Source organism: Ottowia flava (assembly GCF_008017535.1).
In the GTDB taxonomy this organism is placed as follows: domain Bacteria; phylum Pseudomonadota; class Gammaproteobacteria; order Burkholderiales; family Burkholderiaceae_C; genus Ottowia; species Ottowia flava.
Genome location: NZ_VRUA01000003.1, coordinates 166243 through 220927 on the forward strand (window position 1 = coordinate 166243; position 54685 = coordinate 220927).

Sequence of the window (54685 nt, forward strand, 5' to 3'; positions counted from 1 at the left end):
GCGGTCGCGTTCGGTCGCGCCACTTCGATCAGCACCGGGTCCTGCAGGTAGCTGGCGGCCAGGCGCTTGATCTCGGGCGAGAAAGTGGCCGAAAACAGCAGCGTGGTGCGCTGCTTGGGCAGGTAGTTCAGGATGCGCTGCAGGTCGGGCAGAAAGCCGATGTCGAGCATGCGGTCGGCTTCGTCCAGCACCACGTACTCGACCTGGTTCAGCACGGCCGTCTTGGCTTCGATGTGGTCCAGCAAACGACCGGGCGTGGCCACCAGCACTTCGACGCCTTTGCGCAGCTCGGCCACCTGGGGCTTCATGTCCATGCCGCCAAAGACGACGGCGCTGCGCAGCTGCGTGTACTTGGCATACAGCTTGATCTGCTGGGCGACCTGGTCGGCCAGCTCGCGCGTGGGCAGCAGCACCAGCGCACGCACCGGGTGGCGCGCGGGCGAGACCGAGGCGGTTTCGTGCTTGAGCAGGCGCTGCAGCAGCGGCAGCGAGAAGGCCGCGGTCTTGCCGGTGCCAGTCTGCGCCGCGCCCATGACGTCCTGACCAGCCAGCACGACCGGAATGGCCTGCTCCTGGATCGGCGTCATGTTCTCGTAGCCCATCTCGGCCACGGCGCGCTTGAGCGGCTCAGCCAGCGCGAGAGAAGAATAGGGTTGCGTCATGAACCCGGTATTGTCGCACCGCAGCAAGAAATTGCACGCTTTATGAGCAATGCGGCGCGCGAGCGGAGTGGATAACTCCTGATTCGATAGCTGCCGGCGCAGGTCTGACCTGCGCTGCAGCCCGATTTGGCTTGGAGTTCTAAAGTATCACAGCGACTGCGCGTTGAACGTGTCGCAGGCTTGGATGCTGCCCGTCTTGTAGCCCTGCATGAACCAGCGCTGGCGCTGCGCGCTGGAGCCGTGGGTGAAGCTGTCGGGCACGACGTAGCCCTGGCTCTTCTTCTGCAGCGCGTCGTCGCCGATCTTGGCGGCGGCGTTCATGGCCGATTCGATGTCGCCGTTTTCCAGCCAGTTCTTGGCCTGGTTCGACTTGTTGGCCCAGATGCCGGCAAAGCAGTCGGCCTGCAGCTCCAGCCGCACCGACAGCGCGTTCTGCTGGCTCTGGCTGACGCGCCCGCGCATGGCGTCGACCTTGTCGGTCAGGCCCATCAGGTTCTGCACATGGTGGCCGACCTCGTGCGCCACCACGTAGGCGCGGGCAAATTCACCCGGCGCGCCCAGCTGGCGCTCCAGCGTGTCGAAGAAGTCCATGTCCAGGTACACCTTCTGGTCGCCCGGGCAGTAGAACGGCCCCATCGCCGACTGGCCCGTGCCGCACGCGGTGGGCGTGTAGCCGCGAAACAGCACCAGGCGCGGCGCGCGGTACTGCGCGTTGTTTTCGCGGAAGACCTGGTTCCAGGCGTCTTCGGTCGAGGCCAGCACGGTCGAGACGAACGACGCGCCCTTGTCGCTGGCTGGCGGCGCCTTGGCAGGGCCTTGCTGCTGCTGCACCGCGGGCGCGCCACCGCCGCCGCTCAGCATGCCGATGATGGTCAGCGGGTTGATGCCGAAGATCCAGCCACCGATCAGCGCGATGACGATGGTGCCGATGCCGATGCTGCGACCGCCAAAACCGAAGCCCCCCCCGCCGCCCATGCCACCGCCTTCGCCCCGGCGGTCTTCCACGTTGTCCGACTGTCGATTGCCTTCCCACCTCATCGTCGTTCTCCTCTTGGCGCGCATGCAGGATGCGCTAAATTGTCGCAATGGTAGCTGTGCCCCGTCCTTTGCGCCCGTCAGACAAGCGCCCAAATCCGGCCACCGTGCTGCTGACCGGGTTCGACCCGTTCGGCGGCGACCCGGTCAACCCCAGCTGGCGCATCGCCCAGGCGCTGCACGGCCGCCAGATCGCCGGCCACCGCATCGTCGCCGCGCAGCTGCCCACCGTGTTCGGCGACGCGCTGACGGCGCTGAACACCGCGCTGCGCCGCCACCAGCCCGCCCTGGTGATTTGCCTGGGGCTGGCCGGCGGCCGCAGCGCGCTGTCGATCGAGCGCATAGCCATCAACGTGAACGACGCCCGCATCGCCGACAACGCCGGCGCGCAGCCGATCGACACGCCCGTCATCGACGGCGCGGCGGCCGCCTACTTCAGCACGCTGCCGATCAAGGCCATGTGTGCGGCCATGCTGGCCGAAGGCGTGCCGGCCGAGGTGTCGCAAACCGCCGGCACCTTCGTGTGCAACCACGTCTTCTACGGCCTGATGCACCGCCTGGCCAGCGGGCGCGGGCTGAAGGGCACGCGCGGCGGTTTCATCCACGTGCCCCTGCTGCCCGAGCAGGGCGAACCCAGCCTGCCACTGGCCGACATGGTGCGGGGCCTGCGCGCCGGTATCCGCGCCGCGCTGAGCACCACGCAGGACCTGCGCGCCGGCGGCGGTGCCATCCACTGAGGGCGCAAGGCGGCTTTTCGGCACGGCCCCCAAGGTCTGCGCTTGCTATTGATAGCGTAGCTGCCTGCGCTGGTGGTTGTAGGGCTGGAGTCAATTTTTCCTTGTATTTCTCCATCATCTCGCTGGCCCGGCGAGCGCGTGCCCCACCGATCGCAGACGAGCGCCAACCCGCGCGCGCCACAATGGCCCGATGAGCCTGCTGCTGAACCCCGAACAAACCGCCGCCCGCCTGCCCTGGGCGCCCCTGGTCGACGAGATCGACGCCTTGCTGCGCGACGACAGCGTCAGCGTGCCGCCGCGCATCGTGCTGCCCATGGCTGGCCAGGCCTCGCTGTTCGCGATGCCGGCGTGTGATGCCCGCACGGCCATGGCCAAGCTGATCACGTTCACGCCCGCCAACGTCGGCACCGACCGGCCCACTATCCAGGGCGACGTCACCGTGTTCGACGTCGCCACCGGCGTGCGCCGCGTCATCCTGGACGGCCCCACCGTCACCGCGCGCCGCACCGCCGCCGTGTCGGCGCTGGGCGCGCGCCTGCTGGCGCCGAATGTCGACGGGCCGATGCTGATCGTCGGCGCCGGCGTGCAGGGCCGCTCGCACATCGAAGTGTTCGCCGCCGCGCTGGGGGTGCGCGACTTCCGCATCGCCTCGCGCCGCCGGGCTAGCGCCGAAGCCCTGGCCGAGGTGGCACGCGCGCAAGGCCTGCGCGCCGAGGTGGTGGATGACGCCGACGCCGCGCTGGCCGACTGCCCGCTGGCCGCCACCTGCACGCCCGCACAGGACGTTGCCCTGCGCGCCACGCCGCGCGCCGACGCTTTCATCGCGGCCGTCGGCGCCTTCACGCCTCAGATGGTGGAGCTGGCGCCCGCGCTGTGCCAGCACTTCGCGGCGCACGGCCGCATCGTCGTCGATTCGCGCGACGCCGACCACGAGGCGGGCGACCTGCTGCAAGCCGGCATCGACGTCGGCGCGCTGCCGACGCTGGCCGATCAGGTGCGCGGCGACCGCGCAGGCGAACGGCGCGGCCCGGTGCTGTTCAAAAGCTGCGGTTGGGGCGGCTGGGACCTGGCGGCCGCACGCCTGGGGTCGGCGACGACGCGGACCTGATGCGCGAATCGCTGACGGGTCACGTGCGCCCGTCCCAGGGCAAGCCTCAGGGCTTGCCGACACCGGCCGGCCGTTGGATCTGAATCTTGCGGTCGAAGGTGAACGTCGTCGTTCCGCTGACCTTGTTTTTGGGGCCCGCGGCCTCGTAGGTGGCGGCCAACGGCAAGCCGGTCTTGGCGCGGCCGCCCAGGTTTTCGGCCGAACAGCTGGCTGCGTGGTCGGGTCAGCGGGCGAGGGACGACCACTGCGGCGACGCGGCCTGCAGCGTCAGCTCGCGCAGATCGGTGCCGCCGCGGCTGACGTAGGGCTCTGGCGTGGGGGAATCGATGCGGTCGGCGAAGCTGAAGCTCTGGCCCTTGCTGAACTGGACGCGCGCCACTTCGGCCACCGCCACCAGCAGGCCGATGGCGCAGACGATGCAGGCGATCAAGGTGGCGATCTGGGCCCAGCTGAGGCGCCGCCGCTCGGGGCGCTGGCTGCGCGGGACTTCGTGGAAAGCGGCTTGCACATCGGTTTCGTTCGACATGCGCCGATCCTAGGGTCAGCACCCTGCGCTTCCGGGGGTGCTGCGTGGGCGATGCCAACAATGTCACATCGCTGTGGCGCCGCGCCTCGCAGCGAAACCAGGTGTTTCCGCGTTCAGGTCTTGGGCAGCGTGACGCCGACCTGGCCTTGGTACTTGCCGCCGCGGTCCTTGTAGCTGGTTTCGCACTCTTCGTCGCTCTCGAAGAACAGCACCTGCGCACAGCCTTCGCCCGCGTAAATCTTGGCGGGCAGCGGCGTGGTGTTGCTGAATTCGAGCGTGACGTAGCCTTCCCACTCGGGCTCGAACGGCGTCACGTTGACGATGATGCCGCAGCGCGCGTAGGTGCTCTTGCCCAGACACACGGTGAGCACGTTGCGCGGGATGCGGAAGTACTCGACGGTGCGCGCCAGCGCGAAGCTGTTGGGCGGGATGATGCAGACGTCGCTTTCGATGTCGACGAAGCTGCGCTCATCGAAGTTCTTGGGGTCCACCACCGTCGAGTAGATGTTGGTGAAGACCTTGAATTCGGGCGCGCAGCGGATGTCGTAGCCGTAGCTGCTGGTGCCGTAGCTGACGATCTTCTGGCCGGCCGCGTCGTGGCGGATCTGGCCGGGCTCGAACGGCTCGATCATGCCGTGCTGTTCGGCCATGCGGCGGATCCATTTGTCGCTCTTGATGCTCATCGGTGTGCTCTGAATTAGATAGCGGGCTGCGCAGGTGGTTCTAGCGCAAGGGCGCTATTTTGCTTGAGAAATGACGGTCTGCTCGATCACCCGGTCGTCGCCCAGCACGATCAGCGCAAACAGCAGCTCGGCCAGCGATTCGGCTTGCGCGGTGCGGCGCGCCAGCAGCGGCGTCGCTTCGGGGTTCAGCACCACAAAGTCCGCTTCGCAGCCCGGTTGCAGGTTGCCGACCACGCCTTCCAGGTCCAGCGCACGCGCGGCGCCGGCCGTGTGCAGCCACCACAGGCGTTCGGGCGACAGGCTGAGGCCCGCCTTGGGCGCGGCGCCGGTGCTGCTGGCGCGGCCGGCGTAGTACGCGGCCAGCATCGTGTGAAAGGGGCTGAAGCTGGTGCCGCCACCCACGTCGCTGGCCAGCCCGTGGGCAAAGGGCACGCGCTCGGCCGCGGCGAAGTCGAAGTTGCCGCTGCCCAGGAACAGGTTGCTGGTGGGGCAGACGGCGGCGGCGGTCTGCGTGCGCTGCATCAGGCGGCGGTCGTCGTCGTCGAAGTGAATGCAGTGGGCGTACACGGCGCGCCGGCGCATCAGGCCGTGGTCGTCGTACACGGCGAGGTAGCTGCGCGCATCGGGAAACAGGCTGCGCGCCCAGTCGATCTCGGCCAGGTTTTCAGCCACGTGCGACTGGATCCACACGTCGCCGTAGCGCGCGGCCAGCTCGCCCGCGCCGCGCAGCTGGGCTTCGGTGCTGGTGGGGGCAAAGCGCGGGGTGATGGCGTAACCCAGCCGGTCCACACCGTGCCAGCGGCGGATCAGCGCCTCGGTGTCGATCAGGCTCTGCTCGGTGGCGTCGCGCACGCCGTCGGGGCTGTGGCGGTCCTGCAGGCATTTGCCGGCGATCAGGCGCAGGCTGCGCGATTGGGCCTCGGTCATCAGCGCGTCGACCGACGCGGGGTGCGAGGTGCAAAAGGTCAGTGCCGTGGTCACGCCGTGGCGCAGCAGCTCGTCGCAGAAAAAGCGCGCGGTCTCGGCGGCGTGGGCCGGGTCGGCAAAGCGCGCTTCGGCCGGGAAGGTGTAGTGCTCCAGCCAGGGCAGCAGCCCGTCGGCGGGCGAGCCGATGACGTCGACCTGCGGGTAGTGGATGTGCATGTCCACAAAGCCCGGCGCCAGGATGCGGCCCGGCAGAGGCGTGCAGGGCACATCGGCAAAGCGCGGCGCCAGCGCGGCGTGGTCGCCAGCGGCCAGCACGACGGCGCGTCCGGCGTCGTTCTGGCCGACGACCAGCAGGCCGTCGCGGTCGAAAAGCGCGTGACCATCGTCGTCAAATCGCAACAGTGCGGCGCGCCAGGATTGCATCGGTGCATTGTGCCTGCAGGCGGCAGACCCGCCCGCCAAGCGCCGATTTCCCTAGGAAGTCAGCGCCAAGCTGGTTCAAAATGGTGTGCAAAATAGCCTTTTGTTAGTTGTTAAGCGGTCGCGATAGGCCATGTCGAATGACATAGTTAAGCCAAAAGACCGCTGCTATGCTGACCTACTTCTCACGGTATCGACAACTCGACGAAGTACATGCGCGGACAGGTGCGCCAGAAAATGGTGGAAGGGGCAACGTGGGTGTTGGCACGCAGAGGTCTGCACGCCACCGCGTTCTCCGAAGTATTGGCGGTGACGGGCGCTTCGCGCGGCTCGATCTATCACCACTTTCCCGGCGGCAAGGCCGAACTCATCGAAGCCGTGCTCGACGACTTCGGCGGATTGACCGACGAAGCCTTGCAGGGCTTGCACGGGCAGCCGTTTCTGACGGTCGTGCACGGGGCCTTGGGTCTCTGGCGCGAACGCCTCGTCAACGGCGATTGCGAAGCGGGATGTCCAGTGGCCGCGGTCACACTGGCCGCCGATTCAAGCCGTCTCGAAAACGATTGCCGCTCGACCTTCGAGCAATGGACCAATACGTTGACCGGTGCGCTGGCCAACGGCGGGCTGAAAGGCGCGGGTCAGGCGCGTGCACTGGCCACCCTGCTCATGGCGGCGATCCAGGGCGGCACGGTGCTCGCGCGAGCCGAGGGCTCGGTCGAGCCCTATGATGCCGTTGCGCGCCAGGTCGCTGCCTACGCTGAGCAGCTGGCCTGAGCGGCCTGCGCCCGCAGCACAGCGCCACCTCCGACGCGCGTTACCTCGACGGACTTCTCCGCACCAACTTGGCCTCACAGAAAGCTGCTTGATCGTGCGTCGAGTGACGCTTCGTGTTCGCGCGCTTGGCAGCGGTATCAGCGCCTGTTGAGCAAGGTGATGCTCCGAAATTGGTAGCTGTCAGCGCGGTTGGTTCTAGGGCTGCAACCCGATTTGATTGGAAATCTGGACTCGCCATGCTCAGCTGCCAGGCAACTCCCGCGCCACCTGCGTGAAGCAGTCCGCCAACTGTGCGCGCCACACCGCCTTGTCCGCTTCGGGCGCGAAGCTGGCTTCGAAGCTGTTGGCCGCCAGTTGCCAGGCGTGGTTGGCGTCCATGTCGCTGGCGGCGAACACGGCTTGCAGGTTGTCGCCCACGTAGCCGCCAAAGTAGGCCGGATCGTCCGAATTCACAGTGGCGCACAGGCCGGCGTCCAGCAAGGCTTTCAGCGGGTGCTGGCGCAAGTCGGGAAAGACCTGCAGCTTCTGGTTGGACAGCGGGCACACGGTGAGCGGGATGCGCTCACGCGCCAGGCGCTGCATCAGCGCGGCGTCGCGTGTGGCCTGCACGCCGTGGTCGATGCGTTCGGCGTGCAGCACGTCCAGCGCCTGCCAGATGTAGTCGGGCGGGCCTTCCTCGCCGGCGTGGGCGACCACGTGCAGGCCGTGTGCGCGTGCCTGGGCGAAGACGCGCGAGAACTTCTCGGGCGGGTGGCCGACTTCACTGGAATCCAGGCCCACGCCGATGAAATGCTGGCGGTACGGCAGCGCCTCGGCCAGCGTGGCCAGTGCTTCGTCTTCGCTCAGGTGGCGCAGAAAACACAGGATCAGCGCCGCGCTCACCCCGAGCTGTTCGTGCGCGGCGTCGCAGGCGCGGGCCAGACCGTTGATCACGGTCGCCATGGGCACGCCGCGCGCGGTGTGGGTCTGCGGGTCGAAGAAGATCTCGGCGCGCACCACATGGTCGGCGGCGGCGCGCTGCAGGTAGGCCCAGGCCATGTCGTGGAAATCCTGCTCGGTCAGCAGCACGCTGGCGCCGGCGTAGTAGATGTTCAGAAAGCTCTGCAGGTCGGTAAAGGCGTAGGCGGCGCGCAGTGCGTCGACGCTGGCGTAGGGCAGGGCGACGCCGTTGCGCTGAGCCAGGGCGAAGATCATCTCGGGCTCCAGCGAGCCTTCGATGTGCATGTGCAACTCCGCCTTCGGCATGGCGGCGAGCAGGGCGGGCAGATGCTGTCGGGCGATGGGTGGGGGCGTCATGCAGGCCATTGTGACGCTGTGGACAGCGTTTCGTCCGCCTCAAAAAAAGGCGGCCCCGAAGGGCCGCGTGAGGCGCTATGACGATTGTTCAGTGTCTATGTGTCGGTGCGAAGACAGCGCTCAGCGCACGCCAATCAGCAGCTTGAGCCAAGCGCTGCGGCCCTTGTCCTCGTTGGGGAACACGGCCACGCCGTCCACCGAGCCAATCGCGCCCAGGCTGCGCGTCTGGTCGTTGTAGGGCAACAGCGCCGGGTTGTTGGCGCGCCAGGCCAGGGTGCCGCCGCTGCGTGTATCGACGCCACCGTTGCGCTGGTGGATCTCGACCGTGTTGGCGTCCGGTTGGTGAACGTGCGGGCGGACCATGGGCTTGATGACAGGCGGTGGCTCGTGGCGCACGCGGCTCGGCTGGGGCTCGCCCGCGTCGGCCGCGGCGCGCAGGTCCAGGCCGCCGCCGAACAGGCCGGTCAGCAGGTACAGGCCGAGCGCCTGGCCAAACTGTTGGGTGAACTCGTACGGCTTGGTCGTGCCCGGCTTGGTGATGTCCATCTCCTTCTGGGTGACCAGCTTGCCCGTGTCCGGGTTGATCCAGCCTTCGCCGTTGGCGTTTTCCTTGACGGTGAAGCCATCGGTGGTGGCCCAGTCCAGTGCCTGGCCGCCGCGGTCGGAGGTCTCGATCTTCAGATCGCCCAGCTCGTTCTGGCTCAGGCCCGTGATCTTCATCGCGTTGTCGCCCTTGGTGACGGTGACCTCGCTGGCCACGTACATGTTCGGGTTCTTGGCGTATTTCTCGGTGTCGATGGTGATCTTGGTGCCATCTTCCAGCTGGAAGGTGGTCTTGCCCCAGAAGTCGACGTCGGTCTTGCCGTCCTTGTTCCAGTCCACGTGCGGGTCACCCCAGATGTTGGTGACTTCGCCGTTGGCCTTGTTGATGATCTTGATCTGCGAGTTCTTCTCGTCCATCTGCAGCGTGTAATTGCCCAGATCGACATCGGCCTTGCCGTTGCCGGGGTTCTTCACGGTCCACTGCGTGTCCTTTAGTTTGCCACCGCCGCAGGGCGGCGGCGGGCAGGTGCAGAAGCAGCCATGGCGGTCGAGCTTGCCGAGCTCGAAGCGGTTGGTGCTTGGCAGCACGGGCTTGGTCGGCTTCTGTACGCCCAAATCGAGGGCGAAAACGGCGCCGATGGCCACGAAAGTGTTGGTCTGCGTGTTGATCATGGAATCCTCCTGGGTGGGTGGTCACCGCGCTGTCCGTGTCCGGCGTGGGCGGCATGGAGCGAAGTAGACCTGTTGCCGAAGAGGTCAACAAGCTGTTACCGATCCCATCGGGAAGACTCCCATTGGTAGTGTTACCAGGGGTGTGCGTGCGCTCACAATCGCGCAGGGCCGCGCTGAGCCGTCATGTTCGGCGCGCGGCGCCTTGCGTCGATGCGTTGGCGCGCAGCCTCAGCGGATCACGCCAAAGGCGATGCCGCTGTCCTTCAGGTAGCGCCGGTAGGCGGCGGACATGCGGTCGGCGGACGAATGCGCTTCGGCGTTCGGCTGCAGCGGCAGGCGCTTGGGCTGCTGCGATTCCAGCACCGGCTGGTCCTGTCCGAAGATCACGTTCTGGAAGTCGATCAACCGCGCGTCGGGCGACTCGAAGTCGTTCATCGCCATGCGCGTCCAGGCCACGCTGCTTTCCTCGGTGACGGGGCAGACGAACATGGCGATCGATTCCCACAGCCCTTCAATGGCCGTGCTGCCCGGCTCGGGCTGTTTGGTCAGCACCGCCATGTAGGGTGCGGTGACTTCGTAGGTGTATTCGACCTGCGCGCCGCTTTCGGCGTGGATGGACGAGCGCGGCTGCCACGCCAGGCACTGCGTGGCCAGCACGCCGTGCGGCGTCGGCTTGACCTCGTACGGCGGGATTTCCGGCTTGTCGCGGCTGCCCAGCCAGCCTTCGTGCACGTAGCCGAAGTGCGCCATGTCCAGAAAGTTTTCGATGATGCGCGGCGCGCTGGCGGCCACGGTGTAAGGGCCGCTGGTGGTCTTGCGCAGTCGCGTTTCGGTCTCGGCCGCGAACAGCGGCAGGTCGTGGATCGGCAGCGCATCGCCGCTGGGCGCGGCCAGGCGCACCCACAGCATGCCGTAGGCCTCGCGCGTGTCGAAGGTGGTGGCCGCGTGGCGCGCGCCGGGCTGAAAGTCCGGCACGGCCGGCACGTGCGTGCAGGCGCCGCCGGCTTCAAAGCGCCAGCCGTGGTAGGGGCATTCCAACTGGCCGCCGTGCACGCGGCCGAGCGACAGGCGCGCGCCGCGGTGCGGGCACTGGTCGGCCCAGGCGTGGGCCTGGCCGTCGGCGTCGCGCCACAGCACCAGCGGCTGGCCCAGCAGGTTGGCGGCCTGCGGCTGGCTGCCGATGGCGTGACTCAGCGCCACCGGGTGCCACAGGGTTTTTTCGATCAGGGTGTCGGTCATGTCGTGGGTGGGCGGATTGAATGAAGAATCGGCCTCTGGCCCTAGAGGGAATTGCGCAGGCAGCTATTTATTTTGCAGCAGGCACCTTGCCTTCCACGCCCTTGACGTAGAAGTCGATCTTGCCCATCCAGTCGTCGTCGGCGCGGGTGCCGGCGGCCAGGCGTTCCTTGCCTTCGGTGTCGGTCACCGGGCCGGTGAACACGTCGAAGGTGCGGGCCTTCATCTGGTTCTTGATGTCCTCGACCTTGGCGCGCACCTCGGCCGGGATCTTGTCGGACAGCTTGATCAAATCGTTCTGCCCTTCCGGCACGCCCCAGCGCGTGGTCTGCCCGCCCTTCCAGGTGCCGTCCAGCACCGACTGGATGGCCTTCTTGTAGTAGTGGCTCCAGTCGGCGATGGCCGAGCCCAGGTGCGCCGCACTGCCGAATTCGCTCATATCCGAATCCCAGCCGAAGGCGAGCTTGCCGCCCTTGGCCACGGCCTGGATGACGGCGGGCGAGTCGGTGTTTTGCAGCAGCACGTCGGCGCCGCTGGTCATCAGCGATTCGGCGGCTTCCGTTTCCTTGGGCGGGTCGAACCAGTTGTTGGTCCAGACCACACGCGTCTTGATGTCGGGTTGGACGCTTTGCGCGCCCAGCGTGAAGGCGTTGATGTTGCGCAGCACTTCCGGGATCGGCACCGAGCCGACGTAGCCCAGCGTGCCGGTCTTGGTCATGTGGCCGGCGATCACGCCCGCGAGGTAGGTGTCCTGGTAGAAGCGCGAGTCGTAGACGTTCAGGTTCTCGCCCGTCTTGTAGCCGGTGGCGTGCTCAAACTTGACTTCGGGATGCTCCTTGGCGACCTTGACCATGGCTTCCATGAAGCCAAAGCTGGTGCCGAAGATGATCTGGTTGCCCTGGCCGATCAAATCGCGCAGCACGCGTTCGGTGTCGGCGCCTTCGGGCACGCTTTCGACGAAGGTGGTTTTCACCTTGTCGCCGAAGGCCGCGTCCACCGCCTTGCGGCCCTGGTCGTGCGCGTAGCTCCAACCGGCCGAGCCGACGGGGCCGACGTAGATCCACGCGGCCTTCAGCGGCTCGCCGGCCGTGGCCGGGGCAGCCGCAGCCCCAGGGGCGGAAGCCGGTGGCGCGCCTGTGGGGGCAGCGTCTTCCTTGCGGCCGCAGCCGGCCAGCCCGGCGGCGCCGACGGCGGTGGCTGCAGCGGCCAGTTTGAGCAGGGTGCGTTTGTGGGTATCGAGCGTCATCGTGGGCTTTTCTTGGAGGCGGGCGCGGCGGCAGGCCACCACCCGTCGGGCCTGTGCCCCTGGCGCGTGCCGGGGCTTTGCGGGCCATTGTAGGCACGGCCCGGGGTGCGGGGCGGCATTCGGACAAGGTGAAAGTCGCCTTGGCGGCGATCAAGCTTATTTCAAGAAAAACAGGGCGCTGGCCCTACAACCACCTGCGCAAGTAGCTATCAAAACGAGAGTCTTTGGGAAATGACGAAGACGGTGCCGGCCAAGAAAAAGCCGCGCATCGGCGCGGCTTGGGCGGTGCGGACACGCCGGGCGAGCCGGCGGCCGTGAATGCCAAGGCCTTACTTCTTGTCGCCGCCCGGCACTTGGCCCTCAACGCCCTTGACGTAGAAGGTGATGCCACCCAGGAATTTGTCGTCGCCCACCTGGTCGGCCGCCAGCACCTGCTTGCCGGCGTTGTCGTTCAGCGGACCCTTCCAGATGTGGTACGTGCCCGCCTTCAGGCCGGCCTTGACCTCGTCCAGTTTGGCCTTGGCTTCGGCCGGCACGTCGGCCGCCAGGGACACCAGATCCATCGCGCCTTCCTTCACGCCCCACCAGCTCTGGCCGGTGGCCCACTTGCCGTCCAGCACCTCGCCCACGGCCTTGGTGTAGTAGGGCGTCCAGTTGATGATGGCCGAGCCCAGGTGCGCCTTGGGGCCGTAGGCGGTCATGTCCGAATCCCAGCCGAAGGCGCGCTTGCCCATCGATTCGGCGGTCTTCAGCACGGCGGGCGAATCGGTGTTCTGGAACAGCACGTCAGCGCCGCCGTTGATCAGCGACGTGGCGGCTTCGGTCTCCTTGGGCGGGTTGTGCCAGTCGTTGACCCAGACCACGCGCGTCTTGATGTTGGGGTTGGTCAGCTGCGCGCCCAGCGTGAAGCTGTTGATGTTGCGGATCACCTCGGGGATTGGCACCGAGCCGACCACGCCCAGCGTGTTCGACTTGGTCATGGCGCCGGCGATCACGCCCGCCATGTACGCGCCTTCGTAGGTGCGGCTGTCGTAGGTGCGCATGTTGGGCGCGGTCTTGTAGCCGGTGGCGTGCTCGAACTTCACGTCTGGGTGGTCGGCGGCCACCTTCAGCGTGGGCTCCATGAAGCCGAAGCTGGTCGTGAAGATCAGTTTGTTGCCCTGGCTGACCAGGTCGCGCACCACGCGCTCGGTGTCGGCGCCCTCGGGCACGTTCTCGACGATGCTGGTGACGATCTTGTCGCCGAATTCCTTCTGCACGGCCTGGCGCGCGGTGTCGTGCGCAAAGGTCCAACCGCCGTCGCCCACCGGGCCGACGTAGACGAAACCGACCTTCAGCGGCTCGGACTTGGCGGGCGCGGGCGCCGAGGTTTCTGCGGCAGGCGATGGCGCGGGGGCAGCGGCCGTGGGCGCCGGCTCGTCCTTCTTGCCACAGGCGACGATCGCACTGGTGGCTGCGGCCAGCATGGCGAGTTTGAGCAGGGAGCGCTTGCGTCGATCGGTCATGAACGTGCCTTTCTGATGTGATAACGGGCAGGGTGAAGCCGCGATTATGAGGGAGCGCGGGCCGCTTGGGCTCCGCGCGGCCAGGTAGGGCGAAAGGCTTCACCTGAAGCCCAATGGCCGCTCGCACGTGCCAACGCCAATGTGAAATATGACATTCACACGTGTTGATTTGCGTCAAGCCCCACATGGCCGAATGTCAATTCCGCGTCAGGCTTTCAACTGATGATCAATTTCATTCTTTAGTACTAACAAAAATCAATTCATGAAAACTGTGGTGGTGGGATTGCCCGAACGGGAGGCCTTTGCGGTGTCTCTTTTGATGAGCAAGTTGCGGCCAGACTGGGAATTCCAGTCTCAGCCCGCCGACGTCGATTCCGTGCCTGCCGATCTGTACGTGTTGGACGCCGATGCCTGGCAGGAACGCCACGGGACCCAGTCGGGAACCGCAAAATTGCAGGCGCTGGTCAAGCAAAAACCGGCCGTTCTGTTGACCGCCCCCGTGGCGCCGCGCCCCGAAGCGCAGGCCCAGGCCGATGCCGCCGCGCGCGACTGGGGCGACTGCGGCTGGGTGGTGCTGCGCCGGCCTTTTCGCGCTGCCGCCATGGGTGAGGCGCTGCGGCGTGCAGAGCAGCGCGTCGGCGGGTTGGCCGAGGCGCCAGCAGACGTCGCCAAGCCTGCCGAGCAGGCACACGACACACCAGAGGCCCCGGGCGCAGCCCCGAATTCACTGGCTGCGGCCGACCGCGGTCAACGCCCGGGCGTGCAGGACAGCGGCGGCGTGACCCGCTTCAGCTCCGCTTTTTTCACCACCACGGTGCAAAGCGCTCTGGACGGCGCGCCGGCGCCGAGCAACGCGGGCCTGCCGCCCCCCGACATCACCGACGACGAACTGACGCTGGAAGCCTTTGCCGCCTGCGTGCCGACCGCACCTTCGGCGGAGTGCCGCCGCTTTCTGGGCGCGCTGGCTGAGCGCCTGGCCCAGCCGGGGGTGTTCGAGATGAGCTTCACGCTGATGAACGGCATCGTGTTCGACCGCGCGACGAACTGGGTCGCCAGCAACACGCCGATGTCGGTGGTGCGCATGGTGGCACGCAGCCGCAGCCTGGGGACGTACGTCAAGACGACCGACCTGGACGCGCGCGTCGAGCCGTGCGCCCGTGCCCGCCAGCGTGGCATGCAGGAGCACCGGCTGGGCGCCCTGCTGCATGCCTTCGCCCGGATGGCGGAGTGCCGGTTGCCTGCGCCGTGAACAGGGCCGGCCCGGCTCAGTGGCCCGGGTAGAACGGCTTGCCCAGCGACGCGGGCATGTTCACGCGGATCCAGGTCGGGTTGCGCGAGATCAGCGCCAGCACCACGATGGTGGCGAGGTAGGGCAGCATCGATAGGAACTGGCTGGGAATCTGCACACCCTGCGCCTGCAGGTGGAACTGCAGCATCGTCACCCCGCCGAACAGGTACGCGCCCAGCAGCACGCGCGCCGGCCGCCAGGTCGCGAAGGTGGTCAGCGCCAGCGCGATCCAGCCCTTGCCGGCCACCATCCCTTCGACCCACAGCGGCGTGTAGACCAGCGACAGGTACGACCCGGCGAGCCCGCACATCGCGCCGCCGAAGACCACGGCGGCCAGGCGGATGCCGCGCACCGAATAGCCCAGGGCGTGCGCTGACTGGGGCGATTCGCCCACCGCGCGCAGCACCAGACCGGCCCGCGTGCGGTAGAGAAACCAGACCATCGCCGCCACCAGCAGCATCGTGCCGTACACCATGGGATGCAGACGAAACAGCGCCGGACCGATGACCGGGATGTCGCCCAGGCCCAGCCAGTTGAACTGCGGGCGCTCGGGCAGCTTGGACTGCACGTAGCCGATGCCGACAAAGGCCGAAAAGCCGACGCCGAACAGGCTGAGCGCCAGCCCGGTGGCGTACTGGTTGGTGTTCAGCCAGATCACCAGCCAGCCGAACACCGCCGCCATCAGCGCGCCCGCCGCGGCGCCAGCGGCAAAGCCCAGCCAGTCGTTGCCGGTGTTGACCACAGTGGCAAAGCCGGCGATGGCCGCGCACAGCATCATGCCTTCGGCGCCCAGGTTGACCACGCCCGCCTTTTCGTTGATCAGCAGGCCCAGCGAGGCCAGCGCCAGCACGGTGCCGGCGTTCAGCGTGGCTGCAAACAGCAATGCGTAAACGTCCATGTCAGCGTTCCAACGCGCAGCGCGCTTGAGCGTGGCGGTTGATCCAGCACGGCGCGGTCCAGCGAACGCCCTGCACAGACTTGCGCCGGGCAGCGGCGTTGTCCCCCGACTGCCAGAGAGGGGGAAGGCAGCGCAGGTGACTCAGGGGGTGTGTCATACGCCTGCCTTTCCCCAACGGACGCGGTAATTGACCAGCGTGTCGCAGGCCAGCAGCGTGAAAAGCAGCAAGCCCTGGAACACGCCCGTCAGCGCCTTGGGCAGCCCCAGGCGCGACTGCGCCAGCTCGCCGCCGATGTAGAACATGCTCAGCAAGATGGCCGACAGCACCATGCCCAGCGGGTGCAGGCGCCCGACGAAGGCGACGATGATGGCGGCGAAGCCGTAGCCGGCCGGCACGTAGGGCGTCAGTTGGCCGATCGGGCCCGCCACCTCCAGTGCGCCCGCCAGGCCGGCGGTGGCGCCGGAGATCAGCAGCGCTGTCCAGAGCGCGCGGCGCGATGAAAAGCCCGCGTAGCGCGCCGCCGCCGGCGCCAGCCCACCCACCTGCTGGGCAAAGCCGGCCTTGGTGCGAAACAGAAAGACCCACAGCAGCGCCGCACCGACCAGCGCCAGCACCAGCCCGATGTTTACGCGCGAGCCGCGCATCAGCTTGGGAATCTGCGTGACCGCTTCAAACGTGCGCGTCTGCGGGAAGTTGTAGCCTGCCGGGTCCTTCCACGGCCCGTAGACCAGGTAGCCCAGCACCTGCACCGCCACGTACACCAGCATCAGCGTGACCAGGATCTCGCCAGCGTTGAAGCGATCGCGCAGGAAGGCCGCGATGCCCGCCCACACCATGCCACCCAGCATGCCGGCCAGCAGCACCGCCACCACGATCCAGGGGCCTGTGGTCTTGTCGGCCAGCAGCGCCACGCCGCCGGCCGCCACCGCGCCGATGACGAACTGCCCTTCGGCGCCGATGTTCCACACGTTGGAGCGAAAGCACACGGCCAGCCCCAGCGCGATCAGCAGCAGCGGCGTGGCCTTCAGGCCCAGCTCGCCCAGGGCGTAGGCGGACTTGATCGGCTCCCAGAAGAAGATCTGCAGGCCGCGCACCGGGTCTTTGCCCAGCACCGCGAACAGCGCCATGCCGATCAGCACGGTGATGGCCAGCGCCAGCAGCGGTGACGCCCAGGTCCAGGCGCGCGACGGCGCCGGGCGTGGCTCAAGGCGCAGCATGGGCGGCCTCCTTCGCTTGCAGCGCGTCCTGCACGTCGCCGTGCCACAGCCCGCTCATCCATTCGCCGATCTGCTGCACCGTGGCGGCGCGCCGGTCGATCGACGGCGACAGCTGGCCCTTGGCGATCACGTGCAGGCGATCGCTCAGTTCAAACAATTCGTCCAGCTCCTCGCTCACCACCAGCACCGCACAACCGGCGTCGCGCAGCGCCAGAATTTCGGCGCGGATCTGCGCGGCCGCGCCGACGTCCACGCCCCAGGTCGGCTGCGACACGATCAGCAGCCGCGGCTTGGCGTCGATTTCGCGGCCCATGATGAATTTCTGCAGGTTGCCGCCGGACAGCGAGCGCGCCGGCGCCTCCGGACCCGCCGCCTTGACGCGGTAGCGCTGGATGGTGTCGACCGCCTGCGCGCGCAGCACACGCGTGCGCAGCCAGCCGAGCGGGCCCACGCCCTCCCGCCGCGTCAGCAGCAGGTTGTGCGCCAGACTCATGTCCGGCACGGCGCCGCGGCCCAGGCGTTCCTCGGGCACGAAGTGCAGCCCCAGTGCGCGCCGCGGCCCGGGTGGCAACCGTCCAGCGTTCTTGTTTGCTATTTTTATGCTAGCTGGCTGCGCACGCTGGTCCTCGCCGGACAGCGCAAACAGCAGCTCACGTTGGCCATTGCCCGACACGCCCGCGATCCCCACCACCTCGCCCGCGCACACCGTCAGGCTGATGTCCATCAGATCCACGCCGAAGGGTGACGCGCGCTTCAGGTCGAGGTGATCGACCTGCAGCACCGGCGCTTCCGGCGTGTGCGGCTTGTGCTCCAGCGCCGGGGGATCGGCGCCGATCATCAGGCGCGACAGCGAGGCGATGCTTTCCGTGCGCGGGTCGGTCACGCCGGTAACCTTGCCACCGCGCATCACCGTGCACGCGGTGCACAGGGACCGGATTTCGTGCAGCTTGTGGCTGATGTAGAGGATGCTGCAGCCCTCGGCCGCCAGTTGGCGCAGGGTGACGAACAGCTTTTCGACCGCCTGCGGCGTCAGCACGGAGGTCGGCTCGTCCAGGATCAACAGGCGCGGCTGCGCCAGCAGGGCGCGGATGATTTCGACGCGTTGCATTTCGCCCACGCCCAGCGTGTGCACCGGGCGTTCGGGTTCGATGTCCAGACCGTAAGCCGTGGCCGTCTCGCGGATGCGGCGCACCACTTCAGCCAACGGCAGCGACTTGTCCAGACCCAGCCACACGTTCTCGGCCACCGACAGCGTTTCAAACAGGCTGAAATGCTGGAACACCATGGCGATGCCCAGGGCGCGCGCCTCCTGCGGGCTGCGGATGTGCACCGGCTGGCCGTCAAAGCGCACTTCCCCGGCGTCGGGCTTCACGGCGCCGTAGATGATCTTCATCAGCGTGCTCTTGCCCGCGCCGTTCTCGCCCAGCACGGCGTGGATCTCGCCCGGCTGCACCGTCAGCGACACGTCGTCGTTGGCGACTACGCCGGGGTAGCGCTTGGTGATGTGTTGGAGTTCGAGTCGGGGCGGCATCGGCAGCAACGTACAAAAGGGCGGAGAGCCTCCAAGCGACGCTGACGCAGGCCGCGGTGCCGAGCGGGCGACCGGGTCGCGCGACCCGCCAGATGCTCCCTCCGATTGCGCGCCAATGTACCACCGGGTGTGCTGCTCGACGTGGGGGCAGACACCACTTGCCGAGCCGCGCGCGAAAGCGCATGAAACGGGAGCCGGCAAGTCCGCTGCCGCCTCGTCGGCGCGGGTCGGGCGGGGTGTGGCGCAGGTGGCTCAGGGGCTGTCGCGCGGCGGCGTGGTGGACGTCTCCCGCAGCACGGCCAGGGCCTCGTCGGCCAGGAATTCGCCCTCGACCCGCACGGGCGGCTGCGCGTGACCAAGCAGATCGGCGCAGCGCGCAGGCAGCAGCGGCCCGCCCTGCATCAGTGCCAACGCGGGTTGGGGCGCGGCGTACACCACACGCGCGACACCGGCCCAAAACATGGCGCCCGCGCACATCGCGCAGGGCTCGCCACTGGCGTACACGGTGGCGCCCTGCAGCGACGCCGCGCCGAGCCGGGCCTCGGCTTCGCGCACCAGCACCATCTCGGCGTGGGCGGTGCTGTCGTTGGCGGTGTGCTGGCGGTTGCGCTCGACCAGCAGCACCTCGCCGTCGGGAGCGGCCAGCGCAGCGCCGTACGGGCGGTCGCCTGCGGCCACCGCCATGCGCGAGGCTTCGATGGCCAGACGCATCGCGGCGGGATCGGGGGAGGTCGTCATCGGGTCATATCTCCTGCGGGGCAGGGTTTCAGCGTAGCACCCCTACCGCCGAAAGGCTTCTACACTGGAAGCATGCCGACCCGTTCCTTGCGCTTCATCCACCGCGGTGAGGTCGTCACCTGCGACGACGTGCCGCCCGACCGCACGCTGCTCGCGCTGCTGCGCGAAGACCTGCACTGCACCGCCGTCAAGGAAGGCTGCGCCAGCGGCGACTGCGGCGCCTGCACCGTCACCGTGGCCGAGCAGCGCGCCGACGGCCACCTGCACTACCGCGCCGTCAACAGCTGCATTCGGCTGGCGCACAGCGTGGATGGGCAGGCGCTCTGGACGGCGGCCGACATCGTAGGCGCCGACGGCACGCTGCACCCCGCGCAGCGGGCGATGGTCGAATGCCACGGATCGCAATGCGGCTTCTGCACGCCTGGTTTCGTGATGAGCCTTTTCACGCTGCACCGCCAGCGCGCGGGCGCCGCCATGACGCGGGACGAGGCCGTGCACGCGCTGTCGGGCAACCTGTGCCGCTGCACCGGCTACCGCCCGATTCTGGACGCGGCGCAGACCATGCACCACTGGCCCGAGCCGGCTTTGGATGAAGCTGATTTGCTACAAAAAATGCAGCTGCTTGCGCAATCTGCTGTAGCGCCGGCGGCTGATTTGGCTGAAAACTTCTACCTGCAACCCCGCACCCTGGCCGAGTTGCTGGCGCTGCGCACCGCCCACCCTGGCGCGCTGCTGGCCGCCGGCACCACCGACGTCGGCCTGTGGCTGACCAAGCAGTTGCAGCGCCGCTCGCAGATCATCGACCTGACGCGCGTGGCCGAATTGCGCCGCCTGGATCGCACGGCCGACGCCTTGGTTGTGGGCGCCGCCGTGCCGCTGACCGATGCCTTCGCCGCGCTGGCGGCCGAGCGCCCGGCGCTTGGCGCCTTCTTCGACCGCTTCGCCGGTCTGCCAGTGCGCGAAAGCGGCACGCTGGGCGGCAACGTCGCCAACGGCTCGCCGATCGGCGATTCCATGCCGCTCTTGATCGCGCTGGGCGCCACGCTGACCCTGGCCAGCACGCGCGGCGAACGCACGCTGCCGGTCGAGGACTTCTATCTCGCTTACCGCAAGACCGCGCTGGCGCCGGACGAGGTGCTGGCCGCCATCACCGTGCCGCACCCCACGCCGCACGAATGGCTGCGCGTGGACAAGGTGAGCAAGCGCTTTGAAGACGACATTTCCGCCGTGTGTCTGGCGGTGGCGCTGCAAGTTGATCAGGGCGTCATCCAAAGCGCCCGCATCGGCGCCGGCGGCGTGGCTGCCGTGCCGGCGCGTGCTACACAAACAGAAGCTGCCTGCGCTGACCAGACGTGGGCTGAAGCCACTTTTGAGCATGCGGCGCAAGTGGTGATGAACGAGTTTGAACCGCTCAGCGACATGCGCGCGTCGGCCGACTACCGGCGCACGGTGCTGGGCAATTTGCTGCGCCGCGGTTGGCTGCAGGGCGCCCAGCCCGAGGCGCCCGTGCTGGCCGAGCTGCAGCCGGAGGGCTGGACATGAACGCTGCTTTCACGCTGGAACGCAGGGCCTCGGGGCCGATCCCGCTGCCCGGCCAGGAGCCGCCGGTGAAAGATCCCGATCCGTTTGCGCCCCCGCCGCCGGTGGAAGACCCCGGCACGCCGCCGCTGCCGCGCCGCGAGCCGGGCGATGACCCACCGATCCAGGACCCCGAGCGCCTGCCGTGAACGACCGCTCGCCCGCCTTCACGCTGCCGCAGGCGCATTTCGCCGAGCTCCACCCGGACGCGCCCGCCAGTGGCGCGCCACACCCGCATGAGAGCGCTCGGGCGCAGGTGCAGGGCGCCGCGCCCTACGTCGACGATGTGTCCGAGCCGCGCGGCACGCTGCACGCCGCGCCCGTCCTGTCGCCCGTCGCGCACGGACGGCTGAACGGCGTGGACGCGAGCGCGGCGTTGGCGCTGCCCGGCGTGCACGCGGTGGTGCTTGCTGGCGATATCCCGGGCGACCCGGTGTTGGCGACTTTCGTGCACGACGAGCCGGTGTTGGCGCAGGGCGAGGTGCACCATGTCGGCCAGGTGATCGGCCTGATCGTGGCCGACAGCATGCGGACGGCGCGCCAGGCCGCGCGCGCGGTCCGGCTGGACATCACGCCGCTGCCCGCCATCCTGACCATCGACGACGCCATGGCCGCGCAAAGCTTTGTGCTGCCGCCCGTCACCGTGACCCGCGGCGACGCCACAGCGGCTTTGGCCAGCGCGCCGCACCGGCTGCAAGGCGGCTTTGCCGTCGGCGGGCAGGAGCACTTTTACCTGGAAGGGCAGGTCGCGCTGGCGCTGCCGCAGGAGCAGGGCCAGTGGCACATCCTCAGCAGCACGCAGCATCCGGGCGAAGTGCAGCACTGGGTGGCCCACGCGCTGGGCATCGCCAACCACGCCGTGCGCGTCGAATGCCGGCGCATGGGCGGTGGCTTTGGCGGCAAGGAAACGCAGGCCGGTCATATGGCGGTATGGGCCGCGCTGGCTGCGCGCAAGGTAGGGGCGCCGGTCAAGCTGCGCCTGGACCGCGACGACGACTTTCTGATCACCGGCAAGCGCCACCCGTTCGCCTACCGCTACGACGTGGGGTTTGACGACCACGGCCGCCTGCACGGCCTGACCATCGACATGATGGCCAACTGCGGCTGGTCGGCCGATTTGAGCGGCCCGGTGGCCGACCGCGCCGTGTTCCACGTCGACAACGCCTACTTCCTGGGTGACGTGGTGGTACGCAGCTACCGTTGCAGGACGAACGTGCAGAGCCACACGGCGTTTCGCGGCTTCGGCGGCCCGCAGGGCGTGATCGCCATCGAGGCGATTCTGGGCGACATTGCCCGTGCGCTGGCGCTGGACCCGCTGGCCGTGCGCATGGCCAACCTGTACGGCCCGCGCGGCGCGACCGAGCGGAACGTGACGCACTACCAGATGCCCGTGGAAGACAACATCCTCCACGAATTGCTTCCAAAATTGGAGCTGCTCGCGCAGTACCAGCGCCGGAAAGAGGCTATTCCTTCGTGGAACGCCGCGCACCCGCACCTGCAGCGCGGCATCGCCATCACGCCGGTGAAGTTCGGCATCAGTTTCACCGCCACGCAGTTCAACCAGGCGGGCGCGCTGGTGCATGTCTACACCGATGGCAGCGTGCAGGTGAACCACGGCGGCACCGAAATGGGCCAGGGCCTCAACACCAAGGTGGCACAGATAGTGGCCGACGAGCTGGGCGTGCCGATGGCGTTGGTGCTGGTCACCGCCGCGGCCACCGACAAAGTGCCCAACGCCAGCGCGACGGCCGCTTCCAGCGGCACCGATCTGAACGGCAAGGCCGCGCAAGCCGCGGCGCGCACCGTGCGCGACAACCTGGCCGCCTTTGTCTGCGGGCTCGACGGCTGCGGTGCAGGTGCGGTGGAATTCCGGCACGGCAAGGTCGTCACGCCCAAGGGCGAGCGCGACTTTGCCGCCGTGGTGCAGCAGGCTTACGCCAACCGCATCCAGCTGTGGAGCGATGGCTTTTACCGCACGCCCAAGATCCACTACGACAAGACCACGCTGACCGGCCGTCCGTTTTTCTACTTCGCCTACGGCGCGGCCTGCACCGAGGTGGCCATCGACACCTTCACCGGCGAGTACCGCGTGCTGGCGGTGGACATCCTCCACGACGTGGGCCGCAGCATCAACCCGGCGATCGACATCGGCCAGATCGAGGGCGGCTTCATCCAGGGCATGGGCTGGCTGACGACCGAAGAGCTGGCCTGGAACGCCAAGGGCGAACTCACCACCAAGGCGCCCAGCACCTACAAGATCCCGACCGCGGCCGACGTGCCGGCGCACCTGCACGTGCACCTGTGGCCCGAAGCCAACGCCGAAGACACCGTGCACCGCAGCAAGGCCGTGGGCGAGCCGCCGTTCATGCTGGCGATCAGTGTGTGGGAGGCGCTGCGCAACGCCGTTGCTGCGGCGCGCGCCGACCTTGCGGGCGCTGAAGACCGCGTACCGGTGCAGATGGATGCGCCCGCGACGCCAGAGCGCATCCTGTGGGCTATCGGGCGGCCGGGCGCCCAAGAAAAAAGCCCCAGCAGCTAGGCGACTGGGGCTTTTCGGGTTGGCCGCGGGCCGCAGGGCCCACAGCGGGTTTGGTGGTGGTAGGTGGAATCGAACCACCGACCTTGGGGTTATGAATCCCACGCTCTAACCGACTGAGCTATACCACCGGAACCCGGCATTATAGGGCGTTTTTGAGCTGGTTTCGGCGCCCTTGTTGCCCTGTGTTCAGGATTTTGGGGCGGGTAGCTGCGCGAGTTCGTCGCTGACCAGTCGAACGATCAGGCGGTCCAAGGTGTCGACCGAGTAGTTGGCGACGTCGTGCACGGTCTTGCGCCCTGGCCCGCTGCCGGGTTCGCGCGCATCGGCGTAGGTGAGGAAGACGAACCGACCGCCCGTGTACTGCGCAATCTGGCGCTGGATGAATTCGCCCTGCTTGTTCAGCCCGCTGGCGCCCACGCTGAACACCTTGATGCCCTTGCCCAGCGCCGCCAGCATGCTCTCGTCGTACTGCGGTCCGGCGTAGTCCAGGTGCGGCGGTGCGTCGGCCAGCAGCACCATCAGGCGGGTGGCGCCGGTGCCGCGCCAGCTGAGCGCGTGCACGGCCTCGAACAGCGCTTCGTTCATGGCTTCGGGTTCGTCGCCGCCTCCGCCGGCCTGCAGATCGTCCAGCACTTTCTGGAAAGCGCCCAGGTCGCCGGTGAAATCGTGGCTGCGTAGGAGGAAGGCGTCGGTCTTGTCGCGGTAGGCGACCAGGCCGAAACAGGTGTCGGGCTGGCTCGGCAACCGCGCGACCTCGTCGGCAATGCTATGCAAGGTGGTCTTCAGCTTGGCGATCTCGTCGGCCATTGAGCCCGTGGCGTCGATCAGAAACACCAGATCCAGCCTGGCGCGCTGCGCCGGGACACGCAGGTCCAGCGTGACGTCCACCGCGCTTTGCTGGCCACGCAGAAAGACGACGCTGGATTCTGCGGCCCCGCGCCGCACGGTCACCTGATAGGCCTTGCTGGCCTGGGGGTCGAAGGCGTCCGGAGAGATCCATGCGCGCCCCGCGGTGTCGGTGCGAGCCCAGGCGATGGCGCCGCTGCTGGCGCGCACCGCGACTTCGGCATCGGGCATGGCGCGGCCGCGCGGATCGCGCACCTGCAGCAACACGCGCTCGCGCACATCGCGTTCGCGATGGATCACCTGCGTGCGTTCGCGAAAAGCCAGGTACTCGGAAAACTGGGCGTTGTCGTCCACCATGCCCGCCGTGACGGGCTCTGCACGGGCGATACGGGCAGATGGCGTACGCGCCATGTTGCCTGTGGCCTCGGCCGGCGCCGGGGCGGCAAGCGCCGCTTCGTGCGTTGATTTGTCCATGACAGCGCCTGCGGGCGCAGGCAGCGGCGCCGCTTCCGTCGCGACCTCGGGCCTGCCCAAGTCGCCCGCACGGCGGCGCACTGCGCCACCGATCGTCAGGTCTTGCGCGCTGGCTTGGGTGCCGGGCTCCTCGTGGCTGCGCATTGGGCGACGGCAATTGGGCGCGGAAGGGCTTTGGAAGGGCGCCTGGCCACGGGCGATGGCCTCCTGCCCGGCCCGGCGCAACTCCACGCGGTCCCGGGTGAAGGCGTTGGCTGCGGATGCACCGGGCCACACGGGGCGCACAAAGCTCGGCGGCGAGGTCTCGCCGGGGGCGATGACCACGGGACTCGCGGCCTGGGCCGGCGCGAGCAGCACCGAGAGGCCACAGAAGGCCGCGGCGGTCGCTCGGACAACAGGATGAAGGGAAGGCATGCAGGCTCCTGAAAAATTTGGTTCGGGAGCCGCATGAATCGGTGCAGACGCACCGACGGGGTCAAAAGCCGTCAGACGACTGTGAAACTATCCGTAACGCGACGAATTTTGGCGTGGAGCGCATTGACTTTTTGCTATCAATAAAGAAGCTGTCAGCGCAATATGAGTAAGGGCTGGAGGCCGATTTGTTATTAAATCAGCAATCAGGCCCCTCGCTCACTGGTGCTTGAAAGCTGCTGCGCGCTTGTTGACGAAGGCATCCATGCCTTCCTTCTGGTCGGTGGTGGCGAACAGCGCGTGGAACAGGCGGCGCTCGAACATCACACCGTCGTTGAGCGAGCCTTCGAACGCGCGGTTCACGCATTCCTTGGCGGCCATCACGGCCAGGCGGCCGAAGCCGCAGATGATCAGCGCTGCGCCCAGCGCCTCGTCCATCAGCTTGTCCAGCGGCACCACGCGGCTGACCAGGCCCGCGCGCTCGGCTTCGGTGGCGTCCATCATGCGGGCCGTCAGGCACATGTCCATGGCCTTGGATTTGCCCACGGCGCGCGGCAGGCGCTGCGTGCCACCGGCGCCGGGGATCACGCCCAGCTTGATTTCGGGCTGGCCGAACTTGGCGTTGTCGGCGGCGATGATGAAGTCGCACATCATGGCCAGCTCGCAGCCGCCGCCCAGGGCAAAGCCGCTGACGGCGGCGATGACGGGCTTGCGGATCGAGCGGATGGTTTCCCAGTCGCGCGTGATGTAGTCGTCGCGGTAGACGTCGGCAAAGCTGTAGGTCGCCATGGCGCCGATGTCGGCGCCCGCGGCAAAGGCTTTTTCGCTGCCGGTAATGATCATGCAGCCGATGGCCTCGTTGCCATCGAATTCCTTCAGCGCCTGGCCCATCTCGCGCATCAGCTCGCCGTTGAGCGCATTCAGTTGCTTGGGGCGGTTGAGTGTGATGATGCCGACCTTGTCGCCTTCGACGCGGGTCTGGATGAATTCATAGGCCATGGGGGAGGTCTCCTCGCAAAATGGTGGGTAGGTGTGCGCCGGTCGGCGCCGCAGCCACACTATAGCGAGGCCCACCGGCGCACCTGCCGCGCCCGCAGTTAACCGACCGATGGGTTGGTTAATGGTAGATTTCAGGCCAAGGAGACAAACGATGACCCAGCAAGAAGAACCTGCGGTTCTGTACGAGGAAGACGGCGCGGTGGCCGTTTTGACGCTCAACCGGCCCCCGTCGCTCAACAGTTTCACGCGGCAGATGCACCGCGATCTGTGGGCCGCGCTCGACAAGGTCGAAGCCAACAAGTCCATCCGCGCGCTTGTGCTGACCGGCGCCGGCCGCGGCTTCTGCGCCGGGGCCGACCTGTCGGAATTCGACTTCCGCGAAGGCCCGGACATCATGCAGCGCGCCGATCCGGGCCCCATCATCGAACAGGCCTTCAACCCCACCACGCGCCGCCTCACGGCCGTGCGGGTGCCGACCATTTGCGCCGTCAATGGCGTGGCCGCGGGCGCAGGTGCTTCGGTGGCCATGGCCTGCGACATCGCCATCGCCGCGCCGGGCGCCAGCTTCATCCAGGCGTTCAGCAAGATCGGTCTCGTGCCCGATTCGGGCGGCACCTGGCTGCTGCCCCAGCGCGTGGGCCTGGCGCGCGCAATGGCGTTGGCGCTGACGGGCGACAAGCTGAGCGCGGCCGACGCCAAGGCCATGGGCATGATCTGGGACGTGCAGGACGACCCGGTGGCCGCTGCCAAGGCCATGGCCCAGCGCCTGGCCGCCATGCCCACCAAGGCCCTCGTCGCCACACGCCATCTGCTGCGCGGCGCGCACACGCACAGCCTCGACGAACAGCTCGACCTGGAGCGCGACGTGCAGTCGCGCCTGGGTTTTACGCACGACTACATCGAGGGCGTGACCGCCTTTTTGCAAAAGCGCCCGGCGCAGTTCAAGGGCGAATGAATTCGGCGGGCACCCCCTGAGGCGCCTGCGGCGCCTTCCCCCTCACTCTTCGGGAGGGGGACAACGCCGGCGCTCGGCGCGGGTCCGAGCAGGGCGTTCGCTGGGTGGGATGGCGCTTTCCACAACCTCCATGTACAAAGACATATGACTGCCTCCGAGAACGCAAGCGAATTGGATCTGGCCCGCCGCGTTGGTGAAGCCATGTACGCCGAGGACGAAGCGTCCAAATCGACCATGGGCATGAAGCTGCTGGTGTGCGAGCCGGGCCGCGCGGTGATGGAGATGGCAGTCCAGCCGCTGCACCTGAACGGCCACAAGATCTGCCACGGCGGCTTCATCTTCACGCTGGCGGATTCGACCTTTGCCTACGCCTGCAACAGCCGCAACCACAACACCGTGGCCAACGGCTGCTCGATCGAGTTCCTGCGCCCGACCTACGAGGGCGACGTGCTGACGGCCGAAGCGACCGAGCAGTCGCTGGCCGGCCGGCACGGCATCTACGACATCCGCGTCACCAACCAGAAGGGCCAGACCGTGGCGCTGTTCCGCGGCAAGAGCACGCAGATCAGCGGCAACGTCGTGCCTGTCGAGCAAGCCAGCTGAACCCCCAACCCTGCGAACGAGCACGAACGACCCACGGAGACACACATGAGCACGACCGATCTGCCCCTGGACCCGATTGAAAAGGCGAGCGTGGACGAGCTGCGCGCACTGCAGTTCGATCGGCTGAAGAAGACGCTGACGCACGCCTACGCCAACTCGCCCGTCTACAAAGCCAAGTTCGACGCCGCCGGTGTGCACCCGGACGATCTGCAGTCGCTGGCCGACCTGGCCAAGTTCCCGTTCACCACCAAGTCGGATCTGCGCGACAACTACCCGTTCGGCATGTTCGCCGTGCCGCGCGACCAGATCTCGCGCATCCACGCCAGCAGCGGCACCACGGGCAAGCCCACCGTTGTCGGCTATACGCGCAATGACATCGACACCTGGGCGGGCGTGGTGGCGCGTTCCATCCGTGCAGCCGGCGCGCGCAAGGGCGACATGGTGCACATCAGCTACGGCTACGGCCTGTTCACGGGCGGCCTGGGCGCGCACTACGGCGCCGAAAAGCTGGGCATGACCGTGGTGCCGTTCGGCGGCGGCCAGACCGAGAAGCAGATCCAGCTGTTCCTGGACTTCAAGCCCGACATCATCATGGTCACGCCGAGCTACATGCTCGCCGTGGCCGACGAGGTCGAGCGCATGGGCATCGACCCGAAGTCGCTGTCGCTGCGCACCGGCATCTTCGGCGCCGAACCATGGACCAACGAGATGCGCAGCGCGCTGGAAGCGCGCATGGGCATCGACGCGGTCGACATCTACGGCTTGTCCGAAGTGATGGGCCCGGGCGTCGCCAGCGAATGCGTTGAAACCAAGGACGGGCCGACGATCTGGGAAGACCACTTCTACCCCGAGATCATCGACCCGGAGACCGGCGAAGTGCTGCCCGACGGCAGCGAGGGCGAACTCGTCTTCACCAGCCTGACCAAGGAAGCGCTGCCCATCATCCGTTACCGCACGCGCGACCTCACGCGCCTGCTGCCCGGCACCGCGCGCACCATGCGCCGCATGCAGAAGATCACGGGCCGCAGCGACGACATGATGATCATCCGCGGCGTGAACGTGTTCCCGACGCAGATCGAGGAGCTGATCCTCAAGCGCGCCGAATTGTCGCCGCACTACCAGTGCGTGCTGACGCGTGAAGGCCCGATGGACAACCTGAAGGTGCAGGTCGAAACCGCGCCCGGCGTCGACCCGGCCAGCATCGAGGCGCGCGCCGCTGCCAAGCTGCTGCAGCACGAGATCAAGGTCTACGTGGGCTCGAGCGTCGAGATCGACCTGAAGGGCGAGGGTGGCATCGAGCGCAGCGTGGGCAAGGCGCGCCGCGTGGTGGATCTGCGCAACAAGCAGTGAGGCGTAAGACTTGCGATTTCAGATGAAATCGGCCTGCAGCCCTACACCGGATTGCGCGAGCAGCTATCGAATTAACAGTAAATAGCATGCCCAGCGACACCGTCGATCGCGCTCACGCATGGCCGATGTGCGCCGGTGCCCAGTGCAGCGCCCGCTGCAGGCGCGGCCAGTCGAAGCCAGGCCCCGGGTCGTGCTTGCGGCCCGGCGCCACGTGTTCGTGGCCGGCGATGTCGGTGATGGGGTAGCGCTGGCGCAGCGCCTGGATCAGGCGTGCCAGGCGCTCGTATTGCCGCGCCGTGAAGCGTTCGCCTTCCAGGCCTTCCAGCTCCACGCCGACCGAATAGTCGTTGCAGTTGTCGCGTCCGCGAAAGCTGGAGCGGCCCGCGTGCCAGGCCCGGTCGTCGACGCTGACGAACTGCCACAGCACCCCGGTGCGGCGCACGTAGAAGTGGGCCGAAACTTCCATGCCGCGGATCTGCTGGAAGTACGGGTGCGCGTCCCAGTCCAATCGGTTGGTGAATAGCGCCTGCACCTCGTCGCCACCGTAGCGCCCGGGCGGCAGGCTGATCGAATGCACGACCACCAGGTCGATGGCTGCAGCGGGTGGCCGCGGCCCGAAGTTGGGCGAGGGCAGGGCGCGCGCGCGGCGGTACCAGCCGCCTGACCAGAGGGGGCTGGCGGGCGCTTCAGCGGTCGCCATCGGCGGGCTCGTCGCTGCCGGGCTCCGTGATGCCCAGGCGCGACATGCGGTAGCGGATCTGGCGCAGGTTGAGCCCCAGCAGGGCCGCCGCCGCTGTGCGGTTGAACCCGGTTTCGTCCAGGGCGCGCACCAGCACGCGGCGCTCTTGGGCGTCCAGCCAGCGTTCAAGGTCTTCCGGCAGCGTGTCCTGCGTGGGCGACATGGCGGCGCTCGGCGCAGAGGTTTCTCCCACTTCTCTCGACGTTGCCGGATCGTCGGCGATGGCGGCAGGTGCTGAATCAAACAGGGGCAGCTCGCCAAAGCCGGAATCACCCGCCTCGCCCAGCGCGACGGCGCGGTGCAGCAGGTTCTCCAGCTCGCGCACGTTGCCGTCCAGCGGTGCGGCCAGGATGTCGGTCATCTGCCGCTCGGTCAGGCGGTGCGGGGCGCCGCTGCCGTCGCCCGGAATGCGGGCCAGCAGGGCTTCGCACAGCGCGGGCAAGTCTTCGCGGCGCTCGCGCAGCGGCGGCACGACCACTTCGATCACGTTCAGGCGGTAGTACAAGTCCTGGCGGAAGCGCCCGGCCTGCACTTCGGCCGCCAGGTCCTTGTGGGTGGCGCTGACGATGCGCACGTCCACCGCTTCTTCCTGCGTTTCGCCCAGCGGGCGCACGCGGCGCTCCTGGATCGCGCGCAAGAGCTTGGCCTGCATGGCCAGGGGCAGGTCGCCGATCTCGTCGAGGAACAAGGTGCCGCCCCGCGCGGCCTGGAAGAAGCCCTGTCGGTCGGTCGCCGCACCGGTGTACGAACCCTTGCGTGCGCCAAAGAACTCGGCTTCCAGCAGGTTTTCGGGGATCGCGCCGCAGTTGACGGGCACGAAAGGACCGGCATGGCGGTGGCTGTTCGCGTGTACAGCCTGCGCCGCCAGTTCCTTGCCGGTGCCCGATTCGCCGTGCACCAGCACTGGTGCCATGCTGCGCGCCACCTTCGCGATGCGGTGCTTGACGCTGCGCATGGCGGGCGATTCGCCCACCATGCGCGCCAGCGCCTGCGCGCCAGGGGCCTGCAGGCCCGCGTCGGAGGATGGCGAATTCCTCCTGTCAGCGGGTGGAGTCGTCGACCGCGTGGGGTCGTCTGGCGTGACCGGTTCTCCCGTGGTCTTTGCGGCTGGTGCAGGCAAGCGCCCCGGCGTTTGGAAGGCGGAGGCCACCACGCTGCGGAACTGCCTCAGGTCGACCGGCTTGGTCAGGTAATCGAACGCACCACATTTCAGGGCTTCGACCGCGTTTTCTGCCGAGCCATAGGCCGTGATCACGATGCAGCGCTCGGTGCGCTGCTGCGCCACCAGTTCACGCAGCAGGTCCAGTCCCAGCCCGTCCGGCAGTCGCATGTCGGTGATGACGATGTCGAAGCTCTGCGCCGCCAGTTCGTCGCGCGCCTCAGCCACCGTGCCGGCTGCGTGCACCTCGTGCCCTTCACGCAGCAAGGTCAGCTCATACAGGGTGCGCAGGTCCGGTTCGTCGTCCACCACCAGGATGCGGGCGCCGACAGGGTTGGGGGGGGAGGCGGTCATGTCAAACAGCGGGGTCCATGAAAGTCGTCGTGTAAGCGCCGGGTGCACGCCGAAAGCTCACGAAAAACTCGTTGCCGGCCACTGGCGAGCCTCGCTGGATGCGTTCCGTCCGCTCGTAGCCCATGTTCGCGCCATGGCGCTCGCACAGTTCACGGCAGATAAAAAGGCCCAGACCGCTGGAGCGACTCTCCGAGGAGAAGAATGGCTCGAACAGATGGCGCCGCACGCTTGGCTCCAGCGGCGCGCCGTCACTCCACACCATCAGCAGCACGGGGCCGTGGCGAATCGCCTGGGTGGACACCTGAATGGCCGCTTCGCGCCGCGTGGCATACCGCGCAGCGTTGTCGAGCAGGTTCACCAGGATCCGACGCAGGTGTTCTGGCGCGAACTGCACCGCCACATCGCCCTCCGGCAGCCCCAGGTGCACCTGAAGCCGCGAGCCAGCGCCGTGCTGTGCAGCCCATTCCGCGCAAAAGCCTGCCACCGCGGCGTCGAGGTCCAGCGCATGGTCAGCGAAAGGCTCTGACTGGCCCTGCGCACGCACGATGTCCAGCACGTCGTCGACGATGTGGCCGAGCCGGTCGGCGTTCTGACGCACCATGGCGGTCAGCCGCAACTGGCCTGGCGCGCTGAGGTCTTCTTCGAGCAGTGCGTTGGCCTGGCTGATGGCGGCCAGAGGGTTGCGGATCTCGTGGGCCACGGCGGCGGACATGCGTCCCATCGCCGCCAGTTTCTCGGTGCGCAGCTGGGCCTCCATCTCGCGCAGGTCCTGCAGAAACATCACGCAGAGGCAGCGGCCACTGTCGCCCACCGTGGGCGTGCGCTGGGTGCGCACCTGCAGGCGACTGCTATGGCGGTCTTCGTGGTGCAGGGTGATCTCGATGCCGTCGATGGGTTCGTCCTCGAAGGTCTCACGGGCAATGTGGACCAACTGGACCCAGGCCGGGTTGTCGTCCAGCACGAACTGGTCGGGCGTGACTTCCCGGTCGGACCCCAGCATCAACCGCGCTGCCGGGTTGGCCGTGCGCACCAGGTAATCGGTATCGACCACCAGCACGCCATCGTCCATGGCGTCGATCACCATCCCGTTGACGAGCGACTGGACCTGGGCCTCAATCCGGTTGCGCCTGGCCGAACCTTCCTCCCGTGCGAGGCGCATGGCCAACTGGTTGGTCAGCAGAGCCAGGATCAGCAGGCCTCCCCCGGTAAGCCCCGCCTGTGCCATGTCGGTGGTGCTGCCCCAGCGGTCAAGGTCGGCGCTCCAGACCACCTGGCCCAGCAGGGCCAAGGTGACGAGGGCGGCTGTGCCCAGGGCCAGCGCGCGCGTGCCCATGATGGCGCTCATCAGCACCGGCAAGGCCAGCAGCGGAGTGTAGTTGACCCCGACGCTCTGCAGCGACTGCAGGGCGACGAAGAACAGCAGGTCCGCGCCGACCGTGTAGAGCCACTGCGCGTCGAATGGACGTCCTGGGCCCTGGGGGTGGGCGACGGTGCGCACCAGGATGGTGAGCACAAGGTAGGCCACGCAGGCGACAAGCACCCACTGCGGTAATGGGCGACCCCAGATGTGCACCGTCAGGTGCATGCCGAGGATAACCACCGCCATCAGGATTCGGGCGGACATGAAGGCCGTCCACAGTCGGGTGAATCCCGGCAGTTCGGCATCGCCCAGGCGGCGCGGGTCCGCACCAGGCACCATAGTCGGTGGCGCGGTCGCGCCGAAACGCCCCAGGGCGTTCATGCGCCTTCGCTCTCGCGGCGGTGCAAGGGGGAGCAGTAACTGCCGTGCTGTCCCACCACCGCTTCGTTGCCCGGCACGTGGGTGCCGCAGTGGGCGCAGCGCACCATCGGCAGGGCCTTGACCTGCCGGCGCGGCGTGGCGGCATTGCGCAGGGCACGGGCGCGGCCCCGCTGCCACAGCCAGACACCGGCCGCCACCGCCAGCAAAACGATCAGCAGCTTCATGCCACGCGCCCCAGCAGCACTTCCAGCACGAAGCGCGAGCCGACGTAGCCAAACAGCAGCAGCGCCGCCCCCGCATACAGCACGCGCACCGCGCGCCGCCCACGCCAGCCCAGGCGCCAGCGGCCGATCAGCAGCACGGCGAAGGTGATCCACGACAGCACCGTGAAGATGCGCTTGTGGTCCCAACGCCAACCGACATGGCTGGCGCCGTACAGCTGCTCGCCGAAGAAGGTGCCCGCGATCAGCGTCAGCGTCAGCAGCACGAAGCCGGCGCCGACGAAGCGGAACATCAGCCGCTCCAGCGTCAGCAGCGGCACGCCGCCTTCCACCGCCTGCGACGCGGCGCGCATCTGGTGTTCGGCGCGCGTCATCAGCCAGCCATGGGCGACAGCGGCGGCGAACATGCCATAGGCCGCGATGCCCAGCGCCCAGTGCAGCGGCAGCAGGGGCGACGAGGTGTGCGGCAGTGCGGTGCCCGGAAACAGCAGCGCCAGGACGACGGCCACGGCGCCAAAGCCGGCCAGGGCCCAGCGTGCACGCATCTGCGGGTACAGCTGGCTTTCGACCGCGTACACCGTCAGCGCCAGCCACACGGTGATCGACAGCGCCGGCGCAAAACCGAAGCGGGGCGGCCCATCCAACAGGTTGTAGGCCAGCAGCAGACCGTGCAACAGCCAGGCCAGCAGCAGCACGCGCCGCGCGCCCACGCCGCCCATGGCGCGTGCGCCCAGGGCGGGCACGGCGTAGGCCAGCGCGGCCGCGGCGCTGAGCAGCAGGCCGAGGGGGGAGGCGCTGGCTAGAATCATGGGCAAAGTTTAGCGGTTTGGCCCTCGCTTCCGAGGGCACGCACCGCCTTCATCCGGCTTTTTCCACGCACTGCGACCGCAAGCTGCGTTTTGCTCATGGCCACTGCCCTTACCGACAAACTCTCCAGCCTGGTCAAGAAGATTTCCGGCCAGGCCCGGATCACCGAAGCCAACGTGCAGGACATGCTGCGCGAAGTGCGCATGGCGCTGCTCGAAGCCGACGTCGCCCTGCCCGTGGTGCGCGACTTCATCGCCCGCGTCAAGGACAAGGCGCTGGGCCAGGAAGTGCTGGGCAGCCTGAAGCCCGGGCAGGCGCTGGTCGGCATCGTCAACCGCGAGCTCGCCGCCACCATGGGCGAGGGCATCAGCGACCTGAACCTGGCCGCCCAACCGCCCGCCATCATCCTGATGGCTGGCCTGCAGGGTTCGGGCAAAACGACCACCACCGCCAAGCTGGCGCGCCACCTGGTGCAAAAGCGCAAGAAGAAGGTGCTGACGGTGTCGGGCGACGTGTACCGCCCCGCCGCCATCGAACAGCTCAAGACCGTCACCGGACAGGCCGGCGCCGACTGGTTCCCTTCCACGCCCGACCAAAAGCCGCTCGACATCGCCCGCGCCGCGCTCACGCACGCCAAGACGCACTTCTACGACGTGCTGATCGTCGACACGGCCGGCCGCCTGGCGATTGACGAAGCGCTGATGCAGGAGATCAAGACCCTGCACGGCGCGCTGAACCCGGTCGAAACCCTGTTCGTGGTCGACGCCATGCAGGGCCAGGACGCGGCCAACACCGCCAAAGCCTTCAAGGACGCGCTGCCGCTGACGGGCATTGTGCTGACCAAGATGGACGGCGATTCGCGCGGCGGCGCGGCGCTGTCGGTGCGGCAGGTGACGGGCGCACCGATCAAGTTCGCCGGCGTTAGCGAAAAGATCGATGGGCTGGAGGTGTTCGACGCTGAACGCCACGCCGGGCGCATCCTGGGCATGGGCGACGTGGTGGCGCTGGTCGAGCAGGTCACCGCCAACGTCGACATTGAGGCGGCCAAGAAGCTGGCGGACAAGGTCAAAAGCGGCAGCGGGTTTGATTTGCAGGACTTTCTGGGTCAGCTGCAGCAGATGAAGCAGATGGGCGGCCTCGGCAGCCTGATGGACAAGCTGCCCACGCAGATCGCCAACAAGGCCACCGACGCCGACCTGACCCGCGCCGAAAAGGACATCCGCCGCAAGGAAGGCATCATCAACAGCATGACGGCGCAAGAGCGCAAGAAGCCCGAGTTGCTGAAGGCCAGCCGCAAGCGCCGCATCGCCGCCGGCGCTGGCGTGCACGTGCAGGAGGTCAACCGCCTGCTCAAGGAATTCGAGCAGATGCAGGGGATGATGAAGCAGATGAAGGGCGGCGGCCTGATGAAGATGATGAAGCGCCTGGGCGGCATGAAAGGCCTGATGGGCGGCGGAGGCATGCCGCCCCTGCCGCCGGGCATGGGCGGCACGGGCGGGGGCAAGTTGCCGTTCTGAACGCGCGGGGCTGCATCGGCCTGCGTGGCCTTAGTCACCCAGCAGATTTAAGGCCGAATGAGGCTGCGGGCCTACAGGCACCAGCGCAGGCAGCTATCTAATTAGAAGCGTCCGCGTACTGTGCCTGGAACGCCGCGGTGGGCTGAATCGGCGTGATCACGTCGATCATCACGCCGTCCGGGTCCTGGGTGATGAAGTGGCGCTGGCCGAAATCCTCGTCGCGCAGCGGCAGCAGGATCGGCAGGCCCTGAGCGCACGCGCGGGCGTACTCGGCGTCGACGTCGGCCACCTCGAAGTTCAGCAGCAGGCCGCCGGTGACCGCGTGGCGCCGCGGCGCAGGAATCGTTGCGTGCCCGCGCAGCAGCACCGCCAGGTTGACGGATTCATCCTCGCTCGACTGCAGGTGCACGTACCAGTCGCTTTCAAACAGCGGCTGAAAGCGCAGGTGGCGCGTGTAAAAGTGCGCGGCGCGGGCCACGTCGTCGGTCATCAGCACGGGGTAGAACTGGGTGCAGCGCATCGGTGTCTCCTGAGAAATCGATAAAACATACAATCTGAATGTACGTAAATTAAAACATACAGGCTGAATGTATGCAACGAAAACCCGAGCCCGCGAAACGCTCTGAACGCCGCGCCAACGCCGAGCGCACCGAAGCCACCCAGGCCGCGCTGATCGCCGCGGCGCGCGCATTGTTCGTGGACAAGGGCTACGCCGGCACCAGCACACCCGACATCGCCGCCGCTGCGCAGGTGACGCGCGGCGCGCTCTACCACCACTACGCGGACAAGGCGGACTTGCTGTACGCCGCCGCCGGCCAGGCGGCGGACGAGGTCGCCGCCGAGATCGCCCAGGCCGGCGGCACAGGCGCCACGCCTCTGCAGGCGCTGGCCGACGGCGCCGAGCGCTACTTCGCCGCCATGGCGCAGCACGGCCGCGCGCGCCTGCTGCTGCTGGATGCGCCCGCAGTGCTCTCGCCCGAGCGCCTGCGCGCGCTCAGCGACCGCGCCGGCGTGGCAGAACTGCTGGTTGGCCTGCGGGCGGCGCTGGAGGCTGCTCCCGACTCGGCGGTGGCGCCCAGGACCCCTGGTAGCGTCAGCGAGGAGGTCCAGCTGCGTGTGCTGGCAGAACTCCTGTCCGCCGCCTTTGACCGTGCCGCGCTGGCCATCGCCGAGGGCGCCCTGGCCGCGCCTTACATGGCAGCAATGCGCGCTCTGCTCGCCAGCGTTGTGGGGCAGGGCGCCGCGTCTTGGCGCAATCTTGATTGAGATCCCAAATGCGCGTCAGCCCTACAGCAATCGGCGCAGGCAGCTATGAAAAAGATTGTAAATTGGAGCTCATGCTTCGCTCAGCAGCCTTATCTTCTGCCCTTGTTCGCGCCGGCGACACGCCGTTTCTTGCTATGCACAGTTTGATCACCAGCGCCCGCGCGGCCACCCGAGTCGCCGCCCTCACCGCCCCGCTCGTCCTCATCGGCTGCGGCCTGCGTGTCGGCTCCAGCGCGTCGCCCAACGCCGCGGTGCAAATGGCCAACCCGGCGTCCACCTACTGCGTTCAACAAGGCGGCCAACTGCGCATCCAGAAAGACGCAGTTGGCAACGAGAGCGGCCTGTGCACGCTGCCCGATGGCAGGGTGATGGACGAATGGGCGCTGTTCCGGCGCGATCATCCGGCGGTCGAATAAAAATAGGCGCCGCGGTCGCTCACCCCCAGGCCAGGGCGCGCACCAGCGCCGCCGCGCCCGCGCCCAGCACCGGCACCGGCACCGGCACCGCAAGAACGGCAGGCGCGCGTCCAGCGCCAGTTGCTGGCCGTTGGAGACAGCGTCCAACGCGGTCAAGGCCGCCAGCAGCGCGACGGTCAAGGCGCCGGTCATGCGCGCGCTGCGCAACCAGCCGGCGGGCATCAGGTAGCCGGTCAGTTTGGTGGCGTAGGCGGCGCAGGCCAGCAGCAGCCAGAGCCACAGGGCGTTGCCGGACTGGATGGCGTCCGTCATCGCGCTGCCTTGTCGGCGGGCGCCGGCTCGGGCGGGCGCGGACTCTTTCCACAAGCGCAGGGCAGCGCGGATCATGGCGGCGGATTGTGGTGAGCCGGGTAGGGCGGCGGCGCGGCCCGGTGGGATCTACCGAGCGCCTTGGATAGAGGAAGAATAGGCCGTTGGCTTTAGAGGAATCTGCGCGGAAAGCTATCAAAAAAAGAGTTTCCGGCGCAAGGGTAGCGCGCGACGGACTCCTGGCGGGCGCGGTCGTGCGTGGGGATCGGTCGCAGGCGGTTGACCGCGTTACGGGGAGCGCCGGCGGGGCGTTCTGCGCGCACACAGGCAGGCACCCGCGCTCGGCCGGCATGGTGGCCCCTTCATTCGCTTTCTCGCCGGGCTCCAGCCGCGCCCGTGCGCAGTGCCGCGCGCCTGTGCACGGGCGCGGAGCCCCAGCTTATTTGCCGCCGGACTTGATCGATGCTTTCAGCGTGTCCAGGTCCTTGCGCACCGCACCTTGGAACAGCAGGCCGGACCGCGCCTGCTTGGCCACGCCTTCCATCTCCAGCACGTCGGCGACGATCTGGTAGCTCGCCGCGCCGTTGAAGTCTTTGCCGTCGGCCACGATCAGCTGGTTCCCGTAGAACACAGCCGGTGCCGGCATGTCCTCGGCCAGACTGGACGGCAGCAGTTGGATCGGCACGCGGTAGGTGTTGGCGATTTCGGCGGCGACCTGCAGGTTGCCGTTACAGCGCTGGCCGGGCGGGTCCTTGGCGATGAAGGTCAACACGCGTTCACCAGCGGCGTTCTGCGCGCCGGGTACGGGCATGGACACGTCGGCGGCGCTGGCCGCCAGCGCGCAGGTGCCGAGGGCCAGGCGGAGCAGGGCGGTTTTCATCATGGATGGGTCTCCGGTGTTGTCTTAGGGGGTGTGAGGGCGGGCGGCTTCAGGCCGCTTCGGCCAGCGGCAGCCCGGCGGCCTGCCACTCCACCACGCCGTCGGAAATCTTGTGCGCCACGACGCCCTTGCGCCGCAGCAGGCGCACGGCTTCGTCGGACATCAAACAGAACGGCCCGCGGCAATAGGCCACGACCTGCTTGCCGGCTGGCAGTTCAGCCAGGCGCTTTTTCAGCTCCGCCAGCGGCAGAGAGCGCGCATGCGGCAGGTGGCCGGCGGCGAATTCGGTGGCCGGGCGCACGTCGATGATCACGATGTCCCCGCGCCGCGCCTTGGCCAGCAGCGACGCGCGGCTTTCGGGGCTGAGCGTGTCCGGCGCCGCCGCCATCTGCGCCAGCGCGACCTGCAGCTCGACCAGGTGCGCCCCGGCCACGTCGCGCAGCTTCGCCCACAGCGGCGCCACGTCGTCGCCGCTCAGCCGGTAATGGATGTGTTTGCCGTCGCGTCGCGTCTGCACCAGCCGCGCTTCGCGCAGCGTGCGCAGATGGGCGCTGGTCAGGCGCACGTCCATGCCGGTCTGCGCGGCCAGCGTTTCCACCGCTTTTTCGCCCTGGGCCAGCAATTCGATCAGCTCCAGCCGCTTCGGGCTGGACAGCGCCTTACCCATGCGGGCGACCTGCTCGTACAGCTGGGTTTTGGTAGCGGCGGTCATATTGTAAACATTCTAACGATGATTGGAATGATGTGGAAGCGGTGCATCGCCAGGTTCAGGCCGACGCCCGGCAGGCACGGCGAAGGTGACAGCGACGGCGTGCCAGGACGGCGCGGGCGACCGGCGGCCAGGGGAAGTCGCGCTGCTGCCGGATTCGAAGATATTTCGTGGCATAGCGCCCATAGCCCTTGTTGTTCATGCGCAAGAAGCTATCGAAGCTGTAGCGAACCGCGGCCGATGGTTCGCTCGGCCCGCTTGCCCCGCGCAGCGGGGCCTCATCCGGTTTGCGTAGACTGCAGCGCATGAACGTCCCGACTTCCCGACTCGCCCGCCTGACGTCGCGCGGGCCCGACGCGCCCCTGGCTGTCCTGATGGTCTGCATGGGCAACATTTGCCGCAGCCCCACGGCGCACGGTGTCTTGGCGCAGCGTGTGGAAGACGCGGGCCTGGCGGGTGCTGTGCAAGTCGATTCCGCCGGCACGCACGGCTACCACATCGGCGCCCCACCGGACGCGCGCTCGCAAGCGCACGCCCTGCGCCGTGGCTACGACCTCAGCACCCAGCGTGCGCGCCGGCTCAGCGCGGCCGACTTTGGCACGTTCGATCTGGTGCTGGTGATGGACGGTGCCAACGAGCAGGCGGCCCGCGCCGTTTGCCCGCCGGCGCAGCGCCACAAGCTCATGCGCCTGACCGATTTCTGCACGCGCCACGCCGCCAGCGAAGTGCCCGACCCGTACTACGGCGGCGACGCGGGCTTCGAGCAGGTACTGGATCTGGTCGAAGACGCCTGTGACGGCCTGCTGGCGCAACTGCGGGCGCTGCGGCCGGGTGCCGTCGGTTAAGCGGCCGGCGCTTTACCGCCCACCGCTGCCTCGTTGGCCCAGCCCCTACAGCGCTTGCCAACTTCTTCACTATCAATACAATAGCTGCCTGCGCAGATGTGAAAAGCGCTGGAGGCTGTTTTTATGTCGAATCGTGGTTCAGGCCATGGCGGTGACGCCAGCGCGTCGCTGTTACCGAACGGTGTCACGCGGGCCGATCAGGCGGTGGCCGATGTGGCGCGGACGATGCACGAACCAGCGACAGCCCGTGGTGCGCGGCGCGTGCTGCTGCTGGGCGCGGTGGTGGCCTTGCTGGCCGGTTGCGCCAGCCGCCCGGCGCGCCAGGGCGGCGCTTCGGGTTCGGGGTCGACGGCGCGCCGCAGCCCGCCGGCCCCCGTGCCCGCGAGCCAACCGCCGCTGGAGCTGAATCCTCTGGGTCGCGAGGCCGCCGTGGCGCGCGCCATGCTGGTCGTCAACACGCCCTACACCTACGGCGGCAACACGCCCGACGGCGGTTTTGACTGCAGCGGGCTGGTGCACTACGTGTTCAGCCAGCAGGCGGCCGAAGACGGCGCCAGCCGACGCCTGCCGCGCAGCACCGCGCAATGGGCCGCCTCCACGCAGCCGGTGGACGAATCGCAGCTGCAGCGCGGCGACCTGGTGTTCTTCAACACCACCGGGCGCGCGTTCTCGCACATGGGCATCTACGTCGGCCAGGGCCAGTTCGTGCACGCGCCGTCGACCGGCGGCACCGTGCGCAAGGAGCCGGTGGGCGGCCGCTACTTTGGCCCGCGCTACCTGGGCGCGCGCCGACCGTTTGCGCTGGCTTGATCGCGTTCGGCGGGCATAAAAAAGCCGGGCTTGCCCGGCTTTTTTTCGGTCAGCGACAGAGTCGTGACTTACAGCCCCGCTGCTGCCTTCAACAATGCGGCCTTGTCCGTGTTTGGCTCCGGCCGGCCCTTCGGGCCTTCACGCCGCTGCGCGGCATGAGCCTGCACCGAAGCACAGACCTGGTGCTCGCTGCGCTCGCGGGCTTACAGCCCCGCCGCTGCCTTCAGCAGCGCCGCTTTGTGGTCTACGTTCACATCGCTGCGCGATATGAACTCCGCCCCAAAGCCCAACGCTGGCCTGCGGCCAGCTCCGGGCTTACAGCCCGGCTGCTGCGCGCAGCAGTTGGGCTTTGTCCGTCTGCTCCCAGGTGAACTCCGGCTCCTCGCGGCCAAAGTGGCCGTACGCCGCGGTCTTGGCGTAGATCGGGCGCAGCAGGTCCAGCATCTGGATGATGCCTTTGGGGCGCAGGTCAAAGTGTTCGCGCACCAGCTTGGCGATCTCGGTGTCGGGGATCTTGCCGGTGCCTTCGGTGTAGACGGTGATGTTCATCGGCTCGGCCACGCCGATCGCGTAGGCGACCTGGATCTGGCACTGGCGCGCCAGGCCGGCGGCGACGATGTTCTTGGCGACGTAGCGCGCAGCGTAGGCGGCGCTGCGGTCGACCTTGGTCGGGTCCTTGCCGCTGAAGGCGCCACCGCCGTGAGGGCAGGCGCCGCCGTAGGTGTCGACGATGATCTTGCGGCCCGTCAGGCCGCAATCGCCCTGCGGGCCGCCCACGACGAAGCGCCCGGTCGGGTTGATCAGGTACTTGGTGTTCTGCAGCCACTCGGCGGGCAGCACCGGCTTGATGATCTCTTCGATGATGGCTTCGTTGAAGCTGGCCTTCATCTTGGTGGCCGATTCGCTCTGGTCCGGGCTGTGCTGGGTGGACAGCACCACGGTTTCGATGCTGTGCGGCTTGCCGTCGACGTAGCGCATGGTCACCTGGCTCTTGGCGTCGGGGCGCAGAAAGGGCAGCTTGCCGCTCTTGCGCAGCTGCGCCTGGCGCTCGACCAGGCGGTGCGCGTAGTAGATCGGCGCGGGCATCAGCGTGTCGGTCTCGTCGCAGGCGTAGCCGAACATCAGGCCCTGGTCGCCGGCGCCGGTGTTCAGGTGGTCGTCGCTGGCGTGGTCCACGCCCTGGGCAATGTCGTTGCTCTGCTTGTCGTAGCAGACCATGACGGCGCAGCCCTTGTGGTCGATGCCGTATTCGGTGTTGTCGTAGCCGATCTTCTTGATCGTGTCGCGCGCCACCTGGATGTAGTCGACGTTGGCGTTGGTGGTGACTTCACCTGCCAGCACGACCAGACCGGTGTTGGTCAGCGTTTCGGCGGCCACGCGGCTGCGCGGGTCTTGCGCGAAGATGGCGTCGAGGATGGCGTCGGAAATCTGGTCGGCCACCTTGTCAGGGTGGCCTTCGGACACGGATTCCGAGGTGAAAAGAAAGCTGTTCGCCATTTCCATTTGAATAAACTCCTGAGGTTTGAACGTTGCGTTGCCACCTGCTGGGAGTCCTGGCGAACGCTTTAGCAGAACTGTTTAACGTCGCCCTGCAAGTAGTTCCATAACTCGGCGACCCCGCTATTTTAAGCCTCCGCGAAAGCCCATGCTGACCTTGTTCCGATTCGTGTCCCGCTGGCCGCTGGCGCTGCTGCACGCGGTGGGCGCTGGGCTGGGTTGGCTGACCTGGCTGGCCTCGCCCACGTACCGGCGGCGCATCACGGCCAACGCGGCGCTGGCAGGCTACCGCTTTGCCGACGTGCGCGGCGCCGTGGCGCACGCCGGGCGCATGGCGGCCGAAACGCCGCGCCTGTGGTTTGGCCCGCCCGTGCCCACGCAATGGCAGGGCACCGAGGTGGTCGACGCGGCCTACGCCGCGCGCAAGGGCGTGGTTTTCTTGACCCCGCACCTGGGCTGCTTTGAGATCACCGCGCAAGGTCTGGCCGAGCGCTACCACGCCGAATACGGCCCCATCACTGTGCTGTTCCGCCCCGCGCGCCAGGCTTCGCTGGCCGAGGTGGTGGAAAACTCGCGCCAGCGCGAAGGGCTGGAAACGGCGCCGACCACGCTGTCGGGCGTGCGCCAGATGATCAAGGCGCTGCGCGCCGGCCGCGCCGTCGGCCTGCTGCCCGACCAGGTGCCGCCCGAAGGGCAGGGCGTGTGGTCGCCCGTGTTCGGCAAGCCCGCGTACACGATGACGCTGGGCGCGCGCCTGATCCAGCAGACCGGCGCCACGCCGCTGTTGGTGTGGGGCGAGCGCCTGCCCGGCGGCCAGGGCTTTCGCGTGCATTTCGAGGCCTTCCCCGAGCCGCTGAGCGACGACCTGGACACCGCCGTCACCCAGATCAACCGCGCCATGGAGCACCTGATCCGCCAGTGCCCCCAGCAGTACCTGTGGGGCTACGGCCGCTACAAAACCCCGCGGGGCACGCCATGAGCGACGCCGCGCCGGAGGGTGGCGTTGACGAAGGTCGCGGCGCGCCCGATGTGCGCCACCCCGCCATCTGGCTGATGCGCGCGTTGGCGCCGCTGCCGCTGGGCGTGGTGCGCGCGCTGGGCGCGGGCCTGGGGCGCGTGCTGTACCGCGTGGCCGGCAAGCGCCGGGGCATCGCGCTGACCAACCTGCGCCTGTGCTTCCCGGAATGGAGCGAGGCCGAGCGCGAAGCCGTCGCCCGCCGCAACTTCATCCATTTCGCCCAGGCTTTCCTGGACCGTGCCTGGCTGTGGCACGCCCCGGCCGAGGTCGTGCGCCAGCGCCTGCGTTTGACGGGCGACGTCGATGCCTTGCGCCAACCCGGTGGCGTGGTGATTTTTGCGCCGCATTTCTACGGCATGGACGCCGGCGGCAGCGCGATCATGCAGCAGATCCCGCGCGTGTCCAGCACCGTGTACGCCGACCAGGGCGGCGTGCTGGACGAATGGATGCGCCAGGGCCGCCAGCGCTTTGGCAACGTCACGCCGATCGCGCGCAAGGCGGGCATGAAGCCGGTCGTGCGCGCCTTGCGCGAAGGGCAGTTGCTGTACCTGCTGCCCGATATGGACCTGGGGCCGGAGGAATCGGTGTTTGTGCCCTTCTTTGGCGTGCCGACGGCCACCGTGCCGTCGGTGCCGCGCCTGGCGCAACTGGGCCGCGCGCATGTCGTACCCGTGGTCACGCGCCTGACGCCGACGGGCTACGACGCTGAGGTGCAGCCGACGTGGACGGATTACCCCGGGGATGATCCGGTGGCGGACACGGCGTTGATGAATGCGCGGCTGGAGGGGTATATCCGCACCATGCCGGACCAGTATTACTGGGTGCACAAGCGGTTCAAGACGAGGCCGGCGGGGGTGGGGTCGGTGTATTGAGGTTTGGGGTGGATTGGGGCGGCGGCCCCAATGGGGATTGCGCGGGCAGCTATTGAATTGATAGTTTCTGGTTCACTGTGCGCTCGTTGGGCGTTGGTGTGTGAACGACGTTGAGAGGCCGGGAAGTGCGCCCGGCGGCGCAGTTTCTTTCTTTGACTCGCCAAAGAAAGAAACCAAAGAAAGGCGACCCCACGTCTGCGACCCCTGCGCTTCGCTCCGGGGCAAACCTGCGTCGCGCTTCTGCCGGGGTGGGCCGCAGAACTCACTGCGCGCTCTTCGAGCGCTCCGTTCAGACAACCGCGGCCAGTCAGATCACGAAGCGGCTGCATCCTGCGGTGCAGCCGCCACCCCGCCAGAACCACGCCGCAGGCGCAGCCTCAAGGGGCGTTGAACAGCCACACGGGCCATTGCTGCGCTCGGCCTGGATCGCGCGGCGCAAAGCGCCTGCGCCGTTGGGGGCCGAGCGCAGCGATGGCCCGTCTCGTCTTTCACCCCTGTGGACGTGCCGAGAAGCGCAGAGCGGGCGGTGGGCGCGGGCACCGAAGGATGCCCACGCTTCGTGCTCTGACTCGCTGCAGTTGTTTGAGCGGCGCTGCGCAGCAGCAGAGCGAGTTCTGCAGCGCCACCGCCCGATCGAGCATCGCAGGTTGCCCCGCAGCGAAGCGGAGGGGACGCGTCCAGTGGGGTCGCCTTCTTTTGCCTTCTTTTCTTGGCGAGTCAAGAAAAGAAGGTGCGCCGCCGGGCGCATGTCCCGGCCTCACACGCATCCACCGTACCGACTCCGATATCAAGCAAAAAGAGTCAGAAGCCCTACAACCATCTGCGCAACCAGCTACCCCTTCGATAGCAAAAAGCCTTCAATCAACCCAGCGACAAGCGCCGGCCGCTCATGCACCACCCAGTGCGTTGCACCCTCGATCCGCTCCAGTTGCATCTGCGGCACCCAGCGTTCCAGCCCGTCGACCAGTTCTGCCGGCAGGGCGGTGTCCGCCATTGCCCACAGCACCAGCGTCGGCACGGTCACGGTGAAGCCGTCTTCCGGCAGCGTGACATTGGCCGCCGCCGGGTCGCCCTCGCGCGGTGGGCGCAGGGGCGAGGCGCGGTAGTAGTTCAGGCCCCCCGTCAGGCCAGCGCCGGGGCGGCTGCCGTCGCCTTGCCAGACGCGGCGGTACTGCTCGCGCAGCGCCTCGGTCAGCCAGCCGGCGCCTTCGGGCAGCACGGCGGGGTGGCCGAAGGACGTGGCGTTGCCACGCGCCGCGCCCAGCTTGGCGGCGGCGGCTTGCATGACGTCGCCGCCGCGCGCGCCCATCAGGTCGAAGAAGGACCACAGGCGCGCGAAGTCGTCTGCGGCCAGCAGCGCTTCGGCGTCGAGGCGGATCAAAAAGTTCATGTACGCGCTGGCCGCTTGCTGCACCGGGCTGGTTTGCAGGCCGCGCAAGAAGGTCTGCGGGTGCGGCGAATTGACGATGACCAGGCGCGCCATCAGTTCGGGCCGCTGGCTGGCCAGGCCCCAGGCCAGCGCGCCGCCCCAGTCGTGCGCGACCAGCGCGGCCAGCGCGCCGCCGTCACAGGATTCCTGCGCGATCAGCGCGGCGATGTCCTGGCTGAGCGGTTTGGGGCGGTACTCGGCCGGGTCGACGGGGCTGCTGGAGTGCTCGTAGCCGCGCAGGTTGGGCGCGACGCAGCGAAAGCCGCCGTGTTCGGGCTGGGCGAAGTGCGTCAGCAGCGCGTCCCACACGAACGCGGCTTCGGGAAAGCCGTGCAGGAACAGCAGCACCGGGCGCCCGCGCTCGCCAGCCGACCGGCAGCTGAGCGTGGTGCCGTGCGGCAAGGTGGTGGTCCAGGTTTCGATCATGGTGAAATACTCCAAAAAAGATAGCTGGTTGCGCAGGTGGTTGTAGGGCGTGCGGCCAAAATCATCTGAAATCTGGCTTGGACCGTGCCGCGCCGGACTGCGCGCTGCTATCGTAGGCAGCGACCGGTGTCGTGACGATGACGCACTGTCGCAGAGATGACGCTTTGCGCCCACGTCGCCCGCCGCGCGCCGGCACCAACGCAAGGAGCGACCATGGCCATTCGCATCGTTCGTCTGGGAACCCCGCGCGCAGCCGACGAAGGCACGCGCATCGGCACCGTGCGGCGCCCGCCGCGCGGCGTGCCCAAGGCCGAATTTGCGCGCCAGAACTGGTACGACGTGTGGTACCCCAACCTGTCGCCCACGCCGGAGCTGATGAAGCTGGCGCTGTCGACCCACGCCGACCCGGACAGCGCCGAATCGGTCAAGACCTGGGCGCACTTCACGCGCGCGTTCCGCAAGGAGATGGCCGAGCCCGACGCCGCGCGGTCGCTGGACCTGCTGGCGGCGCTGTCGCACGGGGCGAATTTTTCGATCGGCTGCTATTGCGAGGACGAGGCGCGCTGCCACCGGTCGGTGCTGCGGGCGCTGCTGGTCGAACGCAACGCGGATGTGGCGTGACACCCCCTGAGCGGCTGACGCCGCTTCCTCCTCTCTCTTCGCGCTGCGCGCTGCGGGAGGGGGACAACGCTGGTCGCCGGCGCAGGTCCGGCGACGGCGTTTGCTGGTGACGGGAGGGCGTGCGAGCCGTTGCCTGCTATAAAATCAGAAGCTGATTGCGAAGGTGGTTGTAGGGCTGCGAGGCGATTTGGCTTGTAATCAACCGTCGTTGTCTTCGCGCTCGATGTCCAGGTTGATCGGCTCGTCGTCGTTCTGGTCCAGATCGTCTGCTTCAGCCGCCTCGTTTTCTTCGTCCATCGCTTCCTGCGCGGCGTCGACCTGTTCGCGCAGCCACAGCGCGGCTTCGGCGACGCCTTGGCGTTTGAGGGCGGAAAACAATTGCACGCTGCCGCCGCCGGCTTGCAGTTGGGCGATCTGCAGGGCCTTGGCCTGTTCGCTGCGGGTGAGCTTGTCGGCCTTGGTCAGCAGGATGCGGAACTGCAGGCCTTCTTCGACGCGCGGGCGGATGACCTCCAGCAGCGCTTCGTCCAGCTCTTTGAGGCCGTGGCGCGGGTCGCACAGCATGACGACGGCGGCCAGGTTGTCGCGCGAGACGAGGTAATTGGCCATCACGCGCTGCCAGCGCACCTTGTCGGCCAGCGGCACGGCGGCATAGCCGTAGCCAGGCAGGTCGGCCAGCACGGCGTCTTGCGTGCCCTGGCGGCCGAGCGAGAACAGGTTGATGTGTTGCGTGCGCCCCGGCTTTTTGGACGCGTAGGCCAGCTGGTTCTGCTGCGTCAGCGTGTTGATGGCGGTGGATTTGCCGGCGTTGGAGCGGCCGACGAAGGCGATCTCGGGCACGTCCAGCGCGGGCAGGTGCACCAGCTGCGCGGCGGTGGTCAGAAAGCGCGCCGTGTGCAGCCAGCCCAGCGCGTCGCGCTCGGCAGGGGATTCGGTGGGCGCGGGGCGTGCGGGGCGGGAAGGCGTGGCCATGGGCGGTGGGGCTAAAAGCGGGTGGGCGGCGCAGGCCGGTCGTGAAAGGGGCGACGGCGGCCAGTGCCCCGATCCTGCGCAGGATCAAGAATCCGGCGGCGCGGGCCCGCCGGGGCACCGGTGCGGCGCAGTGGGCATTGTAGAATCCCCAGGTTTCGCGCCTCCCTAGAGAGCCCTTCATTCAAAAGATGATCGCCCCATGAAGTCGTTTGCCGTCCTGCTGACCGCCACGCTGCTGGCCGCCACCGCTTCCGCTGCCGATGCGCCCGCTGCTCCCAAAGTCGACCTGGCCAAGGGTGCCGCCAGCTACGGCGCGGTGTGTGCCGCCTGCCACGGCGCCGATGGCAATTCGACCGTGCCTTCGCAGCCCAACCTGGCCGGCCAGCACGCCGAGTACCTGACCAAGCAGATGCTTGAATTCAAGAGCGGCGTGCGCAAGGACCCGATCATGCAGGGCTTCGCCGCCGCGCTGAGCGAGGCCGATGCCCGCAACATCTCCGCCTGGCTCGCCACGCAGAAACCCAAGCCTGGCTTCGCCAAGGACAAGGACACCGTGATGCTGGGCGAGCGCATCTACCGCGGCGGCATCCAGGACCGCAACGTGCCCGCCTGTGCTGGCTGCCACAGCCCCAACGGCGCCGGCATTCCGGCTCAGTACCCGCGCCTGTCGGGCCAGCACGCCGACTACACCGTGAAGCAGCTGATCGCCTTCCGCGACGGCAGCCGCGCCAACAACGCCCCGATGCACGACGTGTCGGCCAAGATGAACGACCGCGAGATCAAGGCCGTCGCCGACTACATTGCCGGCCTGCGCTGACGCGCTGTCCGGCCGTGTCGCGCCGCCGCAAAGCCGCGTTCGGAGCTTCCGACGCGGCTTTGTCTTTGTCTGGCGTGCCCCGCACCGTGCAAACTTGACTTCGGTCAATTATTTCTGCGCGCGAGGCGCCGAACATTGAACCGACGGCCGCCAAGCGGCTCCAATCCCCCGACCGGCGCGTCGCCCGGCGTTCCCTCTTGAGGCCATGACCACTTCGGCAAGCAGCATTCCCACCGATTCGCCCGCGCGTGGCACGGGCGTGCTGCGGCGCTTTTCGGAGCTGCTGTCGTCGATGCGCTTTGCCATTGCGCTGCTGACGGTCATCTGCATCGCCTCGGTGATCGGCACCGTGCTCAAGCAGCACGAGCCGGCCGTGAACTACGTCAACCAGTTCGGGCCGTTCTGGGCCGAGCTGTTCCTGGACCTCAAGCTCAACGCGGTCTACAGCGCCTGGTGGTTCCTGCTTATCCTGGCGTTCCTGGTGATCAGCACGTCGCTGTGCATTCTGCGCAATACGCCCAAGTTCCTGGCCGATATTCGCAGCTACAAGGAAAACATCCGCGAGCAGAGCCTCAAGGCCTTCCACCACAAGGCGTCGGCCGAGCTTGGCCAGGCCCCAGCGCAGGAAGCGCAGCGCATCGGCCAGATGCTCAGCACGGGCGGCTGGAAGGTGCGGCTGCAAGAGCGCGACACACCCGCCGGCAAGGGCTGGATGGTGGCGGCCAAGGCCGGTTCGGCCAACAAGATCGGTTACATCGCCGCGCACAGCGCCATCGTGCTGATTTGCCTGGGAGGCCTGTTTGACGGCGACCTGTTTGTGCGCGCCATGACCTGGATGGGTGGCAAGCAGGTCTACAGCGGTGGCGGTTTCGTGTCGGAAGTGAAGGCCGAGCACCGCCTGCCCGAAAACAACCCGGCCTTCCGTGGCAACCTGGTGGTGTCCGAAGGCACGCAGTCGAGCACCGCCATCCTCAGCCAGTCGGACGGCATCCTGCTGCAGGAGCTGCCTTTCGCGGTGGAGCTGAAGAAATTCATCGTCGAGTACTACTCCACCGGCATGCCCAAGCTGTTCGCCAGCGAGGTGGTGATCCACGACAAGGAGACCGGTGCCACCGAAGAGGCGCGCATCGAGGTCAACCACCCGGCCAGTTACAAGGGCGTGCAGATCTACCAGAGCAGCTTTGACGATGGCGGCTCCACGGTCAAGCTGCGTGGCGTGCCCATGCACGGAGGCGTCAAGGCCTTCGACATCGACGGCACCATCGGGGCCAGCTCCCAGATCACCAACGGCTCAGACAAGTACACGCTCGAATACACGGCCTTGCGCGTGATCAACGTGGAAAACCTGGGCGGCGACAAGGGGTCGTCCGCCACCGACGTGCGCAAGGTCGACCTGGGCCACGCGTTGTCGCAGCGCCTGGGCGCTGCCGACAAGACGGTCACCAAGCGCGAGCTGCGCAATGTCGGCCCCAGCATCACCTACAAGCTGCGCGACGCCGCGGGCCAGGCGCGCGAATTCCACAACTACCAGTTGCCGGTTGATACCGGCGACGGCATGCCCGCATTCCTGCTGGGCGTGCGCGAGAACCCGGCCGAGCCGTTCCGCTACCTGCGCATTCCGGCCGACGACGACCACAGCATGGACAGCTTCGTGCAGTTGCGCGCCGCCCTTCAGGACCCGGCGCAGCGCGAGCGCGCTGTGCGCAATTACGTCGCCAAGGCCGTGGACGGCCAGCGGCCCGAACTGGCGGCGCAGCTGACCGAGTCGGCCGGTCGCGCGCTGGGCCTGTTTGCCGGTGCCGAAGAGGTCAATGGCCGGACCGTGGGCGGCCTGCAGGCCGTCTCCGATTTCATCGAAGCCGCCGTGCCCGAGGGCGAGCGCGAGCGGGCCGCCGACGTGCTGCTGCGCATCCTGAACGGCAGCCTGTTCGAGCTGAACGCGCTCGCGCGCGAGGCGGCGGGCAAGAAACCGCTCACGGAAAGCGAAGAAACCCAGCGCTTCATGACCCAATCGGTGCTGGCGCTGTCGGACGCTCCGCTGTACCCTGCGCCTGTGGCGTTCGAGCTGAAGGACTTCAAGCACGTGCAGGCCAGCGTGTTCCAGGTGGCGCGTGCCCCTGGCAAGAACGTGGTCTACCTGGGCTGCGTGTTCCTGATTCTGGGCGTCTTTGCCATGCTCTACGTGCGCGAGCGGCGCCTGTGGGTGTGGCTGGCCCCGAACGGCACGGGCTCGCAAGCCAGCATGGCCCTGTCGTCGAACCGCAAGATCCTCGACACCGATCGAGAGTTCGAACAACTGCAGCAGAAGCTGCTCAACCCCCCTTCCTGACGGAGATTCGCGTCATGAACACCCACGTCGCCACCGCGCCCAACGCCACGCTGACGCTCAACGAAAGCTATCTGTCCCGCCGGACCTGGGGCGACTGGCTGTTTGCCGTGATCGCGATCTTCGGCGCGGTCTTCGCGTTCCAGCGCTACCACGCGGCGATGGATGTCTATGAAAAGGCCATCCTGGTGGGCACGGTGCCGGTCGTGATCTGGCTGGGCTGGTTCTGGCGCCCGCTGCGCACGCTGATGCTGGTGGTGGCGGCGCTGTCGCTGCTGGCCATCGTCTCGTACGACGGCGACCTGAAGCGCGCCGACACGGTGTTCTGGCTGAAGTATTTCCTCTCCAGCCAGTCGGCCATCCTGTGGATGAGCGTGATCTTCTTCATGAGCACCGCGTTCTACTGGATGGGCATGTTCGCCCGCACGCAGTCGGACACCTTTGAAGGCATCGGCAGCAAGCTGGCCTGGGTGGCGGTCACGCTGGCGCTGATCGGCACCATGGTGCGCTGGTACGAAGGCCACCAGATCGGCCCCGACATCGGCCACATTCCGGTCAGCAACCTGTACGAAGTATTCGTGCTGTTCTGCTGGATGACCGCGCTGTTCTACCTGTACTACGAAGCGCAGTACAAGAACCGCTCGATGGGCGCCTTCGTCATGCTGGTGGTCAGCGCGGCCGTGGGCTTTCTGCTGTGGTACACGCTGGTGCGCGAGGCGCACGAAATCCAGCCGCTGGTGCCGGCCCTGAAAAGCTGGTGGATGAAGCTGCATGTGCCCGCCAACTTCATTGGCTACGGCACGTTCGCGCTGGCCGCCATGGTGGCTTTCGCCTACCTGATCAAGCAGCAGGCGACCGAGACGCGCTGGTACAAGCTGACGCCGATCTGGCTGCTGGGCATTGCGCTGTGCTTCGTGCCCATCGCCTTCCGCCAGCGTGGTGTGGGCGAAGCCGGTGGCAGCTACTGGCTGGGCTACGCCATCATCGCGGCGATGATCGTCGGCGGCATCCTGCTGGGCCGCAAGCGCATCGCCGAGCGCCTGCCCAGCTTCGAGGTGATGGACGACGTGATGTACAAGGCCATCGCCGTCGGCTTTGCGTTTTTCACCATCGCCACCGTGCTGGGCGCGCTCTGGGCGGCCGAAGCCTGGGGCGGCTACTGGAGCTGGGACCCGAAGGAAACCTGGGCACTGATCGTCTGGCTGAACTACGCCGCCTGGCTGCACATGCGGCTGATGAAGGGGCTGCGTGGCACCGTGGCGTCGTGGTGGGCACTGGCCGGTCTGGCGGTGACCACGTTCGCCTTCATCGGCGTGAACATGTTCCTGTCGGGGCTGCACAGCTACGGCGAGCTGTAGAGCATTGCACCCCCTGAGCCGCTGACGCGGCTTCACCCCTCTCTCTTCGCGCTGCGCGCTTCGGGAGGGGGACGCCGCCGATGCCCGGCGCAGGTCTGGGTGTGGCGTTGGCTGGGATAGGGCTTAGCGACCGTTGTGTGGCGTGCGGTCGACGCTCCGTTTGCTATCAAGTGAATAGCTGACCGCGCGTGTGGCACTAGCGCCAGAGGCCTATTGGGCTTGAAATCCTGAGTCTTCTCTCGTTCAAGGGGCTGCCTTGCGCACCAGCAGCACGGTGCGGTTGAAGTCTTCCACCACCCACAACTGACCCGCGCTGTCGATCGCCATGCCGGTCGGTCGGCCCAGCGGCCGGACGCCCGCCTTGGCCGTCCACCCGTCCAGCACCGCGCGCGGTTCGCCGGTCGGCAGGCCGCTCGCACCCAACGGCACCTGCATCACGCGGTGTCCCCGCGGGCCGTGCCAGGCGGTCAGCAACTGCTTGGCATAGGCCGATCCGTCGGTGCCGCGCAGCAGGTGCAGCGGCGCGGCGTGCGCGGGCCACAGCTGCAGCGGCCCGGTGGACTGCTTGCAGTCGTAGCGCTTTTCGTAGCCGCGCGCCGCCACGCCGCGGCCGACGCAGTATGGCCAACCGTAGTGGCGGCCGGCTTGCAACTGGTTCAGCTCCTCGGGCGGCACACCGGCGTCGCGGTAGTCGATGGAATTCTCGGCCTGCAGCACGGTCCCGCTCGGCAACGCCACCAGCGCCACCGAATTGCGCAGACCTGTGGCAAAGGGCGCGAAGTCCTTCACCTTCCAGCCGTCCTGCGGGTCCAGGCGCGCACGGTAGACCGCGCCGCGCGGGCGGGCGCCACCCAGTTCGGGGCAGGGCACGGGTTGCTGTTGCGCGTCGTTGCGGCAGGCATCGGTGACCGAGCCCATGTTCACGTACAGGCTGTTGCCCGGCCCGAAGGCGATCTCTTTGAGCGGGTGCGCGCCGACGTTTGGCAAGCCTTCCAGCATCACCTGGCGCTGCACCGGCTGGCCCGCGGGCAGCACAGGTGTGCGCCACAGGCGGTCGGCCTCGCCCACCCAGACCTGGCCGTCCGGCCCCAGCGCCAGGTCCAGCGGGCGGTCCAGCTTGTCGGCCAGGGTGCGGACGCTGGCGCGCGCGGCGCCGGGCGCCAGCGTCAGCTCCAGCAGACGGCCGCGCTTAGGCACCCAGTTGGCGCCCATGTCGATCACCCAGAAGCGGTTTGGCGCCACCTCCAGAATGCGGCGCGGGGCCTCCAGCCCTTGGGCATCGTCCGCGATCAGGGCCACACAATGCCCGGCCGGTACGGTGTCGATCAGCACCCGCTCGTGCGGCCCACAGCGCTCCTGGGGCGTGTAGCCGCGCGCGTGCACGGCAGATGCAGCAAGCAGGGCGGCCAGCGCCAGGGGGGCCAAGATGCGCAAAACCATGTGAACTCCACGCCAGGGTCAAGGTCGTAGCATGATGCCAGTGGCGATGCAGCGCGTCGTCCCGCTCACCTGCCAAGGGTCGGGCGGGCGCAAGGCGCTCCGGTCGCCGACCCAGGTTGTTGTTCAGGAGTTGTCCGTCATGCCCCGTTCTTTCCGCCCTGATCCTTTCGACCACGCTGTGCCCAGCGAGATCACGCCCCGCGCGGTGTACGAAAATCGGCGCGACTGGCTGCGGCGCGTGGCCGCGGGCGCGGCGGCCGGCAGTGGCCTGGCCGCCTGGGCCGCGCGTGATGCGCTGGCGCAAGCGCCCGCTGCGCCGGGCAAGCTGGCCGCGCTGGCGGCCAAGCCGTCCACCGTCGCCGGGGCGATGACCATGGAAAAGGTCACCGACTACAAGGACGCCAGCAGTTACAACAATTTTTACGAATTCGGCACCGACAAGGGTGACCCGGTGCGCCACGCCGGCACGCTGAAGCCCACGCCGTGGACGGTGGACATCGAAGGTCAGGTCAAGAAGCCGGGCAAGATCGGGCTGGAAGACCTGCTCAAGCTCGCGCCGATGGAGCAGCGCATCTACCGGCTGCGCTGCGTGGAAGGCTGGTCGATGGTGATTCCATGGGTGGGCTACTCGCTGTCGGCCCTGATCCAGCGTGCCGAGCCGCTGGGCAGCGCGAAGTACGTCGAATTCGTGACCCTGGCCGACCCCAAGCAGATGCCCGGCCTGCGCTCGGGCGTGCTCGATTGGCCGTACACCGAGGCGCTGCGCATGGACGAGGCCATGCACCCGCTGACGCTGCTGGCCTTCGGCATGTACGGTGAAGTGCTGCCCAACCAGAATGGCGCGCCGGTGCGCTTGGTGGTGCCGTGGAAGTACGGTTTCAAGTCGGCCAAGTCCATCGTCAAGATCCGCTTTCTGGACAAGGAGCCGCGCACGGCCTGGAACAAGGCCGCGGCCAATGAATACGGTTTCTATTCCAACGTGAACCCCAACGTCGACCACCCGCGCTGGAGCCAGGCGACCGAGCGGCGCATCGGCGAAGACGGCCTGTTCGCCAAGAAGCGCAAGACGCTGATGTTCAATGGGTACGAGGCGCAGGTGGGGCAGTTGTATGCGGGGATGGATCTGAAAAAAAATTACTGAGCACCCCCCTGAGTCGCCTGGCGGCGCCTTCCCCCCTCTCTCTTCGCGCTGCGCGCTTCGGGAAGGGGGACAACGCCGGTTGCCGGCGCAGGTCCGGCAACGGCGTTTGCGGGGGCGGCCTGCTCCGCGGCCTTGCGAGGAGGATGGTGCGGGTTGGGGCTGGGCGTTTGCAGACGGGGTCGCAGGTTCCATCGGCG

50 protein-coding genes and 1 tRNA gene (1 of these 51 cut by a window edge) are annotated in these 54685 nt (G+C 67.8%); 22 read left to right on the top strand and 29 right to left on the bottom strand.

Annotated features, from left to right (window positions below):
• Positions 1-662 carry the beginning of a DEAD/DEAH box helicase gene (locus tag FVQ98_RS04970; protein WP_147912324.1) on the bottom strand. The gene continues 790 nt to the left of window position 1, outside the view, so the window shows 662 of its 1452 coding nt (coding positions 1-662); the start codon lies at positions 660-662; the stop codon falls past the left edge of the window.
• 147 nt (positions 663-809) lie between these two features.
• Positions 810-1700 carry a KPN_02809 family neutral zinc metallopeptidase gene (ypfJ, locus tag FVQ98_RS04975; protein WP_147912325.1) on the bottom strand — a complete coding sequence of 297 codons (891 nt, stop codon included), beginning with the start codon at positions 1698-1700 and terminating at the stop codon, positions 810-812.
• 47 nt (positions 1701-1747) lie between these two features.
• On the opposite strand from ypfJ, the gene pcp reads away from it, so the two are divergent.
• Both pcp and FVQ98_RS04985 read left to right on the top strand, forming a co-directional pair.
• On the top strand, positions 1748-2434 hold the full coding sequence (gene pcp / locus FVQ98_RS04980) for a pyroglutamyl-peptidase I (RefSeq protein WP_147912326.1): 687 nt from the start codon (positions 1748-1750) through the stop codon (positions 2432-2434).
• A gap of 190 nt (positions 2435-2624) precedes the next feature.
• On the top strand, positions 2625-3542 hold the full coding sequence (locus FVQ98_RS04985; protein ID WP_147912327.1) for a delta(1)-pyrroline-2-carboxylate reductase family protein: 918 nt from the start codon (positions 2625-2627) through the stop codon (positions 3540-3542).
• A 223-nt stretch (positions 3543-3765) separates the two neighbouring features.
• Here the strand turns inward: FVQ98_RS04985 and FVQ98_RS04990 are convergent, their stop codons facing one another.
• The 3 genes from FVQ98_RS04990 to guaD all read right to left on the bottom strand — a co-directional run bounded on the left by FVQ98_RS04990 (position 3766) and on the right by guaD (position 6101).
• A complete protein-coding gene (locus FVQ98_RS04990; RefSeq protein ID WP_147912328.1) occupies positions 3766-4068 on the bottom strand; it encodes a hypothetical protein in 303 nt (100 codons plus the stop codon).
• 113 nt (positions 4069-4181) lie between these two features.
• On the bottom strand, positions 4182-4751 hold the full coding sequence (dcd, locus tag FVQ98_RS04995; protein ID WP_147912329.1) for a dCTP deaminase: 570 nt from the start codon (positions 4749-4751) through the stop codon (positions 4182-4184).
• Between the two features lie 54 nt (positions 4752-4805).
• Positions 4806-6101, bottom strand: coding sequence for a guanine deaminase (gene guaD / locus FVQ98_RS05000; protein WP_147912330.1), 1296 nt, complete (start codon positions 6099-6101; stop codon positions 4806-4808).
• A 210-nt stretch (positions 6102-6311) separates the two neighbouring features.
• Here guaD and FVQ98_RS05005 point away from each other — a divergent pair, with 210 nt between their 5' ends.
• Complete coding sequence (locus FVQ98_RS05005; RefSeq protein WP_147912331.1) at positions 6312-6872, top strand: TetR/AcrR family transcriptional regulator; 561 nt, start codon at positions 6312-6314, stop codon at positions 6870-6872.
• A gap of 240 nt (positions 6873-7112) precedes the next feature.
• Here the strand turns inward: FVQ98_RS05005 and FVQ98_RS05010 are convergent, their stop codons facing one another.
• The 5 genes from FVQ98_RS05010 to FVQ98_RS05030 form a co-directional block, all read right to left on the bottom strand.
• A complete protein-coding gene (locus FVQ98_RS05010; RefSeq protein ID WP_370512920.1) occupies positions 7113-8177 on the bottom strand; it encodes an adenosine deaminase in 1065 nt (354 codons plus the stop codon).
• A gap of 111 nt (positions 8178-8288) precedes the next feature.
• On the bottom strand, positions 8289-9383 hold the full coding sequence (locus FVQ98_RS05015; RefSeq protein WP_147912333.1) for a DUF1521 domain-containing protein: 1095 nt from the start codon (positions 9381-9383) through the stop codon (positions 8289-8291).
• 228 nt (positions 9384-9611) lie between these two features.
• The gene (locus FVQ98_RS05020; RefSeq protein ID WP_255507634.1) at positions 9612-10622 is read right to left on the bottom strand and encodes an aromatic ring-hydroxylating dioxygenase subunit alpha; all 1011 of its coding nucleotides are present in this window, start codon (positions 10620-10622) and stop codon (positions 9612-9614) included.
• Between the two features lie 67 nt (positions 10623-10689).
• Positions 10690-11865 (bottom strand): BMP family ABC transporter substrate-binding protein, encoded by a 1176-nt coding sequence (locus FVQ98_RS05025; protein ID WP_147912334.1) that lies wholly within the window; start codon positions 11863-11865, stop codon positions 10690-10692.
• 329 nt (positions 11866-12194) lie between these two features.
• On the bottom strand, positions 12195-13370 hold the full coding sequence (locus FVQ98_RS05030; RefSeq protein ID WP_147912335.1) for a BMP family ABC transporter substrate-binding protein: 1176 nt from the start codon (positions 13368-13370) through the stop codon (positions 12195-12197).
• Between the two features lie 262 nt (positions 13371-13632).
• Here FVQ98_RS05030 and FVQ98_RS05035 point away from each other — a divergent pair, with 262 nt between their 5' ends.
• Complete coding sequence (locus tag FVQ98_RS05035) at positions 13633-14619, top strand: hypothetical protein (protein WP_147912336.1); 987 nt, start codon at positions 13633-13635, stop codon at positions 14617-14619.
• A 16-nt stretch (positions 14620-14635) separates the two neighbouring features.
• Here FVQ98_RS05035 and FVQ98_RS05040 read toward each other — a convergent pair whose 3' ends face one another.
• From FVQ98_RS05040 to FVQ98_RS05055, 4 genes are all read right to left on the bottom strand, one after another.
• Positions 14636-15556: an ABC transporter permease gene (locus FVQ98_RS05040; protein WP_147912337.1), complete on the bottom strand. Its 921-nt coding sequence runs from the start codon at positions 15554-15556 to the stop codon at positions 14636-14638.
• A gap of 153 nt (positions 15557-15709) precedes the next feature.
• Positions 15710-16774, bottom strand: a complete 1065-nt coding sequence (locus FVQ98_RS05045) for an ABC transporter permease (RefSeq protein ID WP_147912338.1) — start codon at positions 16772-16774, stop codon at positions 15710-15712.
• Positions 16761-18305 (bottom strand): ABC transporter ATP-binding protein, encoded by a 1545-nt coding sequence (locus FVQ98_RS05050; RefSeq protein WP_147912339.1) that lies wholly within the window; start codon positions 18303-18305, stop codon positions 16761-16763. The genes FVQ98_RS05045 and FVQ98_RS05050 overlap by 14 nt, the downstream gene beginning before the upstream one ends.
• 252 nt (positions 18306-18557) lie before the next feature.
• On the bottom strand, positions 18558-19043 hold the full coding sequence (locus tag FVQ98_RS05055; protein ID WP_147912340.1) for a nucleoside deaminase: 486 nt from the start codon (positions 19041-19043) through the stop codon (positions 18558-18560).
• A 72-nt stretch (positions 19044-19115) separates the two neighbouring features.
• Here FVQ98_RS05055 and xdhA point away from each other — a divergent pair, with 72 nt between their 5' ends.
• The 3 genes from xdhA to xdhB are packed head-to-tail and all read left to right on the top strand — an operon-like array spanning position 19116 to position 23160.
• The gene (xdhA, locus tag FVQ98_RS05060; RefSeq protein WP_147912341.1) at positions 19116-20585 is read left to right on the top strand and encodes a xanthine dehydrogenase small subunit; all 1470 of its coding nucleotides are present in this window, start codon (positions 19116-19118) and stop codon (positions 20583-20585) included.
• The gene (locus tag FVQ98_RS05065) at positions 20582-20770 is read left to right on the top strand and encodes a hypothetical protein (protein WP_147912342.1); all 189 of its coding nucleotides are present in this window, start codon (positions 20582-20584) and stop codon (positions 20768-20770) included. The genes xdhA and FVQ98_RS05065 overlap by 4 nt, the downstream gene beginning before the upstream one ends.
• Positions 20771-20793: 23 nt before the next feature.
• On the top strand, positions 20794-23160 hold the full coding sequence (gene xdhB, locus FVQ98_RS05070; protein ID WP_255507647.1) for a xanthine dehydrogenase molybdopterin binding subunit: 2367 nt from the start codon (positions 20794-20796) through the stop codon (positions 23158-23160).
• A 51-nt stretch (positions 23161-23211) separates the two neighbouring features.
• Here the strand turns inward: xdhB and FVQ98_RS05075 are convergent.
• From FVQ98_RS05075 to FVQ98_RS05085, 3 genes are all read right to left on the bottom strand, one after another.
• A tRNA-Met gene (locus FVQ98_RS05075) sits at positions 23212-23288 on the bottom strand.
• A 58-nt stretch (positions 23289-23346) separates the two neighbouring features.
• The gene (locus tag FVQ98_RS05080) at positions 23347-24894 is read right to left on the bottom strand and encodes a vWA domain-containing protein (RefSeq protein WP_147912344.1); all 1548 of its coding nucleotides are present in this window, start codon (positions 24892-24894) and stop codon (positions 23347-23349) included.
• A 216-nt stretch (positions 24895-25110) separates the two neighbouring features.
• A complete protein-coding gene (locus tag FVQ98_RS05085) occupies positions 25111-25890 on the bottom strand; it encodes an enoyl-CoA hydratase (RefSeq protein ID WP_147912345.1) in 780 nt (259 codons plus the stop codon).
• Positions 25891-26041: 151 nt separating this feature from the next.
• Here FVQ98_RS05085 and FVQ98_RS05090 point away from each other — a divergent pair, with 151 nt between their 5' ends.
• The 3 genes from FVQ98_RS05090 to paaK all read left to right on the top strand — a co-directional run bounded on the left by FVQ98_RS05090 (position 26042) and on the right by paaK (position 28798).
• On the top strand, positions 26042-26845 hold the full coding sequence (locus tag FVQ98_RS05090; protein WP_147912346.1) for an enoyl-CoA hydratase-related protein: 804 nt from the start codon (positions 26042-26044) through the stop codon (positions 26843-26845).
• Between the two features lie 144 nt (positions 26846-26989).
• The gene (gene paaI, locus FVQ98_RS05095) at positions 26990-27448 is read left to right on the top strand and encodes a hydroxyphenylacetyl-CoA thioesterase PaaI (RefSeq protein ID WP_147912347.1); all 459 of its coding nucleotides are present in this window, start codon (positions 26990-26992) and stop codon (positions 27446-27448) included.
• 45 nt (positions 27449-27493) lie between these two features.
• Positions 27494-28798 (top strand): phenylacetate--CoA ligase PaaK, encoded by a 1305-nt coding sequence (gene paaK / locus FVQ98_RS05100; RefSeq protein ID WP_147912348.1) that lies wholly within the window; start codon positions 27494-27496, stop codon positions 28796-28798.
• Between the two features lie 112 nt (positions 28799-28910).
• Here paaK and ampD read toward each other — a convergent pair whose 3' ends face one another.
• Genes ampD through FVQ98_RS05125 form a run of 5 tightly spaced genes read right to left on the bottom strand, consistent with a single transcriptional unit; the run spans position 28911 to position 33821 of the window.
• Positions 28911-29498 (bottom strand): 1,6-anhydro-N-acetylmuramyl-L-alanine amidase AmpD, encoded by a 588-nt coding sequence (gene ampD / locus FVQ98_RS05105; protein WP_147912349.1) that lies wholly within the window; start codon positions 29496-29498, stop codon positions 28911-28913.
• Positions 29485-31050, bottom strand: a complete 1566-nt coding sequence (locus tag FVQ98_RS05110; RefSeq protein ID WP_147912350.1) for a sigma-54-dependent transcriptional regulator — start codon at positions 31048-31050, stop codon at positions 29485-29487. The genes ampD and FVQ98_RS05110 overlap by 14 nt, the downstream gene beginning before the upstream one ends.
• A gap of 1 nt (position 31051) precedes the next feature.
• Entirely contained in the window at positions 31052-32791 is a 1740-nt protein-coding gene (locus FVQ98_RS05115; RefSeq protein ID WP_458329476.1) for a two-component system sensor histidine kinase NtrB, read from the bottom strand.
• Positions 32788-33015: a PP0621 family protein gene (locus FVQ98_RS05120; protein ID WP_147912351.1), complete on the bottom strand. Its 228-nt coding sequence runs from the start codon at positions 33013-33015 to the stop codon at positions 32788-32790. The genes FVQ98_RS05115 and FVQ98_RS05120 overlap by 4 nt, the downstream gene beginning before the upstream one ends.
• Positions 33012-33821, bottom strand: coding sequence for a cytochrome C assembly family protein (locus FVQ98_RS05125; RefSeq protein WP_147912352.1), 810 nt, complete (start codon positions 33819-33821; stop codon positions 33012-33014). The genes FVQ98_RS05120 and FVQ98_RS05125 overlap by 4 nt, the downstream gene beginning before the upstream one ends.
• A gap of 96 nt (positions 33822-33917) precedes the next feature.
• Between FVQ98_RS05125 and ffh the strand changes: the two genes are divergently transcribed.
• Positions 33918-35336: a signal recognition particle protein gene (gene ffh, locus FVQ98_RS05130; protein WP_147912353.1), complete on the top strand. Its 1419-nt coding sequence runs from the start codon at positions 33918-33920 to the stop codon at positions 35334-35336.
• Positions 35337-35433: 97 nt separating this feature from the next.
• Here ffh and FVQ98_RS05135 read toward each other — a convergent pair whose 3' ends face one another.
• Positions 35434-35856 carry a VOC family protein gene (locus FVQ98_RS05135; protein WP_147912354.1) on the bottom strand — a complete coding sequence of 141 codons (423 nt, stop codon included), beginning with the start codon at positions 35854-35856 and terminating at the stop codon, positions 35434-35436.
• A gap of 71 nt (positions 35857-35927) precedes the next feature.
• On the opposite strand from FVQ98_RS05135, the gene FVQ98_RS05140 reads away from it, so the two are divergent.
• Entirely contained in the window at positions 35928-36602 is a 675-nt protein-coding gene (locus FVQ98_RS05140) for a TetR/AcrR family transcriptional regulator (RefSeq protein WP_147912355.1), read from the top strand.
• 134 nt (positions 36603-36736) lie between these two features.
• Complete coding sequence (locus FVQ98_RS05145; protein ID WP_147912356.1) at positions 36737-37018, top strand: putative hemolysin; 282 nt, start codon at positions 36737-36739, stop codon at positions 37016-37018.
• Positions 37019-37766: 748 nt separating this feature from the next.
• Here the strand turns inward: FVQ98_RS05145 and FVQ98_RS05155 are convergent.
• Together FVQ98_RS05155 and FVQ98_RS05160 are read right to left on the bottom strand one after the other, a co-directional pair.
• Positions 37767-38210 (bottom strand): hypothetical protein, encoded by a 444-nt coding sequence (locus FVQ98_RS05155; RefSeq protein ID WP_187265631.1) that lies wholly within the window; start codon positions 38208-38210, stop codon positions 37767-37769.
• 46 nt (positions 38211-38256) lie between these two features.
• Positions 38257-38919, bottom strand: a complete 663-nt coding sequence (locus FVQ98_RS05160) for an ArsR/SmtB family transcription factor (protein WP_147912358.1) — start codon at positions 38917-38919, stop codon at positions 38257-38259.
• Positions 38920-39221: 302 nt separating this feature from the next.
• Here FVQ98_RS05160 and FVQ98_RS05165 point away from each other — a divergent pair, with 302 nt between their 5' ends.
• Positions 39222-39761: a low molecular weight protein-tyrosine-phosphatase gene (locus tag FVQ98_RS05165; protein ID WP_458329477.1), complete on the top strand. Its 540-nt coding sequence runs from the start codon at positions 39222-39224 to the stop codon at positions 39759-39761.
• A 123-nt stretch (positions 39762-39884) separates the two neighbouring features.
• Complete coding sequence (locus tag FVQ98_RS05170) at positions 39885-40571, top strand: C40 family peptidase (protein ID WP_147912359.1); 687 nt, start codon at positions 39885-39887, stop codon at positions 40569-40571.
• A gap of 315 nt (positions 40572-40886) precedes the next feature.
• Here FVQ98_RS05170 and metK read toward each other — a convergent pair whose 3' ends face one another.
• Positions 40887-42068, bottom strand: coding sequence for a methionine adenosyltransferase (metK, locus tag FVQ98_RS05175; RefSeq protein ID WP_147912532.1), 1182 nt, complete (start codon positions 42066-42068; stop codon positions 40887-40889).
• A gap of 148 nt (positions 42069-42216) precedes the next feature.
• Here metK and FVQ98_RS05180 point away from each other — a divergent pair, with 148 nt between their 5' ends.
• Together FVQ98_RS05180 and FVQ98_RS05185 are read left to right on the top strand one after the other, a co-directional pair.
• Positions 42217-43047 carry a lysophospholipid acyltransferase family protein gene (locus FVQ98_RS05180; protein ID WP_147912360.1) on the top strand — a complete coding sequence of 277 codons (831 nt, stop codon included), beginning with the start codon at positions 42217-42219 and terminating at the stop codon, positions 43045-43047.
• Positions 43044-43958: a lysophospholipid acyltransferase family protein gene (locus FVQ98_RS05185; protein WP_147912361.1), complete on the top strand. Its 915-nt coding sequence runs from the start codon at positions 43044-43046 to the stop codon at positions 43956-43958. Before FVQ98_RS05180 ends, FVQ98_RS05185 begins: the two co-directional genes overlap by 4 nt.
• Before the next feature lie 832 nt (positions 43959-44790).
• Here the strand turns inward: FVQ98_RS05185 and FVQ98_RS05190 are convergent.
• Complete coding sequence (locus tag FVQ98_RS05190; RefSeq protein WP_147912362.1) at positions 44791-45813, bottom strand: alpha/beta fold hydrolase; 1023 nt, start codon at positions 45811-45813, stop codon at positions 44791-44793.
• Positions 45814-46026: 213 nt separating this feature from the next.
• On the opposite strand from FVQ98_RS05190, the gene FVQ98_RS05195 reads away from it, so the two are divergent.
• Positions 46027-46434: a DUF488 domain-containing protein gene (locus FVQ98_RS05195; RefSeq protein WP_147912363.1), complete on the top strand. Its 408-nt coding sequence runs from the start codon at positions 46027-46029 to the stop codon at positions 46432-46434.
• Positions 46435-46632: 198 nt separating this feature from the next.
• Here the strand turns inward: FVQ98_RS05195 and yihA are convergent, their stop codons facing one another.
• Positions 46633-47406, bottom strand: coding sequence for a ribosome biogenesis GTP-binding protein YihA/YsxC (gene yihA, locus FVQ98_RS05200; protein ID WP_147912364.1), 774 nt, complete (start codon positions 47404-47406; stop codon positions 46633-46635).
• A 199-nt stretch (positions 47407-47605) separates the two neighbouring features.
• Between yihA and FVQ98_RS05205 the strand changes: the two genes are divergently transcribed.
• The 3 genes from FVQ98_RS05205 to ccsB all read left to right on the top strand — a co-directional run bounded on the left by FVQ98_RS05205 (position 47606) and on the right by ccsB (position 51907).
• Positions 47606-48223 (top strand): c-type cytochrome, encoded by a 618-nt coding sequence (locus FVQ98_RS05205; protein WP_147912365.1) that lies wholly within the window; start codon positions 47606-47608, stop codon positions 48221-48223.
• A gap of 205 nt (positions 48224-48428) precedes the next feature.
• The gene (locus tag FVQ98_RS05210) at positions 48429-50552 is read left to right on the top strand and encodes a cytochrome c biogenesis protein ResB (RefSeq protein WP_147912366.1); all 2124 of its coding nucleotides are present in this window, start codon (positions 48429-48431) and stop codon (positions 50550-50552) included.
• A gap of 14 nt (positions 50553-50566) precedes the next feature.
• Positions 50567-51907 (top strand): c-type cytochrome biogenesis protein CcsB, encoded by a 1341-nt coding sequence (ccsB, locus tag FVQ98_RS05215; RefSeq protein WP_147912367.1) that lies wholly within the window; start codon positions 50567-50569, stop codon positions 51905-51907.
• Positions 51908-52150: 243 nt separating this feature from the next.
• Here the strand turns inward: ccsB and FVQ98_RS05220 are convergent, their stop codons facing one another.
• Positions 52151-53347 (bottom strand): PQQ-dependent sugar dehydrogenase, encoded by a 1197-nt coding sequence (locus FVQ98_RS05220; RefSeq protein WP_147912368.1) that lies wholly within the window; start codon positions 53345-53347, stop codon positions 52151-52153.
• Positions 53348-53486: 139 nt separating this feature from the next.
• Between FVQ98_RS05220 and msrP the strand changes: the two genes are divergently transcribed.
• Positions 53487-54488, top strand: coding sequence for a protein-methionine-sulfoxide reductase catalytic subunit MsrP (gene msrP, locus FVQ98_RS05225; protein WP_147912369.1), 1002 nt, complete (start codon positions 53487-53489; stop codon positions 54486-54488).
• Positions 54489-54685 lie beyond the last annotated feature (197 nt).

What these genes read in the sequence shown, in the direction of transcription:
- FVQ98_RS05115 (WP_458329476.1), bottom strand. Translation starts at nt 32,791, where the DNA reads ATGAACGCCCTGGGGCGTTTCGGCGCGACCGCGCCACCGACTATGGTG.
- FVQ98_RS05155 (WP_187265631.1), bottom strand. Translation starts at nt 38,210, where the DNA reads ATGATGAAAACCGCCCTGCTCCGCCTGGCCCTCGGCACCTGCGCGCTG.
- FVQ98_RS05010 (WP_370512920.1), bottom strand. Translation starts at nt 8,177, where the DNA reads ATGGCCTGCATGACGCCCCCACCCATCGCCCGACAGCATCTGCCCGCC.
- FVQ98_RS04990 (WP_147912328.1), bottom strand. Translation starts at nt 4,068, where the DNA reads ATGTCGAACGAAACCGATGTGCAAGCCGCTTTCCACGAAGTCCCGCGC.
- FVQ98_RS05220 (WP_147912368.1), bottom strand. Translation starts at nt 53,347, where the DNA reads ATGGTTTTGCGCATCTTGGCCCCCCTGGCGCTGGCCGCCCTGCTTGCT.
- FVQ98_RS05005 (WP_147912331.1), top strand. Translation starts at nt 6,312, where the DNA reads ATGCGCGGACAGGTGCGCCAGAAAATGGTGGAAGGGGCAACGTGGGTG.
- ampD (WP_147912349.1), bottom strand. Translation starts at nt 29,498, where the DNA reads ATGGCGACCGCTGAAGCGCCCGCCAGCCCCCTCTGGTCAGGCGGCTGG.
- msrP (WP_147912369.1), top strand. Translation starts at nt 53,487, where the DNA reads ATGCCCCGTTCTTTCCGCCCTGATCCTTTCGACCACGCTGTGCCCAGC.
- metK (WP_147912532.1), bottom strand. Translation starts at nt 42,068, where the DNA reads ATGGCGAACAGCTTTCTTTTCACCTCGGAATCCGTGTCCGAAGGCCAC.
- FVQ98_RS05140 (WP_147912355.1), top strand. Translation starts at nt 35,928, where the DNA reads ATGCAACGAAAACCCGAGCCCGCGAAACGCTCTGAACGCCGCGCCAAC.
- yihA (WP_147912364.1), bottom strand. Translation starts at nt 47,406, where the DNA reads ATGGCCACGCCTTCCCGCCCCGCACGCCCCGCGCCCACCGAATCCCCT.
- FVQ98_RS05090 (WP_147912346.1), top strand. Translation starts at nt 26,042, where the DNA reads ATGACCCAGCAAGAAGAACCTGCGGTTCTGTACGAGGAAGACGGCGCG.
- FVQ98_RS05185 (WP_147912361.1), top strand. Translation starts at nt 43,044, where the DNA reads ATGAGCGACGCCGCGCCGGAGGGTGGCGTTGACGAAGGTCGCGGCGCG.
- FVQ98_RS05160 (WP_147912358.1), bottom strand. Translation starts at nt 38,919, where the DNA reads ATGACCGCCGCTACCAAAACCCAGCTGTACGAGCAGGTCGCCCGCATG.
- ffh (WP_147912353.1), top strand. Translation starts at nt 33,918, where the DNA reads ATGGCCACTGCCCTTACCGACAAACTCTCCAGCCTGGTCAAGAAGATT.
- FVQ98_RS05205 (WP_147912365.1), top strand. Translation starts at nt 47,606, where the DNA reads ATGAAGTCGTTTGCCGTCCTGCTGACCGCCACGCTGCTGGCCGCCACC.
- FVQ98_RS05045 (WP_147912338.1), bottom strand. Translation starts at nt 16,774, where the DNA reads ATGCTGCGCCTTGAGCCACGCCCGGCGCCGTCGCGCGCCTGGACCTGG.
- paaK (WP_147912348.1), top strand. Translation starts at nt 27,494, where the DNA reads ATGAGCACGACCGATCTGCCCCTGGACCCGATTGAAAAGGCGAGCGTG.
- FVQ98_RS05120 (WP_147912351.1), bottom strand. Translation starts at nt 33,015, where the DNA reads ATGAAGCTGCTGATCGTTTTGCTGGCGGTGGCGGCCGGTGTCTGGCTG.
- FVQ98_RS05190 (WP_147912362.1), bottom strand. Translation starts at nt 45,813, where the DNA reads ATGATCGAAACCTGGACCACCACCTTGCCGCACGGCACCACGCTCAGC.
- FVQ98_RS05015 (WP_147912333.1), bottom strand. Translation starts at nt 9,383, where the DNA reads ATGATCAACACGCAGACCAACACTTTCGTGGCCATCGGCGCCGTTTTC.
- FVQ98_RS05055 (WP_147912340.1), bottom strand. Translation starts at nt 19,043, where the DNA reads ATGACGACCTCCCCCGATCCCGCCGCGATGCGTCTGGCCATCGAAGCC.
- FVQ98_RS05170 (WP_147912359.1), top strand. Translation starts at nt 39,885, where the DNA reads ATGTCGAATCGTGGTTCAGGCCATGGCGGTGACGCCAGCGCGTCGCTG.
- FVQ98_RS05020 (WP_255507634.1), bottom strand. Translation starts at nt 10,622, where the DNA reads ATGACCGACACCCTGATCGAAAAAACCCTGTGGCACCCGGTGGCGCTG.
- FVQ98_RS04985 (WP_147912327.1), top strand. Translation starts at nt 2,625, where the DNA reads ATGAGCCTGCTGCTGAACCCCGAACAAACCGCCGCCCGCCTGCCCTGG.
- xdhA (WP_147912341.1), top strand. Translation starts at nt 19,116, where the DNA reads ATGCCGACCCGTTCCTTGCGCTTCATCCACCGCGGTGAGGTCGTCACC.
- pcp (WP_147912326.1), top strand. Translation starts at nt 1,748, where the DNA reads ATGGTAGCTGTGCCCCGTCCTTTGCGCCCGTCAGACAAGCGCCCAAAT.
- dcd (WP_147912329.1), bottom strand. Translation starts at nt 4,751, where the DNA reads ATGAGCATCAAGAGCGACAAATGGATCCGCCGCATGGCCGAACAGCAC.
- FVQ98_RS05035 (WP_147912336.1), top strand. Translation starts at nt 13,633, where the DNA reads ATGAAAACTGTGGTGGTGGGATTGCCCGAACGGGAGGCCTTTGCGGTG.
- paaI (WP_147912347.1), top strand. Translation starts at nt 26,990, where the DNA reads ATGACTGCCTCCGAGAACGCAAGCGAATTGGATCTGGCCCGCCGCGTT.
- ccsB (WP_147912367.1), top strand. Translation starts at nt 50,567, where the DNA reads ATGAACACCCACGTCGCCACCGCGCCCAACGCCACGCTGACGCTCAAC.
- FVQ98_RS05040 (WP_147912337.1), bottom strand. Translation starts at nt 15,556, where the DNA reads ATGGACGTTTACGCATTGCTGTTTGCAGCCACGCTGAACGCCGGCACC.
- FVQ98_RS05030 (WP_147912335.1), bottom strand. Translation starts at nt 13,370, where the DNA reads ATGACCGATCGACGCAAGCGCTCCCTGCTCAAACTCGCCATGCTGGCC.
- FVQ98_RS05025 (WP_147912334.1), bottom strand. Translation starts at nt 11,865, where the DNA reads ATGACGCTCGATACCCACAAACGCACCCTGCTCAAACTGGCCGCTGCA.
- FVQ98_RS05210 (WP_147912366.1), top strand. Translation starts at nt 48,429, where the DNA reads ATGACCACTTCGGCAAGCAGCATTCCCACCGATTCGCCCGCGCGTGGC.
- FVQ98_RS05180 (WP_147912360.1), top strand. Translation starts at nt 42,217, where the DNA reads ATGCTGACCTTGTTCCGATTCGTGTCCCGCTGGCCGCTGGCGCTGCTG.
- FVQ98_RS05125 (WP_147912352.1), bottom strand. Translation starts at nt 33,821, where the DNA reads ATGATTCTAGCCAGCGCCTCCCCCCTCGGCCTGCTGCTCAGCGCCGCG.
- FVQ98_RS05145 (WP_147912356.1), top strand. Translation starts at nt 36,737, where the DNA reads ATGCACAGTTTGATCACCAGCGCCCGCGCGGCCACCCGAGTCGCCGCC.
- ypfJ (WP_147912325.1), bottom strand. Translation starts at nt 1,700, where the DNA reads ATGAGGTGGGAAGGCAATCGACAGTCGGACAACGTGGAAGACCGCCGG.
- FVQ98_RS05050 (WP_147912339.1), bottom strand. Translation starts at nt 18,305, where the DNA reads ATGCCGCCCCGACTCGAACTCCAACACATCACCAAGCGCTACCCCGGC.
- FVQ98_RS05085 (WP_147912345.1), bottom strand. Translation starts at nt 25,890, where the DNA reads ATGGCCTATGAATTCATCCAGACCCGCGTCGAAGGCGACAAGGTCGGC.
- FVQ98_RS05135 (WP_147912354.1), bottom strand. Translation starts at nt 35,856, where the DNA reads ATGCGCTGCACCCAGTTCTACCCCGTGCTGATGACCGACGACGTGGCC.
- FVQ98_RS05110 (WP_147912350.1), bottom strand. Translation starts at nt 31,050, where the DNA reads ATGACCGCCTCCCCCCCCAACCCTGTCGGCGCCCGCATCCTGGTGGTG.
- FVQ98_RS05065 (WP_147912342.1), top strand. Translation starts at nt 20,582, where the DNA reads ATGAACGCTGCTTTCACGCTGGAACGCAGGGCCTCGGGGCCGATCCCG.
- FVQ98_RS05195 (WP_147912363.1), top strand. Translation starts at nt 46,027, where the DNA reads ATGGCCATTCGCATCGTTCGTCTGGGAACCCCGCGCGCAGCCGACGAA.
- FVQ98_RS05165 (WP_458329477.1), top strand. Translation starts at nt 39,222, where the DNA reads ATGAACGTCCCGACTTCCCGACTCGCCCGCCTGACGTCGCGCGGGCCC.
- guaD (WP_147912330.1), bottom strand. Translation starts at nt 6,101, where the DNA reads ATGCAATCCTGGCGCGCCGCACTGTTGCGATTTGACGACGATGGTCAC.
- FVQ98_RS05080 (WP_147912344.1), bottom strand. Translation starts at nt 24,894, where the DNA reads ATGCCTTCCCTTCATCCTGTTGTCCGAGCGACCGCCGCGGCCTTCTGT.